Annotated in this window: 51 protein-coding genes (2 of these 51 running past the window's edge); 20 read left to right on the top strand and 31 right to left on the bottom strand. The window is 72.0% G+C overall.

Translation table 11 applies throughout. The features are described from left to right. Window positions 1–17 carry the final stretch of a 5-formyltetrahydrofolate cyclo-ligase gene (locus AC6CKD_RS23025; protein WP_498329509.1) on the top strand. It extends 595 nt beyond the left edge of the window, so 17 of the gene's 612 nt are visible here — the last part of the coding sequence; the start codon falls outside the window, past its left edge; its stop codon occupies window positions 15–17. Window positions 18–26: 9 nt separating this feature from the next. Here AC6CKD_RS23025 and AC6CKD_RS23020 read toward each other — a convergent pair whose 3' ends face one another. After that, complete coding sequence (locus tag AC6CKD_RS23020; RefSeq protein ID WP_498329507.1) at window positions 27–2,867, bottom strand: penicillin acylase family protein; 2,841 nt, start codon at window positions 2,865–2,867, stop codon at window positions 27–29. A gap of 313 nt (window positions 2,868–3,180) precedes the next feature. Here AC6CKD_RS23020 and AC6CKD_RS23015 point away from each other — a divergent pair, with 313 nt between their 5' ends. From AC6CKD_RS23015 to mscL, 7 genes are all read left to right on the top strand, one after another. Next, on the top strand, window positions 3,181–4,800 hold the full coding sequence (locus tag AC6CKD_RS23015) for a potassium/proton antiporter (RefSeq protein ID WP_498329713.1): 1,620 nt from the start codon (window positions 3,181–3,183) through the stop codon (window positions 4,798–4,800). A gap of 364 nt (window positions 4,801–5,164) precedes the next feature. After that, window positions 5,165–6,505, top strand: coding sequence for an MFS transporter (locus AC6CKD_RS23010; protein ID WP_498329505.1), 1,341 nt, complete (start codon window positions 5,165–5,167; stop codon window positions 6,503–6,505). Between the two features lie 67 nt (window positions 6,506–6,572). Continuing rightward, the gene (locus AC6CKD_RS23005) at window positions 6,573–6,884 is read left to right on the top strand and encodes an FmdB family zinc ribbon protein (protein ID WP_498329503.1); all 312 of its coding nucleotides are present in this window, start codon (window positions 6,573–6,575) and stop codon (window positions 6,882–6,884) included. Between the two features lie 89 nt (window positions 6,885–6,973). Then, window positions 6,974–7,807: an S-methyl-5'-thioadenosine phosphorylase gene (locus AC6CKD_RS23000; RefSeq protein WP_498329501.1), complete on the top strand. Its 834-nt coding sequence runs from the start codon at window positions 6,974–6,976 to the stop codon at window positions 7,805–7,807. Between the two features lie 41 nt (window positions 7,808–7,848). Further along, a complete protein-coding gene (gene pyrF / locus AC6CKD_RS22995; RefSeq protein WP_498329500.1) occupies window positions 7,849–8,598 on the top strand; it encodes an orotidine-5'-phosphate decarboxylase in 750 nt (249 codons plus the stop codon). A gap of 158 nt (window positions 8,599–8,756) precedes the next feature. Next, window positions 8,757–9,350: a hypothetical protein gene (locus AC6CKD_RS22990; protein WP_498329499.1), complete on the top strand. Its 594-nt coding sequence runs from the start codon at window positions 8,757–8,759 to the stop codon at window positions 9,348–9,350. Between the two features lie 120 nt (window positions 9,351–9,470). After that, window positions 9,471–9,971 carry a large conductance mechanosensitive channel protein MscL gene (mscL, locus tag AC6CKD_RS22985; RefSeq protein ID WP_498329497.1) on the top strand — a complete coding sequence of 167 codons (501 nt, stop codon included), beginning with the start codon at window positions 9,471–9,473 and terminating at the stop codon, window positions 9,969–9,971. A 13-nt stretch (window positions 9,972–9,984) separates the two neighbouring features. Here the strand turns inward: mscL and AC6CKD_RS22980 are convergent, their stop codons facing one another. The 11 genes from AC6CKD_RS22980 to nirB all read right to left on the bottom strand — a co-directional run bounded on the left by AC6CKD_RS22980 (window position 9,985) and on the right by nirB (window position 25,421). Further along, window positions 9,985–10,242, bottom strand: a complete 258-nt coding sequence (locus AC6CKD_RS22980) for a hypothetical protein (protein ID WP_498329496.1) — start codon at window positions 10,240–10,242, stop codon at window positions 9,985–9,987. Between the two features lie 37 nt (window positions 10,243–10,279). Then, window positions 10,280–11,707, bottom strand: a complete 1,428-nt coding sequence (locus AC6CKD_RS22975; RefSeq protein ID WP_498329495.1) for a NarK family nitrate/nitrite MFS transporter — start codon at window positions 11,705–11,707, stop codon at window positions 10,280–10,282. A gap of 2 nt (window positions 11,708–11,709) precedes the next feature. Further along, window positions 11,710–12,078 (bottom strand): hypothetical protein, encoded by a 369-nt coding sequence (locus tag AC6CKD_RS22970; protein ID WP_498329494.1) that lies wholly within the window; start codon window positions 12,076–12,078, stop codon window positions 11,710–11,712. Further along, the gene (locus AC6CKD_RS22965; RefSeq protein WP_498329492.1) at window positions 12,075–12,758 is read right to left on the bottom strand and encodes a QcrA and Rieske domain-containing protein; all 684 of its coding nucleotides are present in this window, start codon (window positions 12,756–12,758) and stop codon (window positions 12,075–12,077) included. The genes AC6CKD_RS22970 and AC6CKD_RS22965 overlap by 4 nt, the downstream gene beginning before the upstream one ends. Continuing rightward, entirely contained in the window at window positions 12,755–13,354 is a 600-nt protein-coding gene (locus tag AC6CKD_RS22960; RefSeq protein WP_243335392.1) for a 4Fe-4S dicluster domain-containing protein, read from the bottom strand. Before AC6CKD_RS22960 ends, AC6CKD_RS22965 begins: the two co-directional genes overlap by 4 nt. A 6-nt stretch (window positions 13,355–13,360) precedes the next feature. Further along, window positions 13,361–15,691 (bottom strand): molybdopterin oxidoreductase family protein, encoded by a 2,331-nt coding sequence (locus AC6CKD_RS22955; protein WP_498329491.1) that lies wholly within the window; start codon window positions 15,689–15,691, stop codon window positions 13,361–13,363. Beyond that, a complete protein-coding gene (locus AC6CKD_RS22950) occupies window positions 15,688–16,782 on the bottom strand; it encodes an MFS transporter (RefSeq protein ID WP_498329490.1) in 1,095 nt (364 codons plus the stop codon). The genes AC6CKD_RS22955 and AC6CKD_RS22950 overlap by 4 nt, the downstream gene beginning before the upstream one ends. Window positions 16,783–16,877: 95 nt before the next feature. Further along, window positions 16,878–17,705 carry a pyruvate formate-lyase-activating protein gene (pflA, locus tag AC6CKD_RS22945; RefSeq protein ID WP_498329489.1) on the bottom strand — a complete coding sequence of 276 codons (828 nt, stop codon included), beginning with the start codon at window positions 17,703–17,705 and terminating at the stop codon, window positions 16,878–16,880. Between the two features lie 110 nt (window positions 17,706–17,815). Further along, entirely contained in the window at window positions 17,816–20,086 is a 2,271-nt protein-coding gene (gene pflB, locus AC6CKD_RS22940) for a formate C-acetyltransferase (protein ID WP_498329488.1), read from the bottom strand. 964 nt (window positions 20,087–21,050) lie between these two features. Continuing rightward, complete coding sequence (locus tag AC6CKD_RS22935; protein ID WP_498329487.1) at window positions 21,051–22,472, bottom strand: NarK family nitrate/nitrite MFS transporter; 1,422 nt, start codon at window positions 22,470–22,472, stop codon at window positions 21,051–21,053. A 162-nt stretch (window positions 22,473–22,634) separates the two neighbouring features. After that, on the bottom strand, window positions 22,635–25,421 hold the full coding sequence (gene nirB / locus AC6CKD_RS22930; protein WP_498329485.1) for a nitrite reductase large subunit NirB: 2,787 nt from the start codon (window positions 25,419–25,421) through the stop codon (window positions 22,635–22,637). A 270-nt stretch (window positions 25,422–25,691) separates the two neighbouring features. Here nirB and AC6CKD_RS22925 point away from each other — a divergent pair, with 270 nt between their 5' ends. From AC6CKD_RS22925 to AC6CKD_RS22915, 3 genes are all read left to right on the top strand, one after another. Further along, window positions 25,692–26,414, top strand: coding sequence for a sirohydrochlorin chelatase (locus AC6CKD_RS22925; protein ID WP_498329483.1), 723 nt, complete (start codon window positions 25,692–25,694; stop codon window positions 26,412–26,414). A 28-nt stretch (window positions 26,415–26,442) separates the two neighbouring features. Then, entirely contained in the window at window positions 26,443–27,603 is a 1,161-nt protein-coding gene (locus AC6CKD_RS22920) for a low temperature requirement protein A (protein ID WP_498329481.1), read from the top strand. Between the two features lie 84 nt (window positions 27,604–27,687). Next, complete coding sequence (locus AC6CKD_RS22915; protein WP_498329480.1) at window positions 27,688–28,947, top strand: cytochrome P450; 1,260 nt, start codon at window positions 27,688–27,690, stop codon at window positions 28,945–28,947. 174 nt (window positions 28,948–29,121) lie between these two features. Here the strand turns inward: AC6CKD_RS22915 and AC6CKD_RS22910 are convergent, their stop codons facing one another. Then, window positions 29,122–29,616 carry a DUF5949 family protein gene (locus tag AC6CKD_RS22910; protein WP_498329478.1) on the bottom strand — a complete coding sequence of 165 codons (495 nt, stop codon included), beginning with the start codon at window positions 29,614–29,616 and terminating at the stop codon, window positions 29,122–29,124. Window positions 29,617–29,673: 57 nt separating this feature from the next. After that, window positions 29,674–30,279, bottom strand: coding sequence for a DUF4352 domain-containing protein (locus AC6CKD_RS22905; RefSeq protein ID WP_498329476.1), 606 nt, complete (start codon window positions 30,277–30,279; stop codon window positions 29,674–29,676). A gap of 174 nt (window positions 30,280–30,453) precedes the next feature. Here AC6CKD_RS22905 and AC6CKD_RS22900 point away from each other — a divergent pair, with 174 nt between their 5' ends. Continuing rightward, window positions 30,454–30,900, top strand: coding sequence for a DUF6299 family protein (locus AC6CKD_RS22900; protein WP_498329475.1), 447 nt, complete (start codon window positions 30,454–30,456; stop codon window positions 30,898–30,900). 142 nt (window positions 30,901–31,042) lie between these two features. On the opposite strand, the gene AC6CKD_RS22895 is transcribed toward AC6CKD_RS22900, so the two are convergent. From AC6CKD_RS22895 to AC6CKD_RS22875, 5 genes are all read right to left on the bottom strand, one after another. Beyond that, complete coding sequence (locus tag AC6CKD_RS22895) at window positions 31,043–31,222, bottom strand: hypothetical protein (RefSeq protein WP_478685010.1); 180 nt, start codon at window positions 31,220–31,222, stop codon at window positions 31,043–31,045. A gap of 106 nt (window positions 31,223–31,328) precedes the next feature. Next, the gene (locus AC6CKD_RS22890; protein WP_498329474.1) at window positions 31,329–33,335 is read right to left on the bottom strand and encodes a SpoIIE family protein phosphatase; all 2,007 of its coding nucleotides are present in this window, start codon (window positions 33,333–33,335) and stop codon (window positions 31,329–31,331) included. Window positions 33,336–33,460: 125 nt separating this feature from the next. Next, the gene (locus AC6CKD_RS22885; protein ID WP_498329472.1) at window positions 33,461–33,814 is read right to left on the bottom strand and encodes a hypothetical protein; all 354 of its coding nucleotides are present in this window, start codon (window positions 33,812–33,814) and stop codon (window positions 33,461–33,463) included. Between the two features lie 32 nt (window positions 33,815–33,846). After that, the gene (locus tag AC6CKD_RS22880; protein ID WP_498329471.1) at window positions 33,847–35,112 is read right to left on the bottom strand and encodes an NAD(P)-binding domain-containing protein; all 1,266 of its coding nucleotides are present in this window, start codon (window positions 35,110–35,112) and stop codon (window positions 33,847–33,849) included. Window positions 35,113–35,274: 162 nt separating this feature from the next. Then, the gene (locus AC6CKD_RS22875; protein WP_498329469.1) at window positions 35,275–36,504 is read right to left on the bottom strand and encodes a carboxylate--amine ligase; all 1,230 of its coding nucleotides are present in this window, start codon (window positions 36,502–36,504) and stop codon (window positions 35,275–35,277) included. Window positions 36,505–36,798: 294 nt separating this feature from the next. Between AC6CKD_RS22875 and AC6CKD_RS22870 the strand changes: the two genes are divergently transcribed. Further along, complete coding sequence (locus tag AC6CKD_RS22870; protein ID WP_498329467.1) at window positions 36,799–38,457, top strand: glycoside hydrolase family 26 protein; 1,659 nt, start codon at window positions 36,799–36,801, stop codon at window positions 38,455–38,457. A gap of 14 nt (window positions 38,458–38,471) precedes the next feature. On the opposite strand, the gene AC6CKD_RS22865 is transcribed toward AC6CKD_RS22870, so the two are convergent. The 9 genes from AC6CKD_RS22865 to AC6CKD_RS22825 all read right to left on the bottom strand — a co-directional run bounded on the left by AC6CKD_RS22865 (window position 38,472) and on the right by AC6CKD_RS22825 (window position 49,862). Beyond that, a complete protein-coding gene (locus tag AC6CKD_RS22865; RefSeq protein ID WP_498329466.1) occupies window positions 38,472–39,614 on the bottom strand; it encodes a GNAT family N-acetyltransferase in 1,143 nt (380 codons plus the stop codon). Further along, a complete protein-coding gene (locus tag AC6CKD_RS22860; RefSeq protein ID WP_498329464.1) occupies window positions 39,611–40,321 on the bottom strand; it encodes a YveK family protein in 711 nt (236 codons plus the stop codon). The genes AC6CKD_RS22865 and AC6CKD_RS22860 overlap by 4 nt, the downstream gene beginning before the upstream one ends. Before the next feature lie 68 nt (window positions 40,322–40,389). Next, window positions 40,390–41,685 carry a glycosyltransferase gene (locus AC6CKD_RS22855; protein WP_498329462.1) on the bottom strand — a complete coding sequence of 432 codons (1,296 nt, stop codon included), beginning with the start codon at window positions 41,683–41,685 and terminating at the stop codon, window positions 40,390–40,392. Continuing rightward, window positions 41,682–42,458: a polysaccharide deacetylase family protein gene (locus AC6CKD_RS22850; RefSeq protein WP_498329460.1), complete on the bottom strand. Its 777-nt coding sequence runs from the start codon at window positions 42,456–42,458 to the stop codon at window positions 41,682–41,684. The genes AC6CKD_RS22855 and AC6CKD_RS22850 overlap by 4 nt, the downstream gene beginning before the upstream one ends. Further along, window positions 42,448–44,211, bottom strand: a complete 1,764-nt coding sequence (gene murJ, locus AC6CKD_RS22845; RefSeq protein WP_498329711.1) for a murein biosynthesis integral membrane protein MurJ — start codon at window positions 44,209–44,211, stop codon at window positions 42,448–42,450. Before murJ ends, AC6CKD_RS22850 begins: the two co-directional genes overlap by 11 nt. 158 nt (window positions 44,212–44,369) lie before the next feature. Further along, the gene (locus AC6CKD_RS22840; RefSeq protein ID WP_498329458.1) at window positions 44,370–45,839 is read right to left on the bottom strand and encodes an O-antigen ligase family protein; all 1,470 of its coding nucleotides are present in this window, start codon (window positions 45,837–45,839) and stop codon (window positions 44,370–44,372) included. A gap of 3 nt (window positions 45,840–45,842) precedes the next feature. Then, complete coding sequence (locus AC6CKD_RS22835) at window positions 45,843–47,438, bottom strand: exopolysaccharide biosynthesis polyprenyl glycosylphosphotransferase (protein ID WP_498329457.1); 1,596 nt, start codon at window positions 47,436–47,438, stop codon at window positions 45,843–45,845. Next, window positions 47,435–48,649 (bottom strand): glycosyltransferase, encoded by a 1,215-nt coding sequence (locus AC6CKD_RS22830; protein ID WP_498329455.1) that lies wholly within the window; start codon window positions 48,647–48,649, stop codon window positions 47,435–47,437. The genes AC6CKD_RS22835 and AC6CKD_RS22830 overlap by 4 nt, the downstream gene beginning before the upstream one ends. A 19-nt stretch (window positions 48,650–48,668) precedes the next feature. After that, the gene (locus tag AC6CKD_RS22825) at window positions 48,669–49,862 is read right to left on the bottom strand and encodes a DUF3344 domain-containing protein (protein WP_498329710.1); all 1,194 of its coding nucleotides are present in this window, start codon (window positions 49,860–49,862) and stop codon (window positions 48,669–48,671) included. A 101-nt stretch (window positions 49,863–49,963) separates the two neighbouring features. Between AC6CKD_RS22825 and AC6CKD_RS22820 the strand changes: the two genes are divergently transcribed. From AC6CKD_RS22820 to AC6CKD_RS22800, 5 genes are all read left to right on the top strand, one after another. Then, window positions 49,964–50,218: a chaplin gene (locus AC6CKD_RS22820; protein ID WP_498329453.1), complete on the top strand. Its 255-nt coding sequence runs from the start codon at window positions 49,964–49,966 to the stop codon at window positions 50,216–50,218. A gap of 117 nt (window positions 50,219–50,335) precedes the next feature. After that, complete coding sequence (locus AC6CKD_RS22815; protein ID WP_383956745.1) at window positions 50,336–50,746, top strand: rodlin; 411 nt, start codon at window positions 50,336–50,338, stop codon at window positions 50,744–50,746. A gap of 241 nt (window positions 50,747–50,987) precedes the next feature. Continuing rightward, a complete protein-coding gene (locus AC6CKD_RS22810; RefSeq protein ID WP_498329451.1) occupies window positions 50,988–51,221 on the top strand; it encodes a chaplin in 234 nt (77 codons plus the stop codon). Window positions 51,222–51,342: 121 nt separating this feature from the next. Then, entirely contained in the window at window positions 51,343–52,449 is a 1,107-nt protein-coding gene (locus AC6CKD_RS22805) for a chaplin (protein WP_498329449.1), read from the top strand. Between the two features lie 176 nt (window positions 52,450–52,625). Further along, on the top strand, window positions 52,626–52,976 hold the full coding sequence (locus AC6CKD_RS22800) for a hypothetical protein (RefSeq protein ID WP_498329447.1): 351 nt from the start codon (window positions 52,626–52,628) through the stop codon (window positions 52,974–52,976). Between the two features lie 86 nt (window positions 52,977–53,062). Here AC6CKD_RS22800 and AC6CKD_RS22795 read toward each other — a convergent pair whose 3' ends face one another. Both AC6CKD_RS22795 and AC6CKD_RS22790 read right to left on the bottom strand, forming a co-directional pair. Continuing rightward, entirely contained in the window at window positions 53,063–53,302 is a 240-nt protein-coding gene (locus AC6CKD_RS22795) for a chaplin (RefSeq protein WP_385374205.1), read from the bottom strand. Between the two features lie 156 nt (window positions 53,303–53,458). Further along, window positions 53,459–54,019, bottom strand: coding sequence for a hypothetical protein (locus tag AC6CKD_RS22790; RefSeq protein WP_498329445.1), 561 nt, complete (start codon window positions 54,017–54,019; stop codon window positions 53,459–53,461). A 283-nt stretch (window positions 54,020–54,302) separates the two neighbouring features. On the opposite strand from AC6CKD_RS22790, the gene AC6CKD_RS22785 reads away from it, so the two are divergent. After that, window positions 54,303–54,713 carry a rodlin gene (locus AC6CKD_RS22785; RefSeq protein WP_498329443.1) on the top strand — a complete coding sequence of 137 codons (411 nt, stop codon included), beginning with the start codon at window positions 54,303–54,305 and terminating at the stop codon, window positions 54,711–54,713. Between the two features lie 143 nt (window positions 54,714–54,856). Here AC6CKD_RS22785 and AC6CKD_RS22780 read toward each other — a convergent pair whose 3' ends face one another. Next, on the bottom strand, window positions 54,857–55,498 hold the full coding sequence (locus AC6CKD_RS22780) for a vitamin K epoxide reductase family protein (protein ID WP_498329440.1): 642 nt from the start codon (window positions 55,496–55,498) through the stop codon (window positions 54,857–54,859). A gap of 192 nt (window positions 55,499–55,690) precedes the next feature. On the opposite strand from AC6CKD_RS22780, the gene AC6CKD_RS22775 reads away from it, so the two are divergent. Beyond that, window positions 55,691–56,224 carry the 5' portion of a DUF6227 family protein gene (locus AC6CKD_RS22775; protein WP_498329439.1) on the top strand. The gene runs 237 nt beyond the window's last position, so the window shows 534 of its 771 coding nt (coding positions 1–534); the start codon lies at window positions 55,691–55,693; the stop codon falls past the right edge of the window.

Genomic DNA, 56,224 nt, shown 5'->3' with positions numbered 1-56,224 from the left:
TCCGCTTCAGCGCCTGAACCGGCCGGTCACGAGCCCTCGGGCTGGAGGGTCAGGGTGTCGACCGCGGCCTTGGCCACGGCGTCCTTCCCGAAGGGCCAGTCGAGCAGTTCGCCCTTGGCCCACATCGTCGTCTGGTCCGTGTAGTGGTCGTGGTACGCGTGCCCCGAGGCGCCCGTCAGGTTGATCCAGCGGGACTTGTCGAAGTCGGCGAGGTTCACGACCATCCGCATCGACGGCACCCAGGTGACCGCGTACCCGCTGGAGGCGTTCCAGCCGGTCGCGTTGACGGTGGCCTCGCCGCCGCCCAGGTTCCAGGGGCCGCGGTTGAGGAGCCACTGGAGGTAGCCGGGGCCCTCGGTGCCGATCGTCTGGTTCTTGAGCATCAACTGGTGCAGCCGTCCCCAGCTCCAGGTCGACTGGTCCTTGCCGAGCTTGGCGGTCAGCTCCCAGCGGGCGTCCTTCATGGCCCGCGCGAAGAGCTGGTCGCGGTTGGTGGTGGCGGCCACGGTGCGGCCGACGGCGGGAGACTGCCACCACTGCGAGTTCTCGTCCTTGACCAGGCGGCGGACCACCTCGAACCAGCGGTCGCCGCCGTCCGGCTGCGCCGAGTCGAAGCCGCGCTCACCGCACTCGCGGACCATCTTGGCGAGGTCGTCGGCCGGTCCGGTGGTCTGCTCGGGGACGTTCATGCAGCTGCCCTCGACCCGCAGCTCCTTGGGCATCTTGTCGCCGAAGGCCAGCTTGAGGATGTTGCGCCAGACCGCGTTGAAGTAAGCGGCGGCGGCCGAGTCGGGCTCCTGGGTGTAGTTCCAGCCCTCCAGCAGCTTCTGCGCGGAGCGGACGTCCGGGTCCGAGACGTCGATCTTGGCCAGCATCGGGGTCAGCAGCGCGGCGATCTCGCTGCTGTTGTCCATCTGCATGGTGCGCATGTCGTCGGTGGAGATCTTCCCGCTGTCCTTGATCTTCGCCTCGATGAGGTCGTTGATCCGCTGGCTGCGGGCTCCGTAGCCCCAGTCGGTGGTCAGCAGGTACGGGTACTTGCCCGCGCCGGTGCCGCTCTCGGTGACCGCCTGGTTCGCGGTCACGATGAAGCCGCGGTCGGGGTTGTACGCCCACGGCATCTCGTCCTGCGGGACGTAGCCGGCGCCGCCGTCCCGGCCGCCCTTCCAGGCGTACTTGGAGTCCCAGCCGGGGGCCGGCATCCTGCCGTCCGCGCCGCCGCCCCGGATCGGGATGCGGCCGGGGGCCTGGTAGCCGATGTTGTTCTTGTTGTCGGCGTAGACGAGGTTCTGCGAGGGGACCTCGAAGTCGCGGGCCGCCGTGCGGAACTCCTGGAAGTTCTTGGCCCGGTTGATCGAGAAGACGGCGTCCATCGACTTGCCGGGGTCCAGCGCGGTCCACCGCAGGGAGACGCCGTAGCCGTTGCCGCGGTCCGGGGCGGCGCTGCTCACGGGGGCGCGGGCGCCGACCGTGGTGATCTCGTCGCTGCGGTCGGAGATCAGTGGACCGTTGTTGGTGGACCGGACGGTGATCTTCTTCTCGCCGCCGCCGGCGATCTTGATGACCTCTTCGCGGGTGGCGAAGGGAAGCACCTTGTTGTCGTAGACGTAACCCTCGGGCTTGACCTGCTCCAGGTAGAGGTCGGTGACGTCGGCACCGAGGTTCGTCATGCCCCAGGCGATGTCGGCGTTGTGGCCGATGATCACGCCCGGCATGCCGGAGAAGGTGTAGCCGGCCACGTCGTACTTGCACGAGGCCGAGGCCGCCCGGCAGTGCAGGCCCATCTGGTACCAGACCGAGGGCAGCTGCGGGGAGAGGTGCGGGTCGTTCGCGAGCAGCGGCTTGCCGGTGGTCGTGTACTGGCCCGAGACGACCCAGGAGTTCGAGCCGATGCCGCTGCCGGCGGGGCCGAGGATCGCGGGGATCTCGTCGAGGGTGTCGGCCAGCGCGCCCAGTTGCGTGCGCAGGCCCACGGTGGCGCCCTGGGCGGTGGCGTTGCCGGCCAGGCCGGTCTCGCCGACGGTCTGGGTGGAGACCCGGGAGCCGGGGGTGCCGCCCTGCCCGCCGGTGGTGGAGCCCACGGGGCTGCCGGAGCCGGGACCGGCCGCGGGGGTGTACTTGCCGCCCTTGACCGTGCCGCCCTCGACGATCGGACGGTTCCGCTCGAAGGGGTACGGCGGGTAGAGCTCGTCGATCTGCGCCTGCGAGAGCTTGCCCGTCATCAGCGCGCGGTCGATCTCGTCCTGCATGTTGCCGCGGAGGTCCCAGGCCATCGCCTTGAGCCAGGCCACCGAGTCGACCGGCGTCCACTGCTCGGGCTGGTAGCCGTCGCTCAGCTTGAGGGCGGCGTGCTCGACGGAGAGGTCCTTGCCGGACTTCCCCTTCAGGTACGCGTTGACCCCGTCGGCGTAGGCCTGCAGGTACTTCTTCGTCTCGGGCGACAGCTTGGTGTCGTACTCCTGCTGCGCGACCTGGCGCCAGCCGAGCGTGCGCAGGAACGCGTCCGTCTCCACCAGGCCGGAGCCGAACATCTCCGAGAGCCGCCCGGAGGTCATGTGGCGGCGTACGTCCATCTCCCAGAACCGGTCCTGCGCGTGCACGAAGCCCTGCGCGCGGAAGAGGTCGTCGTCGGAGTCGGCGTAGAGCTGGGGGATTCCGTTGGCATCGCGCTTGACGTCGACGCTCCCGGTCAGCCCGGAGACCTTGAGGGAGCCGGTGGTCTGCGGGAACGAGGCCCGCACGCTGTCGACGCTCCAGTACGCGCCGTACCCGAGGCCAGCGAAGAGCGCCAGCACCAGGACGAGCACGATCAGACGGGCGCGTCGTCCCTTCTTCTTGACGGAAGGGGCGGTTTCGTTGGCGGGCATCGCTGTCCTTAGAGGGGCAGGGTGGTCCTGGGAGTGCTGGGAGCAACCATAGGCGCAGGACCGCCCCCGTTGATCCGCCAGGGGTCGAGCTCGTGGTCCGCCCCTGCCGACGGCTCGTGACGACGGGTCATGAGGACGGGTCATGAGGACAGGGCCCGGCAGGCGTTTCACAATGTGGCTAATGAGTAAAGGGCGCGCCAAAGATTAGGTAAGGTAACGAAGTACTTGCCGTCCGTGCCCGCGCCGGAACGATCCGTCGGCCCGACGTCCCCCGTTCCGCCGTCGCCCGGCATCTCGAGGAAAGGGCCGCCCGCTGACTGTCCACACGCTGAATGAGCTCCTGCTGGTCTGCTCGCTCGTGCTGCTCGTCGCCGTGGCGGCGGTACGCGTCTCTTCGCGCAGCGGCCTCCCCAGCCTGCTCATTTACCTCGGCATAGGCATCGCGATAGGCCAGGACGGCATCGGCAACGTCGTGTTCGACAACGCCGAGCTGACCCAGGTGATCGGCTATGCCGCGCTCGTCGTGATCCTCGCCGAGGGTGGTCTGGGCACCAAGTGGAAAGAGATCAAGCCGGCCCTGCCGGCCGCGATCGTGCTGTCGCTGGTCGGTGTCGCCGTCAGCGTGAGCGTGACCGCGGCGGGCGCGCACTACCTGGTCGGACTCGAATGGCGGCAGGCCCTGCTGATCGGCGCGGTCGTCTCCTCGACCGACGCGGCGGCCGTCTTCTCCGTCCTGCGCAAGGTCCCGCTCCCCTCCCGGATCACGGGCGTGCTGGAGGCCGAGTCGGGCTTCAACGACGCTCCCGTCGTCATCCTGGTCGTGGCCTTCGCAACCGTCGGGCCGGTCGACCAGTGGTACGTCCTCATAGGCAAGATCGCCCTGGAGCTGGCGATCGGCGTCGCGATCGGCCTGGCGGTGGGCTTCCTGGGCTCGTACGGGCTGCGGCACGTGGCGCTGCCCGCCTCGGGCCTCTACCCGATCGCCGTGATGGCGATCGCGATCACCGCGTACGCGGCCGGCGCGATGGCGCACGGCTCCGGCTTCCTCGCGGTGTACCTGGCGGCGATGGTCCTCGGGAACGCGAAGCTCCCGCACTGGCCCGCCACCCGGGGGTTCGCCGACGGCCTCGGCTGGATCGCCCAGATCGGCATGTTCGTCCTGCTGGGCCTTCTGGTGACCCCGCACGAGCTGGTCCACGACTTCTGGCCGGCGGTGATCATCGGGCTGGTGCTGACGATGGTGGCCCGGCCGCTGGAGGTCTTCCTCTCCCTGCTGCCCTTCCGGGTGCCCTGGCAGGAGCAGGCGCTCATGTCCTGGGCGGGCCTGCGCGGGGCCGTGCCCATCATCCTGGCGACCATCCCCATGGTGTCCGGGATCGAGGGCAGCGAGCGGGTCTTCAACATCGTCTTCGTCCTGGTCGTCGTCTACACCCTGGTCCAGGGCCCGACCCTGCCGTGGCTAGCGCGCAAGCTGAAGCTGGGCACCAGCGACGAGGCCGCCTCCGACCTGGGGATCGAGTCGGCGCCGCTGGAGAAGCTGCGCGGGCACCTGCTGTCCTTCGCGATCCCGCCCGCCTCGCGGATGCACGGCGTCGAGGTGAGCGAGCTGCGGCTGCCGCCGGGGGCCTCCGTCACGCTGGTCGTACGGGACGCACGGAGCTTCGTACCGGCGCCGTCGACCGTGCTGCGGCGCGGGGACGAGTTGCTGGTGGTGGCCACGGACCCGGTACGGGACGCGGCCGAGGCGCGGCTGCGGGCGGTGGCCCGGGGCGGCAAGCTGGCCGGCTGGCTGGGGACCGGCGGGAACGGGGACGGCGGCGGCGGGGGCGGGAAGGGCAAGGGCTCCGGCAAGGGCAAGGGCTCCGGCAAGGGGTCCAAGGGCTCCGGGAAAGCGTCCGGCAGGGGCTTCGGCAAGGGCGACGACAAGCGTTAGAGCGGCGCTCTAATTCAGCATTTTCGATGGACTTTGTCCACATTCACCCCTGCTTGCGTAGGCCTTGAATGCGAAGTTCCAGTTAATCGCAGGTGAAGACACGCCCTGTAGCCCTAATCACAGGGCGCATTGACCGATCTGCCTGTACGATTAAGGAACAACACATCGAACCAACTCTGCCTGACGCAGAGCTGGCGCGACCGCAAAGCGGCCGTGGCACCCTCCCGCAGTGGGCGCCCAGGTATCACTCGGTTCGGCGCAAGAGGACAGCTCTCGGGGCTCCCACATGTACGGGTGCGACCGCCCACAAGGCGCGCATCGTCCGCAGACGGGGAGTTCTACCAGGCAGCGGAAAGGCCAGGCCGTGACATCCGCGGTCACGACCGACAAGTCCGCCCCCTCCACCCGGCCCGGCTACGGGCAGCTCCTGCGTACGCCCGGCGCCCTCGGCTTCGTTCTCCCGGGATTCGCCGCGCGACTCCCCTTCGGCATGCTGACGATCAGCATCCTGCTGCTCGTCCAGCACACCACCGGTTCCTACGGCAGTGCCGGCATCGTCGCCGCCTTCACCGGTATCTCCATGGCCGTGTTCGCCCCGGTCATGGGCAAGCTCATCGACCGCCACGGCCAGAGCGCCGTCCTGGTCCCGGTGGCCCTCATCCACGCCGCCGCCGTCAGCTCCCTGGTGGCGTTCGCGCTGCTGGGTGCGCCCGTCTGGGCGCTCGCACTGGCGGCCGTCCCCGCCGGTGCATCCGTCCCGCAGGTCGGACCCATGGTCCGGTCCCGCTGGGCGGCCAAGCTCGAGGGCTCCCCGCTGCTGCCCACGGCCGCCGCGTTCGAGTCCGTCACCGACGAGTTCACCTTCGTCGTCGGCCCGGTGCTCGCCACCGCGCTGTGCACCGGCATCAACCCGGCGGCCGGTCTGGTCACGGAGGCCGCGCTGACCCTGATCGGCGGCCTGCTCTTCGCCGCCCAGCGCGCCACGCAGCCCAAGCCCGTCGCCCGCCCGGCGCACGGTGAGAAGCACGCTCCGGCCCTGTCGTTCCACGGCCTGCGCGTCCTGATCGTCGCCTTCATCGGCATCGGCGCCGTCTTCGGCGGCATGCAGGTCTCGCTCGCCGCCTTCTCCGAGGAGATCGGCAACCCGGGCGCCAACGGTCTGCTCTACGGCGTCTTCGCCGCGGGCAACATGATCGCCGGCATCGCCTGCGGTGCGATCGCCTGGAAGATCGGCCCGCGCCGCCGCCTGATCCTCGGCTACATCGGTCTCACCGCGGCCGCCTCGGTCCTGTGGGCCGCGAACTCGATGATCCTGCTCGGCGCACTCGGCCTGGTCGTCGGCCTGTGCATCGCCCCCGCGCTGATCACCGGCTACACCATGATCGAGCAGCTGATCCCGGCCACCTCACGGACCGAGGCCTTCACCTGGCTCACCGGCGGCGTCGCCTTCGGGCAGGCCGGCGCCGTGACCCTGGCCGGCCGCCTGACGGACGCGCACGGGTCCTCGTACGGCTTCCTCGTGCCGATGGTGGCCACCGTGCTCGCGCTGGCCATCCTGCTGGCGCTGCGTGCGAAGCTGGCCCCGAAGGCCCCGAGCCGGATCGTCAGCTCGTCCAAGCCGGCCGCTTCGGCCACCTCCGCGGCACCCGCCGCGGGTGTGAACGAGCGTGGTCTGGGTCACCGCGTGCCGGTGACGGTGGACTGATCCGCCGGAATACGTCACCATGGAGCGTCGTTAGCACTCATTGAGTCAGAGTGCCAGGAGGAAATTCGTGCCGACCTACCAGTACCAGTGCACCGAGTGCGGTGAGGGCCTTGAGGCCGTGCAGAAGTTCACCGATGACGCGCTGACCGTGTGCCCGAGCTGTGACGGACGCCTGAAGAAGGTGTTCTCCGCGGTCGGCATCGTCTTCAAGGGATCCGGTTTCTACCGGAACGACAGCCGCGGCGCTTCGTCGAGCAGCACCCCTGCCTCGAAGCCCGCGTCGACGCCGGCCGCCACCCCGGCCGCGTCCTCGACGGCTTCGTCGTCTTCGTCCTCGACCTCGGCCTCCTCGTCGTCGTCGAGCTCGTCGGCCGCCTGACGCGCTCCAAGGCTTCACCGGTTTCATCCGAGGCCCTGCGGTCCCCACGGGACAGCGGGGCCTTCGGCATGCCCCGTTAGGGTGGCCGCATGGCGAATGCAGAGATCGGTGTCATCGGCGGATCGGGCTTCTACTCCTTCCTGGAGGACGTCTCCGAGATCCAGGTGGAGACGCCTTACGGGCCCCCCAGCGACTCCCTCTACCTCGGCGAGCTCGCCGGCCGGACCGTGGCCTTCCTGCCCCGGCACGGCCGCAGCCACACGGTGCCCCCGCACAAGATCAACTACCGGGCCAACCTGTGGGCCCTGCGCTCCGTGGGCGTCCGCCAGGTGCTGGGCCCCTGCGCGGTCGGCGGCCTGCGGCCCGAGTACGGCCCGGGCACCCTGCTCGTCCCCGACCAGCTGGTCGACCGTACGAAGTCCCGCGCCCAGACCTTCTTCGACGGGGAGCCGCTCCCGGACGGCTCGGTCCCGAACGTCGTGCACACCACCTTCGCCGACCCGTACTGCCCGGTGGGCCGGTCGCTCGCGCTGGCGGCGGCGCGCGGGCGGGAGTGGGAGCCGGTGGACGGCGGCACCATGGTCGTCATCGAGGGGCCGCGCTTCTCCACGCGCGCCGAGTCCCGCTGGCACGCCGCGGCCGGCTGGTCGGTGGTCGGCATGACCGGCCACCCGGAGGCGGTCCTCGCCCGCGAGCTGGGGCTCTGCTACACCTCGATGGCGCTGGTCACGGACCTGGACGCGGGCGCGGAAGCGGGCGAAGGGGTCTCCCACACGGAGGTCCTCAAGGTGTTCGGCGAGAACGTCGGCCGGCTGCGCGAGGTCCTCTTCGACGCGGTGGCCGCCCTGCCCCCGACGGAATCCCGCGCCTGCCTGTGCACCCACGCCCACGACGGCTGGGACCTGGGCATCGAGCTGCCCTAGGTGTATTGATTGCCCCCGACCATGCCCCGGACACTGGGCGGATGAACGACACCGCCGACCGCCGGATCATCGTCGCCCTCGACTTCGACGGCCGCGAGGCCGCCGACGACCTGGTGGCCCGCCTCGGGGGCGCGTGCAGCTTCTACAAGGTCGGGCTGGAGCTGCTGACCGCCGCCGGGCCGGACCTCGTACGCGGGCTCGTCGGGCAGGGTCACGAGGTCTTCCTCGACCTGAAGCTCTTCGAGATCCCGAACTCCGTGGCAGGCGCCGTGCGCGCCGCGGGCGCGCTGGGCGTGTCCGTGGTGACCGTCCACTCCATGGGCGGTACGGGCATCATGGCGGCCGCGGTGGACGCCGCGCGGGATTTCCCGGGGCTTCGGGTGCTGGCGCTGACGGTGGTCACGAGCATGACCGGGAGCGACCTCGCCGACATCGGCATCGGCGTCGGCCCCGGCCCCGGCATCGGGTCCGGATCCGGCTCCGGATCCGGCGTCAGCGCGAGCACCGACGAGCAGGTGCTGCGGCTGGCCCGGCTGGCGGCGGAGGCCGGATGCGACGGGGTCGTCGGATCGCCCCGGGAGGCCGGGGCGCTGCGGAGACTGCTGGGGCCGGACCGGCTGATCGTGACGCCGGGTGTGACGCTGCCCGGCGGGGAGGCCGGCGGGCACGCCCGCTCCGATACCCCGTGGGCCGCCTTCGCGGCCGGGGCTTCGCACGTGGTGATGGGGCGGTCGGTGACCCGGGCCGCGGACCCGGTGGCGGCGCTGCGGAGGGCCGCGATGGGGCGGTAACTCCTGCGGGTGACGGGGATATCCACAAGCTGGGGATCCTCCACAGGGCCGAGCGGGATCCGGCGGGACGGCGGATCGTGAGGGACGTCCGGGCGCTGGGTCCGGACGTGGGGGCCGGACTCCGGACCCCGGACTCACTCCGTCAGGTGGTGGCCGTCATGACCGCGAACTCCCGCGTCCCTTCCTTCTCCTCCCCCTCCTCCCCCTCCCCCCTCTCCTCGCCCCACGCCCATACCCCGGTGCGCCCCTCCCCGGTCCCCCGGCATCCCTCTTCCGCTCCGTGTCCCCCCGCGCGCGCCGTTCCCCTCTTCGCCCCGCTCCGGGTGGGGCGGGCCGGGGACCGGCTGCGCAGGGCCGTGCGGCGCCGGCGTCGCGGGGCCGCGGCCGGGCTGGCCGTCGTGGCGGCCGTGCTGGCGGTGGGGGGAACCGAGGCGCGGGCGTCGCGGGGCTCCGTACCGCCCGCGGCGCAGCCGCCTCCGGCGGCGGTACGGCTGGTGTCGGCGCCGGTGCGCATCGCGGACGCGGCGACGGTGCGGCTGCTGCGGCCCGGGGACCGGGTGGACGTGGTCGCCGCCGAGCGCGGGGGGCCGCCACGGGTGGTGGCGGCGGGGGCCCGGGTGGCCGAAGTGCCCTCTCCGGACCAGGGCGTTGGGGACGGCGGGGCACTGGTGGTGCTGTCCGTCCCCCGGGACACCGCGCGGACTCTGGTGGGGGCGGGGACCGTGTCCCGACTGGCGGTGACGTTGTGTTGAATCGCACGCACGCCCGGTCAAGTCACCGTGGGGTGAGGGTCGATTGGACACCCCGGGGGCAAACTGCCGTAGCTTTCGGAACCGTTGGCTCCATGTTCGGCAGATACGAAGAAAGGCTCAGTGGTGAGCGAGAAGAAGAAGGAGAGCGTCCTGGCGGGCTTCAAGGCCTTCCTGATGCGCGGCAACGTGGTCGACCTGGCGGTAGCCGTGGTCATCGGTGCCGCGTTCACGAACATCGTGAACTCCGTGGTGAAGGGCATCATCGGCCCGCTGGTCGGCTCCATGGGCACGAAGAACCTGGACGTCTACTCCTCGTGCCTGAAGGACCCTTGCGGCATCGACGCGAAGGGCGAGCCCACCGGCGTGAACATCATGTGGGGCTCGGTGCTCAACGCGACGCTCACCTTCGTGATCACCGCCGCGGTCGTCTACTTCCTGATGGTCCTGCCGATGGCGAAGTACCTCGCCAAGGTGGAGCAGCGCCGCAAGGCGAAGGAAGGCGTCCAGGAGACCATGGAGATCACCGAGCTGGTGGTCCTCAAGGAGATCCGCGACGAGCTGATCGCCCAGCGCGGCGTGGACGGCACGGTGCACTCCGGCGTGTCAGGGCCCCGGCTCTAGCCGGTCCGCCGGCTCAGACGTGGTGCGGGGGCTTCTCGTCGAGGAAGCGGGCCAGGTCGGCCGCGCTTCCGCCGGCGGGCGGCCGCTCGCCCCAGCCCCGGTCGGTGTCGTCCGAGGACTGCTGGTCCAGCGGGTCGCTGAAGTCCAGCCGCGGCTTCGGCCGGGGCTTCGGCTGCAACTGCGGTGGGGACTTCTCCGCGGTCTGCGGCTCCGCGGGCTCCGGCCGTGCGGACTTCGGGGCGTGCGGGTCGGTGGCGGGGGCGTCGCTCATGCCTCCAGGGTACGGCCGCCCCCGCCACCGGCCCCGCTCAGCTGGGAGCCTCGGCGCCCTTGCGGGCGTAGAACCACCAGCACACCACCAGGCACGTGGCATAGAAGCCGATGAAGATCCACAGCGACGTGGTGACGTGCAGGATGGCGAACATCGCGGGGATGAAGAAGAAGCCGTAGGCCGCGATGGCCGAGGAGAAGCCGGTGACGGCTCCCGATTCCATCTCCGACTGCTTCAGCGCCGCGGCCTGCACCTCGGGACCCTTGCCCTCGGCCGCCTTCATGTGCTGGTCGCGGAAGATCACCGGGATCTGCCGGAAGGTCGATCCGTTGCCCAGTCCGGAAAAGGCGAAGGCCACCAGGAAGCCGATGTAGAAGGACCAGAAGTGGCCCTCCTGGCCTCCGGACGGGAGCGCGAAGATCACCACGACGAGGGCCGCCGCCATGCCGACGAAGGACAGGATCGTGACCCTGGCTCCGCCGATCTTGTCCGAGAGCCAGCCGCCGCCCCAGCGCGTGAGCGCCCCGATGAACGGGCCGATCCAGGCGTAGGTGGTGGCCTGGTAGCCCTGGGCCTCGAAGTTGTTCTTGATCAGCAGCGGCAGTCCGGCCGCGAAGCCGATGAAGGAACCGAAGGTACCGACGTACAGCCAGGTCATCAGCCAGTTGTGCTTGCGCTTGAAGATGATCTTCTGCTGGCTGAAGGGGGCCGCGGCCACCTTCAGGTCGTTCATCAGGAACCAGGCGGCCAGCGCCATGATGACCAGCAGTGGCACCCAGAGGAAGGCGCCGTTCTGCAGCCAGATGTCGGTGTCCTTCTTCCCGTCGTGCTGGGGTCCGCCCGCCGGGGCGCCCAGGACGGCGGCGGTGACCACCAGCGGGGCGACCAGCTGGACCACGCTCACGCCGAGGTTGCCGAGGCCGCCGTTGAGGCCGTTGGCGCTGCCCTTCTCCCGCTTGGGGAAGAAGAAGCCGATGTTCGCCATCGAGGAGGCGAAGTTGGCGCCGCCGATGCCGCACACGGCCGCGATCAGGGCCAGCTCCCAGTACGGCGTACCGGTGTCCTGGAGCGCGAAGCCCAGCCACAGCATCGGGACGACCAGGATGATCGTGCTGAAGGCGGTGAACTTCCGCTCGCCGAACATCGGCCCGATGAAGGTGTAGAGGATCCGGAAGGTGCCGCCGGTGATGCCGGGGATGGCGGTCAGCCAGAACAGCTGCGACTTCGAGAAGCCGAAGCCGACGTCGTTCAGCTTGACCACGGTCACCGACCAGACCTGCCAGACCACGAAGCCGAGCATCAGCGCGGGGATCGAGACCCAGAGGTTGCGCTGGGCGACCCTGTGGCCGGTGCGCTGCCAGAAGCCCTCGTCCTCGGGCCGCCAGTCGGCGATGGTGGCCCCGGGCTTGTAGCTCTCGGCGCGATGGCTGCGGGGTGCCGACGAAGTCGGCGTGGGCATCGACATGGTCATCGGTCCTTCGGGTCGAGGAGCCACAGCCCGACCACGACGAGGAAGGACAGGATCAGGAATCCCGCACCCCACCAGGCCGTGCCGGTGTTTCCCTTCATCCACTCGTTGACGGTCACGGTGAGCGCCCAGAGCTGGCCGATCACGACCGTGAGGGCCAGGGTGAGGCGCGCGTTGAGCCGCGAGGAGCGCTCGGGCTCCTGCTCGGTGCCGGCTCCCGGTCCGGGGCCGGTGTGCCGGATCCGGGGGTCCCCGTACCCGCTGGTGGAGCGGATCTGCGGATACCTCTCCCGCACCGGGCGGTTGAGCCGGGGCTGGGCACTGCCCGGCCGGTATTCCGGGCGCGGCGGCAGCGGGGTCTCGCTCATGTGGGCCTCCTCTCGGCGGTGGACGCCCGGGCCGAGCCGGGGCAGCCCAGGCGGGCGGACTCCTCCGGGTGGGTGTCGCCGAACTGCCGGCAGAGCGCGTCCTTGGCCGGCTCCCCCGACCGGGCGGTGGCTACGGCCCAGACGCTGCCGTCGCCCTGCTCGGTCAGGTAGATCCTCGGCAGCGGGCGCGGCGGCGGACCGGCCGTCACCTCGCCGGTGCGGGCGTCGAAGACACCCTCGTGGCAGGGGCAGTACAGCTCCCCGTCGGCGCCCCGGTCCTCGCGCCACAGCACACCGCAGGCCAGGTGGGTGCAGACGGCGGAGTAGCCCACGAGGGAGCCGTCCCCGAGGCGCACGGCCAGGGCCCGGTCGTCCTCGCCGGGGAACCGGAAGGCCACGGACTGGCCGGGGGCCAGCCGGTCGGCGACCTTCTTCGGGTCCGGCAGGCCCTCGTTGTCGCCGTGCCGGTGCAGGATGCCGGCGGCCACGCCGACACCGCCGATGGCCAGGCCTCCGGAGACGGTGGCGACGATCCGCAGGTAGTCACGGCGGGTGGTGAGGGAGTCGGCGCTGATCCGGTCGCGCAGCTGCTCGATCGCGGCGTCGGCGGCCGCTCCGCCGTCCGCACGGCCGTCGCCCTGACTCCCTGGGTGCGGAGGCGGCTGCTCGGTGACGCTCATCGGACGTCCCTTCCGTTGATCTCGACGACGGGCAGGCCGCCGGGGACGGGCCACTGGACCTTGTCCGCGGGGACGACCATGGCAACGCCGGTCTGGACGACGACGTCGCCGAAGACGAAGGAGTCGGCCACCTGGACGCCGGGGCGCTCCGCCTGGAGCTCTTCGAGGGTTCCGTAGAAGAGGGCCCCGGTCGGGCAGACGGTCGCGCACATCGGGGCGAGGCCGTAGGCGGTGCGGTCGTAGCAGAGGTTGCACTTCATCTGCAGCTTGGCCTGGAGGTCGATCTTCGGGATGCCGAAGGGGCAGGCGTTGACGCAGTTGGAGCAGCCGATGCAGCGGGTCGTGTCGGCCTGCTGGACCACCCCGTCGGCGGTCACCAGGATCGCGTCGGCGGGACAGACCTCGGCGCAGGGTGCGACCGGGTCCTCGCAGTGCATGCAGACGCTCGGGAGGGAGGCGACGGACATGCCGGGTTCGGTGTAGTCAAGGTGGATCATCGATTTGCCGCGGTGCGAATCGCACTCGCGGCAAGCCGATACGCAGGCCTGGCAGCCGATGCAGCGACCCGGGTCGATGAAGATCGTGCGGCCCATCATGGCGGGTCAGCTCCTCTCCGCCGTGCCACGGCCCTGCGGGGCCGTGGGGGGCAGGGGGTCGGTGCGGGAGGCCTGGGCCTCCGGATAGGCCTCGCGACCCGGGGCGGTGGGCGGGGCGGGCACCTCGTCGACCCGCTCGGCGGCCTCGATCCGGGCGGCGCAGACCTTGTACTCGGGGATCTTCGAGCGGGGGTCGAGGGCGTCGATGGTGAGGGCGTTGGCTGCCGTCGGGACGGGCCAGTGGTACGGGATGAAGACGGTGTCGGGCCGGATCGCCTCGGTGACCAGGGCCGGGAACACCTCGCTGCCGCGCCGGGTGACCACCCGTACCGGTTCGCCGTTGCGGAAGCCGTGCGAGGGGTGGACCTCCACCCAGGGGCGGGGGGTCTGCTCGACGAGGGCGCCCAGCCTGCGGGTCTGGTTGCCGGAGAGGAAGTGCGCGACGGTGCGGCCGGTGGTGAGGGAGAGGGGGAATTCCTCGGTGTAGGCGTCCATGGGCAGGTGCCATTCCACGACCTGCAGGTGGATCTTGCCGTCGGGGTGGTAGGTCCGGCCGTCCTCGAACAGCCGGGGGGTGCCCGGGTGCTCGGTGGAGGGGCAGGGCCAGGCGATCCCGCCGGTCTCGTCGAGGCGGTCGTAGGTGATGCCGTAGTAGTCGTTGACCGTGCCGGCGGAGGCGACGCGCAGCTCCTCGAACACCTCGCGGGAGCCGGGGAAGTCGAAGTGCTTCCCGGCGCCGAGCCGTCGGGCGAGCTCGCAGATGACCCAGGTGTCGGTGCGCACTCCGGCGGGGGGCTCCTGGGCCTTGTTGTGCTTGACCACGCGGGCCTCGGCGTTGGCCATCACGCCCTCGTCCTCGGCCCAGGTGGTGACGGGGAAGACCACATGCGCGTTGGCCGCGGTCTCGGAGAGGAAGAAGTCGAACTGGGCGTGGAACTCGGCGGTGTCGTAGCCGTCCTTGACCACCGCGTAGTTGGGGAGGGAGACGAAGGGGTTGTTGCAGATGCCGATGAGGCCGCGGATCTCCTTGCGCTGCATCTGCCAGACCATCTCCATCATGGAGGTGCCGGCGGTGGGGAGTTCCGACTCCTCGATGCCCCAGATCCGGCAGATCTGCTCGCGGTGCTCCGGATTGGTGATGGAGCGGCCGCCGGGCAGCATGTCGGACTTCTGGCCGTGTTCGCGGCCGCCCTGGCCGTTGCCCTGGCCGGTGATGGTGCCGTAGCCGGCTCCGGGCTTGCCGATGTGGCCGGTGGCCACGCACAGGTTGATGACGGACAGGCAGTTCTCGACGCCCTGGGAGTGGTGCTCGATGCCCCGGGCGTGCCAGGCCATGGCCTTGTCGGCGCCGGCGAAGACCCGTGCCACCTGGACGATCTGCGAGGCCGGTACCCCGCAGATCTCCGCGGAGCGGGACGGCGGGTACTCGGCGACGGTCTTCTTGACCTCGTCCCAGCCGGTGGTGTGGGCGGCGATGTAGGCCTCGTCGGTGAGGCCTTCGGCGATGACCACGTTCAGCACGGCGTTGAAGAAGGCCGAGTCGGTGCCGGGCTTGAGCGCGACGTGGATGTCGGCGGTGCGGGCGATGGCCGTCTCGCGAGGGTCGACCACGATCAGCGAGGCCCCGCGGTCCCGTGCGCCCCACAGGTACTGGGTCATCACGGGGAAGCACTCCCCCACGTTCGACCCGGCGATGAGCAGGCAGTCGCTGAGGAGGATGTCGGAGAAGGGGTTGCCGGCCCGGTCGATGCCGAAGGCGAGCTTGTTGGCTCCGGCGGCGCTGACCATGCACAGGCGGCCGTTGTAGTCGACGTGCTTGGTCTTCAGCGCGACCCGGGCGAACTTGCCGACCAGGTAGGTCTTCTCGGAGAACAGGCTGGCGCCGCCGAGCAGCCCGAAGGCGTCGTTGCCGTGGGCCTCCTGGATGCGCCGGATCTCGGAGACGGTGAAGTCCAGCGCCTCGTCCCAGGAGCACTCCTTGAACTCCTCGTCCCGGGAGCGCCGCATCAGCGGTGCGGTCAGCCGGTCGGGGTGGTTGACCTGCTGGTAGGCGTTGATGCCCTTGGGGCACAGCCGCATCCGGTTGATGTCGTGGTTGCGGGGCTCCACGCCGAAGACCTTGCCGCCCTTGTCCACGCGCAGGTACATCCCGCACTGCACCCCGCAGAAGCAGCAGTGGGTGGGGACCAGGGTCTCGCCGTTCTGGTCGGCGTGCCACTGGTCGGCGGGGATGCCGCCGGCGTCGCGGAAGTTGCGGGTGCCGGGCGGGGCGATGGACGGGTCGATGGAGACGGGTACGGGCCGGGACGCGGCCTTGGCGGGGTCGGTCGCGGTCACTTGAACCCTTTCTTGACGTGGGCCAGGTAGGCGTTGCCGCGCAGGACCCGCTTGCAGCGCGGGCAGTACTCGACGAAGGCGTTGAAGTCGAGGTTGAGGTCCTGCATGGTGCCGCGCAGGTTCTCCACGTACGGGGTGGTGTCGATGGGTTCCTCGCAGCGCTTGCACAGGAAGACCTGCTCGTCCTGGCGGGCGGTGTACTTGAAGAGCTGCATGCCGACGGCGGCCGGGCGCTGGACGATGTGGAAGAACTTCCCGAAGGGGATGTAGATGAGGGTGAACACCACCGACACCATGTGCAGGATCGCGAGGAACTCGTATCCGCCGCCGTGCAGGAAGATCGAGGAGAAGGTCAGCAGCAGACCCGTCACGGAGATGACGATCAGGCAGATCAGCGGCAGCAGGTCGTAGGCGAAGCGCTGGCCGGTCATGGCCCCGCGGTCCTTCATCCGCCGGTACAGGAAGTACGAGGCACCGGGGATGACGAGGACGGCGGCGATGTCCAGGCCGTGGAACATCAGCCAGCCCAGGACGCTGAGCGCGTCGAAGCCGAGGACCTTGATGCCCCAGATCCGCATGTCGTAGCCGGGGCCCGCGCCGCTTTCCGAGGTGAAGGTGAACCAGCCCCAGGTCAGCGGGAAGGTGATCGCCGCGGCGAGGAGACAGCCCCAGAACATCAGCTGGTGGGCGATCCAGCGGGGGCGCGAGCGGGCGCCGAGGAACTTCTGGAAGCCGAGGTAGGTGGCGATCATCTTCGGCAGGGCGGTGGGCGCCTTGCGGAAGTTCTCCACCGACCAGAAGCTGCCGATGCCCTTTTTGAAGAGGCGCCGCGCGCCGGGGGCCGAGACCCACACGGTGTACCGGTAGGCCACGCCGAAGGCCAGGAAGACGGTGGCCACGGCGTAGGGCAGCAGGGCCGAGTCGAAGTCCCGGAGCAGCCGGCTGCCGAGCACGATCGCGAGGATGAGCAGGAGCGAGACGACGGTGCCGGCCAGGGTGGCCCGTGCGGTGACGGACCGCCCGGCCGGCGGCGGGGTCTCGGGCGCCGGTGGGGGCGGCGCGGCGTCGATGACATCTGAGGGCTCGGACACAGCACCACGCTAGGTGGTCTGTACCGATTCAGCCCGTTATGCGGAGTCTACGGGTGCGCCATTCGAGTGAGGACTCGGGGAGCGGGACACGCTGCTCAGACCGCGTTCAGTCCCTGCGCGGCGAAGATCGCCTTCGCCTCGGCGACCTGTCCGGCGGTCGGCGACGGCGTGTCGTGGAGGGTGAACTCCATGTCGAGCGCCTCCCACTTGCTCTCGCCGAGCTTGTGGAAGGGCAGCACGTCGACCCGCGAGACGTTGCCGAGGGTACCGGCGAAGGCGGCGACGCCCTCGATGTTCTCCCGGGCGTCGGTCAGTCCGGGCACCAGCACGAACCGCAGGTGCACCTCCTTGCCGAGGTCGGCGAGGCGGCGGGCGAAGTCCAGGGTCGGCTCCAGCGGGCGGCCGGTCACCTTCTTGTACGTCTGCCGGTCCCAGGACTTGATGTCGAGCAGGACCAGGTCCACGTCCCGCAGCAGCGCGTCGGTGGCGCGGGCCCCGAGGAATCCGGAGGTGTCCAGGGCGGTGTGCAGTCCGAGGTCGTTCTTCATCCGGTGCAGCAGTTCGCCGGCAAAGACGGGCTGGAGCAGAGGCTCGCCGCCGGAGATGGTGGCGCCGCCCCCGGAGGCGGCGATGAACTTGGTGTACTTGCGGGCCTCCGCGATGACGTCGTCGGCCGAGGTGCGCGTGCCGTTGCGCATCCGCATGGTGTCCGGGTTGTGGCAGTACAGGCAGGTCAGCGGGCAGCCGGACAGGAAGGTCACGAACCGGGTCCCGGGGCCGTCGACCCCGGTGGACAGGTCCCAGGAGTGCACCGTGCCCTCGCTCGGCCGCTGCGTCGCGGCGGCGGCGGGCGTCTGGCCGGCGCTCACGCTGATCGCGTTGGCGTGGCCGACGGGGAGGCTCGTACCGAAGAGGACGGTCATGGCAGGTGCTCCAGCTTCCAGATTCCGTGGACTGATCTGGTGACGCGCGGTCCCGGGGCCGGGTGAGGGCCGGCCCCGGGCCGCGCGTGCTCGTGGGTCTCTCTCGAGGGTCAGAGAGAACCGTGGAAGGTGCGGTTCAGCACGTCGAGCTGCTGAGCGCGCGTGAGGCGGACGAAGTTCACCGCGTATCCGCTGACGCGGATGGTGAGCTGCGGGTAGTTCTCCGGGTGCTCCATGGCGTCCATGAGCGTGTCGCGGTTGAGCACGTTCACGTTCATGTGGAAGCCGTCGACCGCCATGTAGCCGTCGAGGACGCCCGCCAGGTTCTTGATCCGCTCCTCGGGGGTGCGGCCCAGGCCGTCGGGGGTGACGGTGTTGGTCAGCGAGATGCCGTCCTCGGCGTCCTCGTACGGGAGCTTCGCGACCGACAGCGCCGAGGTGACGTAGCCGTGGGTGTCGCGGCCGTTCATCGGGTTGGCGCCCGGGGAGAACGGCTCGCCGGCGCGGCGGCCGTCCGGCGTGTTGCCGGTCTTCTTGCCGTAGACCACGTTCGAGGTGATGGTCAGCACCGACTGGGTGTGCTCGGCGCCCCGGTAGGTCGGGTGCTTGCGGATCTTCTTCATGAACTCCTCGACCAGCCACACGGCGATCGAGTCGACACGGTCGTCGTTGTTGCCGTACGCCGGGTAGTCGCCCTCTAGGCGATAGTCGGTGGCGAGGCCGGTCTCGTCGCGCACGGCCGTGACCTTGGCGTACTTGATGGCGGCCAGCGAGTCGGCGGCGACCGAGAGGCCGGCGATGCCGCAGGCCATGGTGCGGCGCACGTCGCGGTCGTGGAGCGCCATCTCGATGCGCTCGTAGGCGTACTTGTCGTGCATGTAGTGGATGACGTTCAGTGCGTGGACGTAGGTGTCGGCGAGCCATTCCATCTGCTCGTCGAACTTGGCCATGACCTGGTCGTAGTCCAGCACGTCGGAGGTGAGGGCGCCGGTGGACGGGCCGACCTGGGCTCCGGACTTCTCGTCGCGGCCGCCGTTGATCGCGTAGAGCAGGGTCTTGGCGAGGTTCACGCGGGCGCCGAAGAACTGCATCTGCTTGCCGACCGGCATCGCGGAGACGCAGCAGGCGATGGCCGTGTCGTCGCCGAAGCGCGGGCGCATCAGCTCGTCGGACTCGTACTGCACGGAGGAGGTGTCGATCGAGACCCGGGCGCAGAACTCCTTGAAGCCCTGCGGCAGCTGCGGCGACCAGAAGACCGTCATGTTCGGCTCGGGGGCCGGGCCGAGGTTGTAGAGGGTGTGGAGGTAGCGGAACGAGGTCTTGGTGACCAGCGGACGGCCGTCCTCGCCCATGCCGGCGATCGACTCGGTGACCCAGGTGGGGTCGCCGGAGAACAGCTCGTCGTACTCCGGGGTGCGCAGGAAGCGGACGATGCGGAGCTTGATGATGAAGTCGTCGACCAGCTCCTGGGCCTGCTCCTCGGTGAGGATGCCGGCCTCGATGTCGCGCTGGAGGTAGACGTCGATGAACGTGGAGGTGCGGCCGAGCGACATGGCCGCGCCGTTCTGCTCCTTCACGGCGGCCAGGTACGCGAAGTACAGCCACTGGATGGCCTCGCGGCCCGTGGTGGCCGGGCCGGAGATGTCGTAGCCGTAGGAGGCGGCCATCGCCTTGAGCTCGGCGAGGGCGCGGATCTGCTCGGAGAGCTCCTCGCGCAGACGGATCGTCTCCTCCAGCGAGCGGTTGCCGGCGGGGAGGGAGTTGATCTCCTCCTTCTCCTCCTTCTTGACGGCGATGAGGCGGTCGACGCCGTAGAGCGACACGCGGCGGTAGTCGCCGATGATGCGGCCGCGGCCGTACGCGTCCGGCAGGCCGGTCACGATGCCGGCCTTGCGGGCGGCGCGGATGTCGGGGGTGTACGCGTCGAAGACGCCGGCGTTGTGGGTCTTGCGGTACTCGGTGAAGACCTTCTCCAGGTCGTCGGAGACCGGGTAGCCGTAGGTCTCCAGGGCGCCGGCGACCATGCGCCAGCCGCCGTAGGGCATGATCGCGCGCTTGAGCGGGGCGTCCGTCTGGAGGCCGACGATCAGGTCCTTGTCGCGGTCGATGTAGCCGGGGGCGTGCGCGGTGATCGACGACGGGATGTCGTACGAGACGTCGTAGACGCCCTTCTCGCGCTCCTCCGGGAACTTGTCCGTGATCGTCTTCCACACGGCGGTGGTGCGCTCGGTGGGGCCGGCGAGGAAGGTGTCGTCGCCCTCGTACGGCGTGTAGTTCTGCTGGATGAAGTCGCGGACGTCGATGGCGTCGCGCCACAGACCGCCCTTGAAGCCGTTCCAGGCCTCGCCGTTCTTCGTGGTTTCCGCAGGGGTGGCAGTCATCGCCCGCACCTTCCGAGTCGCCTCATTGCTTGTCTCCATTGCACGCCTTTTGATCGATCATTTGGCGCCGCGTTGGTCCCGAGCTGGGGCCCGAAAGTCCCCTGATCACCAGCCCCAAGGGTCCCCCATCGCGGTTGACCTGGCACTTTGAGCAGGTCAAAGGTCCATCGTGCACTTGTGAAAACTTTCACAAGATTGTCGGAAAGACCGCGAAAAGGAGGGACAAGGAGGAAAAGGAGCCGAGCATGGTCAGGCAATCTGAATCAGAGCGAAGCGTCTCCGATCAGCTTGTTGATCCTTTGCCGGACACAGTGCTGGCGGCGGGATGTCCCATCGTGGAGGGGTGGCGTGGGCGTGGAGGTGGAATCCCGCGCCCAGTGCCGCTCCTCGTGCCCGGTGTCGGCTGGTGGTGGGCGTGCTGATCGTCGTCACGTCCTGGTGCCGGTGGGCTGCGCGGGGCAGCCGCCTCCGGTCCGTGTGAGCGTGTCCCTCCGGACGCTTTCCCGCCCGACCTTGCGGTCTGCTGAGTGCCCTGCGTCGCCTGGGCGCGGGGCGTGCTGTCTGCCGCCGGGTCGAGCCGGTCTTGGACCGGTCCTCGCGGCTGCTCTTCGGCGCGGCGGGTGTGATGACCGCGCCCGCTTCGAGTCGGTCCACGATGGTGCGGACGGCCATGACGCCGGTGGCGCGGTCGCACGCGGTTTCGGTCTGGTGGGTCAGGCCACGTGCTGTGATGCGCTGCCAGGCGCCCTGGTCGCGGTCTCCCTGCCAGCGGCAGGCGGGATTGGGGCAAGCTGCCCATTTCCATCCGGGGACGGTGGGCCGGTCGGGGGCTTTGCGGTGCCGCAGCGGGGTGAGGCGGCGGGGGCAGTGTTTGGAGGTGTCGCGTGCGGGGACGGTGACGACGGCGATACCCGTCTCCGCGGCCACGTGTCGCGCCCGCGTCACACCCGGGCCGGGCCGGCCCCTAGCTGGGGGCCTCCGCGCCCTTGCGGGCGTAGAACCACCAGGCCACGACGACGCAGCTGGCGTAGAAGCCGACGAAGCCCCACATCGCGCTGGTCACCGCGAAGTTGGCGAACATCGCGGGGATGAAGAAGAAGCCGTAGGCGGCGATGGCCGCGGTGAAACCGGTCACCGCGCCCGACTCGATCTCGGCCTGCTTCAGCGCCTTCGCGTACTCCGGGGTGCCCTCCGTCAGGCCGGCGAGGTGCCGGCCGCGGAAGATGACCGGGATCTGGCGGAAGGTCGAGCCGTTGCCGATGCCCGAGAAGAAGAACGCCGACAGGAAGCAGAGGAAGAAGCCCTGGAAAGAGCCCTGGTCGGAACCGGCCGGGAGGAAGGTGATGACACCGATGATCGAGGCAGCCATGCCCACGAAGGACAGGATCGTCACCCGGGCGCCGCCGAACTTGTCGGCGATCCAGCCGCCGGCCCAGCGGGCCAGCGCGCCGAGCGCCGGGCCCATCCAGGCGTAGGTGGCCACGGAGTACGCCGGGAAGGTCGTCTTGATGAGCAGCGGGAGCGCCGCCGCGAAACCGATGAAGGAGCCGAAGGTGCCGACGTAGAGCCAGGTCATCAGCCAGTTGTGCTTGCGCTTGAAGATGATCTTCTGCTGGCTGAAGGGAGTGGAGGCCACCTTCAGGTCGTTCTGGCCGAACCAGGCGACGGCCGCGAGGACGATCAGGACCGGCACCCAGACGAACGCGGCGTTCTGGAGGTAGATCTCCGAGCCGTCCGCCTTCTTCTGGCCCGAGCCGATCGCCAGGACCGAGGTGGTGATCAGGATCGGGGTGAGCAGCTGGACCACGGAGACGCCCAGGTTGCCCAGGCCGCCGTTGATGCCGGTCGCGTTGCCCTTCTCCCGCTTCGGGTAGAAGAAGCCGATGTTGGCCAGGGACGAGGAGAAGTTGGCGCCGCCGATGCCGCAGAGCGCGGCGATGGCGACCAGCGTCGTGTAGGAGGTGGTGGGGTCCTGCACCGCGAAGCCCAGCCACAGCAGCGGCACGATCAGGATGACCGTGGAGAGCGCGGTGAAGCGGCGCTGGCCGATCATCGGGCCGATGAAGGTGTAGAGGATGCGGGCGGTGCCGCCCGTGATGCCGGGGACCGCCGTCAGCCAGAACAGCTGGGACTGCGAGAAGCCGAAGCCGACGTCCTTGAGGTTGGTCGCCGTGATGCTCCAGACCTGCCAGACCACGAAGGCCACCAGCAGGGCCGGCACCGCGATCCACAGGTTGCGGGTGGCGACCTTCTTGCCGGTGGTCTGCCAGAAGGACGGATCCTCCGGCGTCCACTCCGTGATCGTGCGACCGGGGCGGTACTGCGCCGGGTCGGGCACCTGCACCCGGGCGGTCGCCGCGCGCGCTTCCTGCTTGGCGAAACTCATGGCACGTCCTGAACGTTCGGAGGGGTTGAGACGAAGAAGTGAGAAGTCCTGACCTTCTTAGGGTCCGCCTACAGGGGCGGCTCACATCAGGGGACAACGTCGCGTGGGCGACAGGACAAGGTCCCGTCGCCCGCGGTCCGTTGGTGCGGCGGCCGCAGAGCCTTAGGGCCCCAGCTCCACCAGCGGGAGGGACACCTCGGGGTCGTCCAGGCAGATGCCGGTCCGCAGGTCGAAGACCTGCTTGTGCATCGGCGACGCCACGACGGGCACCCCGTCGCGCGAGCCCATGATGCCGTTGGCGATGACGTCGGCTCCCGAGAAGGGATCCCGGTTGCCGACCGCGTAGACCTCGCCCGCGCGGTCCTTGAAGACGGCGGCCTCGGTGCCGTCCGGCAGCACCGCCGTCCGCCCGCGGCCCGGCTCCAGGGACCGCGCGGCGTCTTCGGCGCCACCGGCCGCCCCGAAGTCCACGCTCCCGAAGCGCTCCAGAGCCGCCGGGTCCTCCAGGACCGCGGACCACTCGTCCTCGTACGCCGACACGTGGCGCTCCATCTGCGCCTCCAGCTCCGCGCAGATGCCGAGCGAGTCCTCGATCAGGACGTCCTTCAGGTGGTCCGTGCCCGAGGCGCTGCCGCCGAGCCGCTCCACCCAGGCGGCCGTCCGCTCCAGGCGCTCGCCGGTGCGGATGTAGTACATGAGGAACCGGTCGATCAGCGCGAAGAGTTCGCCGGTGTTCAGGTCCGAGGCCAGCAGGTCGGCGTGGCGCGGGGTCGCGCCGCCGTTGCCGCCGACGTACAGGTTCCAGCCGTTGGCGGTGGCGATGACGCCGATGTCCTTGCCCCGCGCCTCCGCGCACTCGCGCAGGCAGCCGGAGACGCCGCCCTTGAACTTGTGCGGAGTGCGCAGACCCCGGTAGCGCAGCTCCAGGTCGATCGCGAGCTGGATGGAGTCGCCCTGCCCGAAGCGGCAGAAGCGGGCCCCCACGCAGGACTTCACCGCGCGCAGGGACTTCCCGTACGCCTGCCCGGACTCGAATCCGGCGCCGCCCAGGCGCCGCCAGATGTCGGGCAGCTGCTCCTTGCGGACCCCGAAGAGCCCGATGCGCTGGGCTCCGGTGATCTTCGTGTAGAGGCCGTAGTCCCGGGCAACCTCGCCCAGCGCGATGACCTGCTCGGCCGTGATCTCGCCGCCGGCCACGCGCGGGATGACCGAGTAGGTGCCGTCCTTCTGGAGGTTGGCGAGGAAGAGGTCGTTGGAGTCCTGGAGGGCCGCCTGCTCGCCCGCCAGGATGTGTCCGATGCCGAGGTCGGGGGCGAGGGTGCCCAGGACGTTCGCGACGACCGGCTTGCAGACGGCGCAGCCCTCGCCGCCCTGTCCGTAGGACTCCAGCAGTTCGCCGAAGCCGCGGATGTGCTCGGTGCGGATCTTCTCGTAGATCTCCGCCCGGGTCAGGGTGAAGTGCTCGCACAGCCCGCGGGGCTTCTCGATGCCCGCCGCGGCGAGTTCGGCGTCCAGGACCGCCTGCAGCGTGCCGATGCAGCCGCCGCAGCCCGTACCGGCCTTGGTGCACTTCTTGATGCCGCCGATGTCGGTGAGGGACTCCGCGACGACCGCCTCGCGCACCCGCCCCTTGGTGATGTTGTGACAGCTGCACACCACCGCGTCGTCGGGCAGCGCGTCCGCGCCGGGCAGCGCCGCGCCGTCGGTCGACGGCAGGATGAAGGCCTCCGGCGGGGCCGGCAGCTGCCGGCCCGCGTGCGGCTTCAGCGAGCCGTACGCCTCCGCGTCACCGACCAGGATTCCGCCGAGCAGCGCGCCGTCGGGGCCCAGCAGCAGCTTCTTGTAGACGCCTTCGCGGGCGTCGGAGAAGACCACCGAGACGGCCCCGTCCCGGCCCTCGGGGGCGAAGGGGTCGCCGAAGGAGGCCACGTCGGCGCCCATCAGCTTGAGCTTGGTGGAGGTGTCGGCCCCGGTGAAGGTCAGCTCGCCCGCGCCGGCGAGGGCCTCCGCGACGGTCTCGGCCATCTGGTAGCCGGGGGCGACCAGCCCGTACACCTTGCCGTCGACGGTCTGTGCGCACTCGCCGATCGCGTAGACGTACGGGTCGCTGGTGCGGCAGTGGCCGTCCACGACGACCCCGCCGCGGTCGCCCACGGCCAGGCCGCACTCGCGGGCCAGGCGGTCGCGCGGCCGGACGCCGGCCGAGAAGACCACGACGTCGGAGCCGATCTCCTCGCCGCTGGTCAGCCGGAGCGCCTGCGCCCGCCCGTCGGGATGGATCTGCACGCCGGCCGCGCCGACACCCGTGTGCACGGCGACGCCCATGGATTCGATGGTGGCCCGCAGGGCGGCCGCGCCGCCGTCGTCCACCTGCAGCGGCATCAGCCGGGGCGCGAACTCCACGACGTGCGTGGCCAGTCCGAGCGTGCGCAGCGCGCCCGCCGCCTCCAGGCCGAGGAGCCCGCCGCCGATGACGACACCGGTACGCACCTCCGCGCCCGCGGCGTACGCGGTGAGCGCCTCGACGTCGTCGAGGGTGCGGTAGCTGAAGCAGCCCTCCGCGTCGGCACCGTCGATCGGCGGCACGAAGGGGTAGGAGCCGGTGGCCAGCACGAGCGCGTCGTAGCGGAGCACGTCGCCGGAGCGGGCGGTGACCGTGCGGGCGGTGGTGTCGATCAGCTCCGCCGGGTCGCCGAGGCGCAGGTCGATGCCGTGCGTCTCCAGGAAGCCGGGAGCGACCAGGGACAGCTCCTCGCCGGTGGAGCCGGTGAACGCCGCGGACAGGTGGACGCGGTCGTAGGCCGGGCGCTCCTCCTCCGCGAGGACGGTGACCTGCCAGCCGCCGCGCTCGGGGCGGGTCGGGTCGGCGAGCGCGTCACGCTCGGCGAGCGCCTCCAGCAGGCGGTGTCCCACCATGCCGTGGCCGATGACAACCAGCGTCTGCCCCATGGGTCTCACTCCGTGTGTCCCTCTGCCGCGCGGTCCCGGGAGGCCAGGGCGGCCGGGCCAGGACATCACGCGTGCATACGTTCCGACCCTTCGACGGTAGGACCGCCGCACGCCCCCGAACGCCCGAAAAGGCCCCCTTGGGACGGGGAAACGACCCTTTCCACACAGGACCTCCGACCTGCCGAGAGGGCCCTTGGCCAGGCTCCCGCGGGCCGGCGCCGCGCCTAGCGTGGGAGGAGGACCCGCAGCCGGATCAGGGAGGCAGACCACATGCTCGTCATCGCCGTCCACGGCAGCGCGGTTCCCGACGCCGCCGCCACCACCGACCGGCTCGTCGCCGCCGTCGAGGCCATCAGCGGGGTGCACGCGCTGGTCGGCCACCTCGACGTGCAGCGCCCCTCGCTCGCCGAGGTGGTACGGGAGCACCCGCGCGCGGTGGTGGTCCCGCTGCTGCTCGGCGACGGCTTCCACCGCCGCGTCGACATACCCGCCGTCCTGGCAGGCACCGGCTGCGTCCTCACCGAAGGCCTCAGCGGCGAGCGCGACGTCGCCCGCGCCCTGCACGGCCGGCTGCGCGAGGCCGAGCGGCGCCGCGGACCGTACACCCGGGCCGACGCCGTGGTGGTGGCCGGCGCCGGCTCCTCCCGCCCCGGCGGCAACGCCGGTACGGAAGCCTGCGCGGCCCAGCTCGCCGCCCTGCTGGAGTACGACGACGGCGGCGCCCCCGTCCCCGCCGTCCCCGCCTACCTCACCTCCGCCGGGCCCACCGTCGCCGAGGCCCTGGCCTCCTTGCAGGCCGCCGGGTACCGACGGATCGCGGTGGCGGCGCACCTGCTGGCCCCGGGCCGCTTCACCCGCGCCCTGAACACCTCGGCCGCCTGGACGGTCTCGGAGCCACTGGCCGACCACCCGCGCCTCGCCCGGCTCGTCCTGGGCCGGTACGAGTCCGCCCGGGGCACCCGGGCCCTGAGGGCCGCGCGCCTCGCCTGCTGAGGCCCGTAGGACTGCTGTCCTGGACGGTATGCCCCTGGCTTACGTACCCATGACCGCCCGCAGCCGGGACGAGGGCCACCGCGCCGCGACCCCGCTGGAGCTGTTCTTCGACCTGTGCTTCGTCGTCGCCATCGCGCAAGCGGGCGCCCAGCTCGTGCACGCGCTGGCCGAGGGCCATCCCGGCACCGGCGTGATCAGCTATTTCTTCGTCTTCTTCGGCGTGTGGTGGGCGTGGATGAACTTCACGTGGTTCGCCTCCGCCTACGACTGCGACGACGTGCCGTACCGGATCGCGACGCTCGTCCAGATCGCCGGCGTGCTCGTCTACGCGGCGGGCGTGAGCCGGGCGTTCGACCAGGACGACTGGACGGTGGCCGTCATCGGCTACCTGATCATGCGCGTCGCGCTCACCGCCCAGTGGCTGCGCGCCGCCTCCAGCGAGAGCGGCGAGGCCCGCACGGCGGCCCTGAAGTACGCGGCCGGGCTGGTCCTCTGCCAGGCCGGCTGGGTGGCGCTGCTGTTCGCCCCGGACAGCACCAAGCGCTGGCTGTTCCTGATCGTGGCCGCCGCGGAGCTGCTGGTTCCGGTGGTGGCCGAGCGCGGCCACCAGACACCGTGGCACGCCCGCCACATCGTGGAGCGCTACGGCCTGTTCACCATCATCGTGCTCGGCGAGACGATCGCGGCGAGCACGGTGGCCGTGAAGTCGGCGCTCGACGAGCACGAGGCGCTGGGCGTGCTGCTGCCGATCGCGGCCGGCGGGCTGCTCATCGTCTTCGCCGCCTGGTGGATCTACTTCGCGGTGCCGATGCACGAGCACCTGACCTCCAACCGGGAGGCGATCCCGTGGGGGTACGGGCACCTGCTGATCTTCGCCTCGGGCGCGGCCATCGGCGCGGGCATCGAGGTCGCCGTGGAGCAGGCGGTCGGCAAGGCACACGTCTCGCAGCTCGCCGCGAACGCGGCCGTCACCGTCCCGACCGCGCTCTTCCTGCTGATGGTCTGGCTGCTGCACTCCCGTCACTTCAAGCGGGGCCTCGCCCAGCAGCTGGCCCTGCCGGTCTCCGCCCTCGCGGTGCTGGCCTGCTCGTGGACGGGCACGTACGCCGTCCTGTACACGGGCCTGGTCGCGGCGGCGACGGTGGCGGTCGGCCTGGCCTTGGCCAAACCCAGCCCCGCCGGCGTTTGAGGCGCGGGGGCCCGGGGGCGGAGCCCCCGGCAACGGCGCCGCGCCGGACCGTCACCCCCGCGCCCCCGGCACCGTTTTCAGCCCATGACACTCCCCGCACAACGCCCCGGCCAAGCCCCCGGTCAAGCCCCCGGCAGGGAATTGGCCGACCCGGCCTTCTGGCAGGCGCCCCCCGCCCACCGGCTGGCCGCCTTCGCCCGCCTGCGGGCCCTGGACTCCCCCGTGTTCGTCCCCGAAGGCAGCGGGCACTGGGCCCTCGTACGGCACGCGGACGTGCAGGAGGCGAGCCGGCTGCCCAAGGTGTTCGCCAGCGCCCCCGGGGTGACGACGCCCGAGCCGGCCCGGTGGGTTCGGGCGCTGTTCGGGGACTCGATGGTCAATCTGGACGGCGCCGAGCACGCGCAGCTGCGCAAGATCGTGCAGCGGGCCTTCACCCCCCGGCTGCTGGCGGCCGCCGAGGAGGACGTCCACGCGGTGGCGGCACGCATCGTGGACGACGTACTGGACCGGCGGCCGGACGAGTTCGTCGAGGCGGTGGCCTCGAAGCTGCCCCTGGAGGTCATCTGCAACATGATGGGCATCCCGGAGCGCTACCGCGCCGAGATCGCCGACCGCGTCAACCACGCCTCCGAGAACATCGGCGTCGAGCGGGGCCTGGCGGCCCGGCTGCGGGTGCCCGGACGCGGACTGCGGGCGCTGGCCCGGATGCAGCGGATGGTGGCGGGGATCGGGCGGGAGCGGCGCGAGAACCCGACCGACGACCTGATCTCGGCCCTGGTCTGCGCGAACGTGGACGGCGAGGCGCTCGGTGCCCGCCAACTCGGCGCGTTCTTCTCCCTGTTGATGGTCGCCGGAGTGGAGACCACCCGCAACGCCATCACGCACGGCCTGACCCTGCTGACCGACCACCCGGACCAACGCGACCTGCTGCTGGTGGACTTCGAGGCGCACGCGGACGGCGCGGTGGACGAGATGATCCGCCACTCCACGCCGATCATCCAGTTCCGCCGGACCGTCGTCGCCGAACACACCCTGGGCGGCCACGCGTTCACCCCCGGCGACAGGGTGGTGCTGTACTACGCCTCCGCCAACCGCGACGATGCCGTCTTCCCCGACCCGGACGCCTTCGACATCACCCGCTCCCCCAATCCGCACCTGGGATTCGGCGGCGGCGGACCGCACTTCTGCCTGGGCGCGCACCTGGCGAGGGTGGAGATGAAGGCCCTCTTCCGCGAGCTGCTGACCCGCCCGGTCGGCCTGCGCGCGGTCGGCCTGCCGGATCTGGCCGGGTCCAGCTTCGACAACCGGGTCCGCTCGCTGCGCTTCGCCTTCGAACAGCCGTAGACCGGGCGAGCGGCCCGACCCGCCGGCCCGACGCGCCGGCCCCGAAGAGACGGCCCGCAAGAGGCGGACCGGCCACCGGGCGGGCTGGGAGCCCGGCGGCCGGAGCGGGGGCCGTCGCGCGTGCGCGTACGGGGTCGCGTACGGAAATCGCGTACGGGGATCGCGTACGGGTCCCTACCTCTGCAGGCGCCGCACCGCGAGAACGGCATGGGCGCTGTGGTTGAGCACCTCGGCGTCACCCGCGAACGCCTGCAGCGTCTCGGCGTCGACCGGCTGTCCGGGAACCGCCTCGGGCCAGGCGCGGGTGGCGAAGAGGAAGTACGCCTGCCCGCTGTCGGCCGCCGCCTTGACCCACTCCGGCGGGGCGATGCACTTCGCGTTCATGCCCGGCAGGGTCAGCGCGATCTGGTTGCCCTCCAGGAGGATCTGCACCGGGAAGGAGGCCGGGTTGCGGACCCCGTCCATCACCACGTCGCCGATGGGCAGGCCGATCTCCTCCAGCAGCCCGCGGGCGGCCGCCTCGCTCGCCTCGGGACCGTCGGGTCCGTCCCCGAGGATGTAGGCGAGGAGATAGGGAATGTCGTGGGCCTCGTCGGGGTCGCCGATCCACGCGAGCACCGAAAGGGTGCCGAGCTTGGAGCGGTCGAGTTCGGCCTGGGTAGAAGTCATGCGCCGCACCTTAGTGGTCGCCGAACCGGCCCTTTGACGCCGTTTCACCCGGGCGGGCTAGACCGCCCAGAATCCACCTCCGGAATTCGCCTGCATGTTCGCGTCCTGGTACTGGAGCCGCACGATGCGCGCGTTTTCCGGAATTTCGAACACCACCCAGCCTTCGGCCCGCTCACCCACCGCGAGCGAATCGAAGACGAGCGGTTTGCCGGTCGTGAGCTCCCCGGTCGGCACCACCGGGTGGCGCTGCCCCGCGCCGTCGAGCGCCCACATGCGCCCGAGGGCCCCGTACGAGGCCCCGCCGACGTTGACGAAGGACATCGAGGCGGCCACCCAGCGCTTGCCCGCCGCCGGGGCGAAGTTCTTCTCGACGCTGACCGCCGGATCGACGTAGGCGCCCAGCACCACCTGGAGGTGACGTCCCACCTCCCGGCCCCTGACCCGTACGGAGTCACCCACATGGGCGCCCTTCGAGACGGCCCGGGCCACCCCGTCCCGCTCCGCGGCGGGATCGTCCCCGACGCCCGGCGCCCCGTCGTCCACGGGCACGGCGGGCACCGCGGCCGGGGCGAGCGCGGCCCCTTCGGGGGCGTCGGAGCAGGCCGTGGCGCCGAACAGCAGGAGCGGGAGGAGGGCGGCCGTGGCAAGAGCGGGCTGACGCATGCGGGATCCCTTCGGGGATCTTCGGGGACGTATTCCGGTCAGTCTCACGCGCCCGAGCGGGCAATTGCACACACCGACACGATCCCGCGGAACGCATTGACCTCCATATGCCAGCACAATGCGTTCCGGCGGAATTCCGCAACCCCTCGCACATCTCGCCCAACAGGAGGAACGATGGCCGCGACCGGCCCCCGCATGGCCTTGGCCGCACTCGCCGCACTGGGCGCCACGGCGGTATTCACCGCCCCGGTGAATGCCGCGCCCCGCGCCAGTGACATTTACGTATCGTCGGAAGCCCACATCGCCCCCGACGGCACGATCCACCTTTTCGGTGAGTACCACTGCACCGCTCCGTCACTCTCGGGAGCGGTGCAGATCAAGGCGACCATCGAGCAGGAGGACGTCCGCCTCAGCATCGGCGGCGGCGACGCCCGGTGCGACGGCACGGTGCACGACTGGTCGGCGCACGGCACGCTCCGGCTCACCCCGTCCGTGCACGCCGGCGAGGCACTGGCCAAGGCCGAACTGCAGGAGATCCGGTTCGGCAGCGGCCTGCTGCCCCGGTCGATCGACACCGTCGCGCGCGACGCCCGCCCGGTCCGGGTGATCGACCACCGCTAGCCGCCGCCCGCGGTGCGCGCGTACGCCCCTCCGGTAGCCGCCGCTACCGGGACCCGGGCGCCGGCCGAAGCCGGACGGGGCCCGTCACCGGCCCCGGACCGTCACCGCGACCGCGACTGCGACCGCCACCGCGAGCGGACGCTCAACGGCACGCCGGCGCCTCGCCCGTCATCGACATGAAGGCCACCGTCTGACACCCCGGGTCCGTGTCCGGGCGCCCGGTCGACCAGTCCACCGCCGTCGCCGCCCCGGCCGCGCACAGCAGCAGCGCCAGGAGGCTCGTCACCGCGCGCTTGCTCAGCCGGCGCACGGGAGGTTCCACAGAAACCGTTCCATGGCGGCATCATCACCCCGCCCCCACCGCCCCACAACTCGACGTGAGCGCCCCGTCACAATCCGCAGCCTCGCGCGGTGCCCCGGTCCCTCCCTCACGGCGCGCTCCGCGCCGCGCTGCCCGCCGCGTCGAACTCGCACCACACCGCCTTGCCGTCGCCCCGGGACTCCACCCCCCAGTGCGTGGCCAGCGCGTCCACCAGCAGCAGCCCGCGGCCCGTGGTCGCCGACTCCCCCGGGGTCCGCCGCCGCGGCCACACGCTGGAGCGGTCCTTGACCCACAGCCGGATCCGCCTGACCGACTCCGGCAGCACCTCCATCGTCACCACCGCTCCGCCCTCGGTGTGCAGCAGGGCGTTGACCAGCAGCTCGCCCGCCGCCAGCTCCACGTCGTCGGCGAGCTCCGGCATGCCCCAGTCGCGCAGCGCCTGGCGCAGGGCGTAGCGGGCCTCGGAGAGCCCCTCCGGGTCCGCCTGGTGGACGTACTGGTGGATGCGCGGCGCCCGGTGGGTACCCGGGTCCGGGGCCCGGCGCAGCACCAGCAGGGCCACGTCGTCGCCGGAGCCCCAGCGCTCCCACAGCCGGTCCGAGAGGTGGTCGGCGAGCGCCCCGGCCTCCTGGGGGCCGCTGCGGACCGCGTGGGCGAGGGCCTCCATGCCCTGGGTGATGGCGGTGCCGGGCTCCTCCACGAGCCCGTCGGTGCACAGCACGAGGGTCTCGCCGGGGACCAGGTCGAGCCGGGTCTCGGGGAACTCCTCCTGCTCGAAGACCGTGGCCAGCCCGAGCGGCAGGCCGCCGCGCACGTTGGGCCAGCCCGTTCGCCCGTCCGTGTGCCGGATCAGCGGTCCGAGGTGGCCCGCGCGGACCGCCCGTACGCCTCCGGTCTCCAGGTCGACCTGTGCGTACATGCAGGTCGCGAACCGTTCGGTGTCCAGCTCGGCCAGGAAGCGGGAGGCGCGCGCCAGCACGGTGGAGGGCGGATGCCCCTCCCCCGCGTAGGCCCGCAGCGCGATGCGGAGCTGGCCCATGATGGCGGCGGCGTGCGTGTCGTGGCCCTGTACGTCGCCCACGACGATGCCGACGCGGTCGCGGGGCAGCGCGATCACGTCGTACCAGTCGCCGCCGACCTCGCGTCCGCTCCAGGCCGAGTGGTAGCGCACGGCGATCTCCCCTCCGATGATCTCGGGGATCCGGCGCGGCAGCATGGCGGCCTGCAGCATGGTGGCGAACTCGCGCTCCTGGTCGAAGAGGAGCGCCCGCTGGAGCGACTGGGCGACGATGCCCGCAAGGCCCAGGCAGAGGTTGCGCTCCTCGGGGCTGAAGCCGGTGCGGCGGCGGTAGAAGAGCACCAGGCCGCCGATGGCCTCGGCCTGCGCGATGAGCGGGAGGTAGGCGGCCGCGTCGTACTGGATGCGGCCCAGGTAGTCGGCGAGCAGGGGGAACTCCTGCGCCAGCTCCGTCAGCGAGGTGACGAACCGCGCCTTCCTGCTGAGCACCGCCTGCGACAGCGGCAGCGAGCCGTCCAGCCGGGTGAACTTGCGCTCGCTGAGGATCTCCAGGGACTCCCCGCTCAACGCGATGATCTTGATGTGACCGCCCTCGACCAGCCCGAGCGCCATCCCGTCGACACCGAGCCGTTCCAGCGCCCCCGCGCCCGTCAGCGTGGCCGTCACGTCGTCGACCGTCACCGCCCGCGACAGGGCCTCCGTGGTCCGCTGCACGATGGTCGCCTGCTGGGCGCGGGCCGACTCCAGCTTGCGCAGCACCGTGAGGTGGGCGAGCTCGGCCGTCGCGTCCCGGACGATGCCGACGATCCGCACCGGGCGCCCCTCCGCGTCCCGCAGGACCCGGCCCTGGGTGTGCGTCCACTGGTCGCGGCCGTCGCGCCGCTGCACCGTGAAGTACTGGCCGTACGTCTCCTCCCCGCCGTCCAGGACGCCTTGGACGGTCTCCCGGAGCCGCGCGGTGTCGTCGAGCGGGATCCGCAGCCCCAGGCTGTCGGGGGTGCCGTCGAAGTCCTCCGGATCCAGGTCGAAGACAGCCATCCCGGCCTCGTCCATGGCCAGGGTCCCGGCGCCGAGGTCCCACTCGAAGCTGCCCATGCCGTTGAGCGCGAGCCGCTCACCGGGGCTGCTCCGGGGGCTCCGGGGGCTTCCGGCGCTCCCCGCGCCCCCGGGAGCCTCCGGTCTGTCGCGTCGCTCCGCCGCTGCCACGAGACTCACACCACCTAACGGCCGGGCCAGCACGGCTGGGAAATGAGCCGCTCCCACTCCTCGTCAGGATGCCCCGGAAGGGTCCGTCCGGCCTCCTGCCAGCGCTTGACGAGCGAGAGATAGATCATCGAGGGGTCGTACGGGGCCTGCGCGTGCTGGGCCTGCGCGTGCCGGCCGTGCGGGTAGGGGTCCTGAGGATACGAGTCCTGCGCGTACGCGGAGGCGGACTGTGCGTACGGGGACTGCGCGTACGGGGACTGCGCGTAGGGCGGAGGGGGCGCCGCCCTCGTCGTGCCGGGCTGTTCCGCGCGGCTGGCCGGAATCCTCACCCAGCCCCGGCCGCCGCCCTGTGCGCGCTCGTCGCTCATCGCGGACCCCTCTCACGTCGTGTGACTGGCTCTCACGCTCTGTGCCCGGCGGTCGGAGCCCGGTCGGTCCGGGGCGCACCGGTGGAACCCGTCAGCGGGCTCCGGGCCCCCAGACGCTTGCGGACGCCTGACACCAGTCTCCCCGCCGTGAAGCCGGCGCCGTGCACGAATCGCATGGAAGGGCCGAATGAGGGAGCGGTCAGCAGCCCCGCGAAGAACAGTCCCGGCCACGAGGACTCGAAGCCGGAGCTCAGCTCCGGCGTCCCGCCCTCCCCCACGGTCGCCAGCGCGGCCCGCAACCCCGCGTCGAGCAGCTCCAGCCGGGCCAGGTCCGGGGAGAAGCCGGTCGCCGCGATCACGTGCGCGGTGTCCAGCACGACGGATTCCCCGGCGGCGGTGGACAGCCCGAGCCGGGTCCGACCGCCCGCCGGGACCGCCCGCAGCAACCGGTGCCCGAGCAGGACCGGGACCCGCCGCTCGAAGCGCTCCCGCAGCCACCAGGCCCCGGCCGGCCCCAGCGCGGTCGCCGCGATCCGCTCCCGAGTGGGGGCGGGCAGCCGGCGCACCGCCCAGGGCAGCTCCGACCAGGCCCAGCTCCGCCAGCCGGTGCCGAGGCCGCTGTGCGGATCGCGCAGGGCGCGCAGCGGGGGCCGGCGCAGCGGCTGCGGGACGGTGTTCCAGTTCAGCCGGGAGCGACGGGCCACGAGGCACGGCCGGGCCCCGTTCTCCGCGAGCAGGGCCGCGGTCTCCAGGGCCGCCTGCCCGGCGCCGAGCACGGCGACCTCGCGGCCGGCGAAGCGGGTCAGGTCGCGGTGGCCGCTGCTGTGCGAGTAGTGCGCCTCGGGCAGCTCCCGTAGCGCCTCGGGGTACCGGACGAACGGCATCACGCCCACGGCCAGCGCGACGGTCCGGGCGAGCAGCGGCGGCCCCTCGGCGGTGCGGATCCGGAAACCCCCGCCCTGGGGGGTGATTTCGGTGACGGTCGCCTCCTCCACCGGGGGTGCGGCGTGCCGGGCGAACCAGAGCCCGTACGCGCTGAACGTCCCGATGGGCAGTGGAGTTCCGTGTTCGGCGACGATCCCGCGGCTCGCGCAGTACTCGGCCAGCGTGTAACGCCCGTCGGGCGCCGACAGGTTGGAGGACCAGGGCTCCGACTTGAGGTACATGCCCTCGGGCATGTGGTCCCGCCAGGAGGCCATGGGGCGCCCGAGGATCCGCACCCCGAGCCCCGCACCGGCCGCGTGCGCGGCGATCGACAGCCCGTAGGGCCCCGCTCCGACCACCACGAGGTCGTCCATCCGTGTCACCGCAGTCCCTCCAGCCTCATGGTTCGCCCACTGCCGCGCCCGCGTCCTGCGACGCCCGCGCCTTTACGCCCCTACGCGCCTACGCCCCTGCGCCCTGACGCCCCGAGCGCCCCGCGGCCGACGCCACCCTGGCCCGGCCCGGGCCGCCCGACCTCACCGCGTCACCAGCTCGTCCGGCTCCGCCGGTGCCTCCGGCGGGGCGGACCGGGGGCCGGGCCCGCCGGAGCCGCCGACCTCGGCGGGCGGGGGCAGCTCGCGGCCCCGCTGGCGCGGGGCGCGGACCACCGCCCGGGCCGTCCGGCGGCCCTGCGCGGGGACCCCGCGCAGCACCCGCACGCCCTTGACCGCACCCCGCCCCAGGAAGGCGGCGAGCATCGCCAGGAACGGCATCGGGTCGTCGGCCGCGAACCACGCCGCCTCCACCTGCCCCCGCTCCCGGCCCCGGCCCCGGCGCGGCAGCGAGCCGCCGCGTACCGCCGCGAGCAGGGCGTAGTTCTCCGCCACGAAGACCCGGCCCGGCCCGCCGGACGGCTCCGGGACCCGCTGGCCCGTCAGGTCCAGGTACATCGCCCGGACCACGTCCAGTCCGCCCGCGTCCGTGAAGAGCCGGAACTGCGCCCCGGGACGGGGGTTGAAGTCCACCAGCCGGAAGACGCCCCGCTCGTCCCGGCGGAAGTCCAGGTCCAGGATCCCCTGGTAGCCGAGCCGCTCGGCGAGCCGCAGCCCCGCCTCCTCCACCGCCGGATCCGGCAGCCACCGCCCGACCGCCGTCAGCCCCGTCCGCACCGGCCAGGAGAGTTCCTTGCGCCCCGACCCGGTGATCAGCGGGCGCCCGCCCCGGGCGAACGCGCCGTGGAAGAACCAGTCGGTGTCCGGCCCGGCCGGCAGGAACCGCTGGAGCAGCAGCCGGCTCCCCGCCTCCGCCGAGCGCTCGTACAGCCGCCGCGCCTCGGCGGCCGCGTGCAGCAGGGTGGTGCTGCGCAGGTCCGTCCCCGGGGGCAGCAGCCAGGGCCGGCTCCATTTCGCGATCACCGGGAGCCCCAGCCGCCACGCGGCCTCCGCCGCCTCGGCCCCGCTCGCCGGGATCACGGTCTCCGGGTGCGGTACGTCCCACCGGGCGCAGAGCCGCGACAGCTCGGCCTTGTCCGCCACCCGCGCCGGCAGGTCGTCGGGCTGATGGGGAATCCGGAAACGGTCCGTCAGCATCGGCGCGACCCGGGACACCGCGATCGCGCTGAGGTCGTCCATCGCGATGAGCACCGCCGGACGGCCGATCAGTTCCGAGACCCCGGTCAGGCACTCCAGCAGCGCCTCGGGCGCCTCGGCGTCGAGTCCGCCGGAGGGGCCGGGATGTACGGCGCGCAGGTAGCGCGAACGCCCCATGGGACCTCCCCCGGCCTCGACGACGGCATGGACCTCCACACCCGTGCGCCCAAGGGATCTGACGGCGCCGAGGGTTCCGTGGTGGAACGGATTCCGATCGAGTCTGAGCAGAACTGCGGGCACTTGGCTGGGATGCGCGTGCATGGGAACGGTGTCTTTCACCTAGTCGGACCAAGCGGGGACGGTGCGCACGTGCGAATGGCCTAGGCGGAGGTCACCGGACAGGCCATTCGTCAGATGTGATGCCTAACGTCTCTGGTAAGCACACCGATTCAGGAAAGCTCGGGAGACGCCATGCCCAGACCACGCCGCCGACTGGCGAGCACCTGCATCGGCACGGTGACGGCCGGACTGCTCGCCACCGGGGCCGCCCTCGCGGCCCCCGAGGAAGAGGGCAAGGACTCCGGTACCGCCATGGGCGCCTACCTCGACTACGGGCCGCCCGGCGTGGCCCGCATCCCGTTCCTGTCGAACTGGCTGGGCGGCAAGGAGATCCGGGTCGGGCACACCTATCTGCCCGGCGACCAGTGGGCCGGCATCGAGGGCAACGTCAGTTTCCTCGACGACTGGGCGCAGTGGCGGCGCCAGCGGGACGACCGGCTGTTCGTCCTCAACGTGCCCATGCAGGAGCGGAACGAGGCACGGGTCCCCGACTACCAGGTGGTCCAGCTGATCCGGGCGGGCGCGGACGGCCAGTACGACCGGCACTTCAAGAAGCTCGCCGAACGGCTGGTGGCGCTGGGCGTCCCGGACACGGTGATCGTGCTCGGCTGGGAGATGAACGGCACCACGTACACCCACCGCTGCGGTCCCGATCCGGAGAACTGGAAGGCGTACTGGAAGCGCGTCGTCAACGCGATGCGCTCCGTGCCCGGCCAGAAGTTCAAGTTCGATTTCGCCCCGAACCGCGGCACGGACGCGATCGGCTGGACCAAGTGCTACCCGGGCGACGACGTGGTCGACATCATCGGGATGGATTCGTACGACCAGGCACCCGGCCGGAACTTCGACGAGCAGATCAGCCAGCCGTACGGGCTCCAGCAGCACGTCGATTTCGCGCGAGCACACGGCAAAGAGATCTCGTACCCGGAGTGGGGGCTGTTCCGCAACGGGGACAACCCGGAGTACATGCGGCGCATGCTGCAGTGGATCGAGAAGCAGAAGCCGCTCTACCACACCATCACCGACTACTGCCCGCACGGCGTCTGGCAGTGCAAGCAGAACCCGGCCTCGACGAAGGTCTTCCGCGAGGCGCTGACCCCGAAGCGGCCCGACCCGGTGATCCCGACCCCCGTCGTCCCGACGCCGGTCGTCCCGACTCCGGTCATCCCGACCCCCGTGGTGCCCACGCCGGTCGTCCCGACCCCGCAGGTCCCCACGCCGGAGATCCCGACGCCGGTCGTCACCCCGCCGGTCGTGCTCCCCAGCCCGGAGGTCCCGAGCCCGAGCCCCGTCGAGCCCAGCCCGCTGGTCCCGAGCCCGGTCATTCCGAGCCCGAGCCCCGTCGAGCCCAGCCCGGCCGTCCCCAGCCCGGCCGTCCCCAGCCCGGCGCTCCCGAGCCCGGTCGTCCCGACGCCCTCGCCCGTGGTCCCGAGTCCTGAGGTCCCGGCCGAGCCCAGCCCGGCCGTCCCCAGCCCGCTGGTCCCGAGCCCGGTCGTCCCGGAGGTGCCGAGCCCGAGCGCCAGCCCGAGCGCCAGTCCGAGCCCCAGCCCCAGCCCCGTCGTGCCCAAGCCGGATCCCGAGCTGCCGTCGCCGGTGCCCTCGCCGATCGTCCCGAAGCCGGAGCCGTCCCAGCCGCCCAAGCCGACGACCCCGCCCGTACCGCCCGTCAACAGCACCGAGTGGTGCGTGCCGATCAACTTCGGCGAATGGCTCTCCAAGCTGGTCGGCAAGCAGTCGGTCTGCGTCAAGGTCGACTGGGGCAAGGAGGCCGGCGGCTTCTGGCCCTTCTAGGCGGGGCGTCCGGGTCATCGGACCCGCAGTTCGTTGAGCCGCGCCCGCCAGTCCCTGGCGGCCGGCAGCGCCTCCCGCAGGACGTCCACCGCCCGCTCGCGCCCCGTCACCTGCGACTCGTGCAGTCGCAGCAGGGGTGCGAGCGCGGCCGTCGCCAGCAGGAAGCGCTGGTTGACCACCGTCTGCGGCCGCCAGTGGTTCTTGTACGGTTCGTTGCCGCGCAGGAAGCTCACCACCGGGCGGCCTTCGGCGAGCGCGCGGGTGGTCTCGTAGCGCAGCAGCAGCGTGGCCACGTCGACCTTCCGGTCGCGCAGATCGGGATCGGCGCCGTAGAGGTAGCCGCCGCTGAGCGCGCCCGAGAGCAGGGTGAGGTTGGCGGCCACCACCTTCCCGTCGAGCCGGAACTCGGCCAGCCGCCCCTCCCCGGCGCGCACCATCCGCCGCGTGGCCCGGGTCAGGTGTTCGGCGAAGCGGGGCTTGAGGTGTTCGGGGGTCACCCCGCGGCCGCGCCACTGCTTCTCGTGCAGCCGCAGCAAGGTCCGTACCGCTCGCGGCACTTCCTGCTCGGTGACCTCGTGCTCCTCGATCCCCGCCGCGTCGGTCTTGCGGAGCTTGGCCCGCACCCGCTGGGCGCCGGAGGACGGCATCCGCCTGACCAGCTCGTCGAAGGGCATGGCCGGCAGCTCCATGCAGGTGGAGTCGGCGAGCTTGCTGCCGACCCCGGGCCAGGCCGCGTACACGGCCTCGGCGGCGGCCCCGGGCCGTACCTCGCGCAGGTCGACGACCGCGCCCCGGGCCGCCCGGTGCAGGCCGTTGGCCAGGGCCGGGACGACCTGGTCGGCGTACTCCGCGGCCACGAGCACGTCGAAGTAGTCGGTGATGCCCCCGCCGAGCGGGACGAGCAGCGGCAGCGGCCGGTGTACGAGCATCAGCGCGGCCGCGCCGACCAGCTCCTCCCCCCGCCGCACGAGGACGACGCGGAGCCGGCCTTCCTTGCCGTAGGACAGCCACCAGGAGTGCAGCCAGGCGTGGCTCTGGAACGGAGTGGCGGTGGGACAGCCGCGGGCGAGCCGGTTCCACGGCTCCTCCAGCGCGGCGAACTGCCGGGGATCGCGGCACAGCGTCACCGCCAGGGCCCCGGCGGAGCCCGAGGTCATCGCACCGACTCCTTCTCCTTGGCCGCGGCCGGCTCGCCCTGCGCGGGCAGCGAGGCGTACTCCTCGACGGCCTCCGCGACGGGACCCTGCACCACCTGCGCGGCGGCTCGCTCGTCACGGCGCCGGCCGGCCGGCCGGGCCAGCATCCACAGCCCGCCCAGCAGGCCGCCGGCGCACAGGCCGACCGCCCCGCTGAGGGCGGGGGACGCGGAGGCGGGGTCGCTGGGCGCGACGGCCTGGTTGAAGAGGAGCAGTTGCACGCCGGTGTTCTTGGCGGCCTGGTTGCTGCTCAGCGACAGGGCGTCGGCCACGGCGTTGGCGATGTCCGCGGCCTCGCTCGCGCTCTTCGCGGTGCCGGTGATGGCGATCATCGGGGACTCGGGTGAGGTCTCGGCGCGGACCTGGGCCCGCAGCTTCGCCGCGCCGATGCCCGCGCGGGGCTGGGCGTACGCGAGGGTCGAACTGCTGGTGGCGATGCGGGCGTAGGCCTGGGCGAAGCCGAGGGCGGTGGCGGGCTCGGTGGTGTCGTCGGGGACCGCGACGACGTAGCTCGTGGCGGCGTACTCCGGCGCCTTGAGCACCCCGTACGCCCCGCCGGCGGCGAGCCCCAGCAGCGCGGCGGCGGGCAGCGGCCACCACGCGGGCGGTGGCAGCAGCCGTACCCGGCGGCGGTGGGTGGACTTCTTCGGTTCGGCGGTGTCCGCCATGTGCGTACCTCTTTCCTGGTGGACGGGTGCTTGCTTCGGGGCCCGGTGCGGACCCCTGCGGGCTCGGATCAGCCGATGTCGCCACCGGCGGCGGGCCCCGGCGGGCCGTCGTCGGCGCGGCCACCGGCGGCCACGTCCCGGCCCGCCGGCGTCAAGTCCAGCCCCTCCGGCCTGTGAGGAGCAGGGGTCCGGGGGCCGGTCCCCGGCAACGGCGCCGCACCCCGGGACCCGGCGGGCGGAGCGGCCAGCGCGAGGTCGTACACGTTCAGCAGCTGCGCCGCGCTCCGCGCGATGTCGTAGCGCCGCACCACCCCGGGCGGCGGCAGCCGCCGGGCACCGGCCTCCATGTGCCCCCGCAGCGCCGCGACGAGCTCCTCGCCGCCGGTGCCGATCCGCCGCGCCCCCGGCGCCTGCGCCGCGGGCAGGTCGTCGATCGCCGGGCAGGTGACGTGCAGCACCGGCAGCCCCGCCGCCAGCGCCTCGATCACCGCGAGTCCGAACGCCTCCTCCCGCGAAGGGGACACGAACACGTCCATCGCCGCGAGCAGCGCCGGGATCCCCGGGGTCCGCCCGTCCGCGCTGTCACCCAGCGGGTCCCGCTCCCCCAGGAGGTGGATCCGGCTCTGCGCCCCCAGCTCGGCGGCGAGCCGCCGCAGCGCGGCCCGCTCCGGCCCGTCCCCGGCCAGCAGCAAGTGCGCGCCGGGCAGCGCCGCCACCGCCCGGACCAGGACGTCGAACCGCTTCCCCGGCACCAGCCGGCCGACGCCGCCGACCACGAAGGCCCGCTCGGGCAGGCCGGTCCGGGTCCGGGTGGCCCGCCGTACGCCCTCGTCGAAGCGGAACCGCACGGCTTCGATCCCGTTCGGCACCACGTGCACCCGCCCCGCCGGCACCCCCCAGGCCTCCAGGCGGGCCGCCACCGTGTCCGATACGGCCACGGTCGCGGCGCCCAGCCGCTCACTCGCCAGGTACAGGGCGCGGACCCCGCCCGACAGCGGCCGGCCCTCGATCTCGCCCTCTCCCAGGGAGTGTTCGGTCGCCACGCTCACCCGTACGCCCGCGAGCCGGGCCGCGAGGCGCCCGTAGACGCAGGCCCGGTACAGGTGCGTGTGGACCAGGTCGTAGCGGCCCCGCCGGATGAACTTGGCCAGTTTCGGCACCGCCCCCAGGTCGCGGTTGCCGCGCATGCCGAGATGGACCACTCGGACCCCGTCCGCGCGCAGCCCCTCCGCGACCGGCCCCGGGTTGGTCAGCGTCAGGACGTCGCAGCGCATCGGCATGTGCCGTAGGAGCAGCCGCAGTTGCTGTTCGGCGCCGCCGACGCCGAGTCCCGTGATGACGTGCAGCACCTTCCCGGGGCTCACAGGCGCACCGCCCGGCGCAGCTCCCGCACCTGGTGGCGCACCTGCTTGATCCGCAGGCGCGGCCCGCCGTCGGCCTGGCTGATGTGGGTACGGGGCATCGCGTGGGGGCCCGCGAGGCGGCCGGGGTCGATGGCGCAGGCGTACCCGTACCCGGCGACCCGGGTCGCGGCGACGACCCGCGCGTCGAGGTGCCCGTACGGGTAGCAGAATCCGGCGGGCAGCGTCCCCGTCAGCTCCCGGATCAGCTCGCGGCTGCCGCGCAGCTCCTGCTGCAGTACGTCGTCGGGGGCCGCGGTGAGGTCCTGGTGGAGCAGCCCGTGCGAGCCGATCTCCTGTCCGGCGGCGGCGACTTCGCGGATGCCCTCGGCGGTGAGCAGGGGCTTGCGGGGGCCCAGCGGGTCCCAGACGTTGTCCACGCCGAGCCGCCCGGGCAGGACGAAGAGGGTGGCGGTGCAGTCGTAGCGGCGCAGCAGCGGCAGCGCGCGGGTCAGGAAGTCGGTGTAGCCGTCGTCGAAGGTCAGCCCGACCAGCCCGGCGCCCCGCCCGGCGGCGCGGGCCCGCAGCAGCTCGCCGACGGACACCCCGCGCAGTCCCCGGGAGCGCAGCCACAGCAGCTGGGCCTCCAGCGCGTGCGGGGTGACGGTGATGCCGTACGGGTCCTCCGCGGGATCGGTGAACTCGGCGACGGAGTGGTACATCAGGACCCACGGCGTGCCGGTGCGGCGGCCGGCGGAGGCCGCGGCGGGGCGCGCCGTTTCGGTGTCAGCGGACATTGCGGAACCTCTGGGTGAGCTGGGAGGTGAGGTGAGCGGTGAGCTGGGCGAGCTGGCCCGGCAGGGCGGTGACCTCCAGGGCCCGTATGGCCATGCCGGTGGCTCCGAACATGGCCGGGACCAGCAGGCAGCCGAGGGCGGCGCTGACCAGCGGGTCGGGGATCATCGGCCCGGCGATCCAGCCGGTGGCGCAGGCGGCGAGGGCCGCGACGGAGAGCCGGCCGATGCTGACGGCGACCCGGCGGACCTGGATGGCGATGATCCGCGAGCCGAGGCCGGTGAGCAGCAGCACTGCGGTGGTGGAGATGCCCGCGGCGTTGGCGGCGGCGATCCCGTAGGTGCCCCACCAGCCGACGGCGAAGGCTCCGGCGACGATGTTGACGAGGAGCCCGGCGCCCATGGCGAGGGCCGGGAACCAGATGGGCCGGGCGGTGGAGAAGAAGGGCCGCGATAGCGCCCCGACGAGGCAGTGGCCGAGCAGGCCGAGGCCGTAGACCCGCATGACGGAGGCGGTGGCCCGGGTGTCGGCGTGGGTGAACGCTCCGCGTTCGAAGAGGACTTGGATGATCTGGGGCGCGTACCCGATGACGAGTGCGGCGCCCATGAGCACGGCGAGCGAGGCGAGCGCGAGGTCCCGCTCGACGCGCCGGCGGGCCTTGTCCCGTTCGCCGCCGGCCATGGCCTGGGCGACGACGGGGAAGGTGACGGTGCAGATCATCAGGGAGAGCACCATCGGCATCTGCGCGACTTTTTGGGCGTAGTTGAGGTGCGAGATGGCGCCGGGCGGCAGCCCGGCGGCGAGGAACCGCTCGACCAGCACCTGGGACTGCCGGAACACGGCGAAGAAGATGACCGGGGCAATGACCCCGAAGGCGATCAGGGTCGGCCGGTCCCGGTCGCGCTGGCTGCGCGGGGCGCCCTTGGCCCGGGTCGGCCCGAAGCCCACGTTGCGGATGAAGGCGGGCAGTTGGACCAGGACCATCAGGACCCCGCCCGCGGCGACGCCGGCGGCGGCGGCGCGCACCCCCCACAGGGAGTGCAGGGCGACCATGGTCCCGATGATGCCGACGTTGTACGACACGTAGATGGCGGCGGGCGGAACGAAGGAGCGGTGTGCCCTGAGGGCGGCGCTGAAGTAACCGGCGATCCCGAAGGACAGCACGCTCAGGGCGGTCAGCCGCGTGCATTCGACGGCGAGCCCGGGGTCGGGCAGCCCCGGCGCGAGCACGCCCACCACGAGGGGCGCGGCGACGATGAGCACGGACGCGACGGCGGCCAGGAGCACCAGCAGCCGGGGCAGCGTGGCCCCGACGAGCAGCCGTACGGGATCCTGCGCGCGGGCCTCCCGGCGGGTGAGCCCGGCCCTGCTGGCGGCCCGGCGGGCCAGGGCGTGGCTGAACGCGGGCACCATCAGCAGGGCCATGGCGTCCTCGATGAGCAGCGTCGAGGCCATCTCGGGGACGGTCCAGGCGATGAGGAAGGCGTCGCTGTCGTGCCCGGCTCCGAAGAGGTGCGCGATGGTCTGGTCGCGGACCAGCCCGAACACCGCCCCGGCGGCGGTCAGCCCGGCCGTCACGGCAGCCGCCTTGGCCAGCGCGCCCCCGATCCCCGAACGGGCCCCGTCGGGACCCGGAGCGCCAGCGCCCCGGTCGGGTCCGGGGCCGGGGCGGCCGGTCGCCGTCACACTGCCCGCTCCGGCGTCGCCGGCCGGGACGGGAACGCCCGCGTGCGCGGCGCCGCGTCCGACGGACAGCGGCCCGCCCGACGCGGCCACGCGGCTCGCGGTCTCGGCCGGGCCCGCGGAGGACGCGGCGGGGGCCGCGGGGGGTACGGACAGGTTCGGTGGACGGCCCGCAGCCGCGGCGACCTCGGTCGCCGCGGCTGCGGGCCGCCGCCAGGGCGTCGTGTCCGTCACCGGCCGGCCGCACCCTCAGGGGCCACGGCCACGGCAGCCGGAGCCGGCCCGCGCCCGGCGGCCGCCGCAACGACCCGGCCCCGCCGACCCGCACGACCGTCGGCGGCACCCGCACGACGGCCGGATGCGAGCTCGCCCGTCCCGCCCCCGGAGGGGAGCGCCCACCAGGCCGCCAGGCCGATGATCACTCCGGTCAGGACGGTCGACGGGCCCCCGATGTCCGCGTAGAGGAAGTCGGTGAGCTGCCACACGAGCAGGCCGATCGCGACCAGTCCGCAGTCCCGCACCGCGGAGGGGCCGGACAGGCACCTCCGCAGGCCCGCCACCAGCAGGGCCAGCCAGCCGCCCGCCAGGGCGATCAGCCCGATCAGCCCCTGCTCGCTCAGCACCAGCAGGTACATGTTGTGCGGGGACAGCAGCGGCTGGCGGATGTACCCCTGTCCCGCGCCCGCGGTGTCGCTGCCGGAGGACAGCGCCAGCCCGGAGTGCGAGTCCCGGTTGGCCGGGAAGCCCTTCAGCCCCACTCCCACCGCCGGCCGCTCGCGCCACATCGACCCGGCCGCGGCCCACATCGTGTACCGGTCGGTCACCGACTGGTCGGGGGCGTCGGACACCTGTGTGATCGAGGTCAGCCGCTCCGCGACCATGGCGGAGCCGACGCCGAACCCGCCCACGAGCACCACCCCGGCGGCGGCCAGCGCGAGCAGCACCTTCAGCGCCCGCCGGATCCCGGCCAGGGCCATCACCAGCCCGGCCGCGGCGAAGGTCGCGATCCACGCGCCCCGGCTGAAGGACAGCACCAGCGGGAGGACCAGGACCAGCGCCGCCGCGCCCGAGGCCCGCCGGGCCCGGGCCGGCAGCCCCGGCGCGAGCGCGCCGGCCGTCGCGACGACCAGGCCGTAGGCCACGACCGTGGCCATGCCCATGACGTCCCCGGGTCCGAAGGTGCCCACGGCGCGGATGTCCTCGCCCTGGTACGAGGCCCCGGTGTGGGTGGCGAACTGCACCACGCCCACCGCCCCCTGGACCAGCGCCAGCACCACGAAGCACCCCGCGGCCAGGCGGAACTCCGAGGCGCCGCGCACCAGCAGCACGATCGCCGCCGGCACCAGCACGAACACCTGGAGGTAGCGCACGAACCCGGGCAGGGCCGCGTACGGGTCCCCCGCGGTCACCGTCGAGACGGCGAGCCCGACGGCCGGCAGGCCGAGGACGAACACGCCCAGCGGGCTCAGCGGCCGGACCCGCCCCCGAAGGGCCTGGATCCCGCAGACGAACACGAGCAGCAGCGAGGCGGCGTCGGCCGGACCGACCTTCCCCGAGGCGGTGGCGTCACCCGCCGGCACGGGGACCAGCAGGGCCAGTACGGTCGCGGCGAGCGGCAGCAGCGGCCAGTGCCGGCGCAGCAGATCGGCGGGGTCCGGGCAGGACCATGACCTCGGTGACGTCGGTGCGGCAAGGCTCATGCTTTAGCTGCCCCCCAGCCGGAAGCGGAAGAAGGAGGCCGCGGTGCGGGCCAGGATCCACAGGTCCTGCCACAGCGACCAGGTGTCGATGTAGTGGTTGTCGAAGCGGGCCCGGTCCTCGATGGAGGTGTCTCCGCGCAGCCCGTTGATCTGAGCGAGGCCGGTGATGCCGACCGGCATCCGGTGCCGGGCCTCGTACCCGGGGTGCACGCTGCTGAACTTGGCTACGAAGAAGGGCCGTTCGGGGCGCGGACCGACCAGGCTCATGTCACCCCGGACGACGTTCCACAGCTGCGGCAGCTCGTCCAGCGAGGACTTGCGCAGGAAGGAGCCGATCGGGCTCATCCGGCAGTCGCCGGCCACCGTCCAGCGGGTGGCGGACTCGTGCGCGTCGGCGCGCAGGGTGCGGAACTTCAGCAGGGTGAAGGGGCGTCCGTACAGGCCGACCCGCTCCTGCCGGAAGATCACCCCGGGCCCGTCCGAGACCCGTACGGCCAGCGCGCAGGCGCCCATCACGGGCGCGGCGGCGAGCAGTGCGATCGCGGCGAGCGAGGAGTCGATGACGCGCTTGACGTACCGCTCCACCGGCCGGGCCGGACGGGGCAGCAGCGGCTGGACGGCGTACCCCCAGAGCTGGTCGGCGGGCTGCGCGACGCGCATCCCGGTGACCTTGGCGGTGCCCGCCGGGTCGGCGAGCCAGAGCCGGCAGCCGTGGTCGTGGAAGAGCCGGACCAGGGAGGCGGTGCGTTCGTCGGCCTCGGGCGGGCGGGTGAAGACGGCGTGCCGGACGGAGTTCTGGATGACGGCCCGCCGGATGTCCTCGTGGGTGGCCAGTACGGGAACTCCCGTCGCCCCCTCCTCGGCGGGCCCGGTGTCCGCGAGCCCGACGGGACGCAGTCCGTACTCGGGGCGCCCGTGCAGGGCGGCGGCGACCGCGCTCGCCCCGGCGCCGGGGCCGACGACCAGGGCGGAGGCGGGGCGGCGGGCACGGGTGCGGCGGCGGAGCTGGTTGACGAATCCGCGCCCCGCGCACGCCAGGACGACCTGGACGCAGACGGCGCCGAGCAGCGCGCTCCAGCCCAGGGCGTCGCCCGGGGCGATGGCGGCCAGCACGGCCGCGGCCCCGCACCACAGGGCGGCGGCCCGCCCGGCGAGCGCGGGCAGTTCGAGCAGCGCGGACGGGGCGAGCCGCGGCCGGTAGAGCCCGGCCTGCGCGTGCAGCGCGGCCAGGGCCGGTGCGAGCAGCCCGGCCGCCCCGAGGGGCAGCTCCGCTCCGGGCAGCGCCGCGACCGTCGCCGCGGCGGCGAACGCGTCGACGGCCAGCAGCGGAGCGATCCCGTCCCGGCGGCGCACCCGCCGCGGCCGTACGGTGGCCCGGGCGCGGTCGGCCTTGGGGCCGCGCGGGGGGTGGATGGCGGTCACGGAGCGGCGGACGGCGGAGACGCCGGCGCCGGAGGCCGTGCTGGTGGCCGTACTCGTCGCGCCGGATCCGCCGGTGGTGCTCGTGGTCGCGGTCGTGCCGCTGGTACCGGTGATGCCGCCGGCGGGCCCCGTACCGCCCGGCCCGGTGTGCCGGGCGGGCGCGCTGTCCATCGTCATCGGCTGATGCGCTCCTGGTTCAAGGGCCGGGGCCTGCCCAGCAGTTCGTGATACAGACCGGTGACCGCGTCCGTGGTGCGCCGCACGTCGAATTCCATCCGCGCGTGCCGCTCGGCCTGCTCCCCGAGTTCGGCGAGCAGCCGCGGCTCGGCGAGCAGCCCGCCCAGGGCCTTGGCCAGCGCCGTCGGGTCCTCCGGTTCCACCAGGCACAGCCGTCCCTGGCCGGGCGGGAGGCTCTCCCGGGCACCGCTGACGTCGGAGACCAGGACCGGGCGGCCACAGGCCATGGCTTCGAGCGGGGCGAGCGCCATGCCTTCCCACCGCGACGGCAGTACAACGAGATCGGCGGCCCGAAGCCACGGCCGGATGTCGAAGGCGGCCCCCGCGAAGTGGACCGAGGGCGGGGCCCCGCGGCGCAGCCGTTCCACGTCGGGGCCGTCGCCGACCAGCACGAGACGGGCCCCGGGAACGGCTCCGAGCAGCTCCGGCCAGGCCCGCAGCAGGACGTCCTGTCCCTTCTGCTGGCAGATCCGGCCGACGCAGACGGCGAGCGGCCCGTCGCCCTGGAAGGCGGCGGGGAGCGGCAGTTCGGCGCGCGCCCGGGCCTTGTCCTGGACCGGGTCCGGGCCGCCGGGGCGGAAGTGGCGGAGGTCGACGCCGTTGCGGATCACCGCCCAGCGGGCGGCGATCCCCTCGGACTCGCCGGTCCGCCGCTCGGCCTCGCTGACACAGAGCACCCGGTCGGCCCAACGGGCCCCGAAGCGCTCCCAGCGGAGCGCGAGGGCGGCGGTGGCGCCGCCCACGGCGTCGAAGGACCAGGCGTGCGGCTGGAAGACGGTCGGGACGGCCCCGCGCACGGCGAGCCGCCCGGCCAGTCCGGCCTTGGCGCTGTGCGCGTGCAGGATGTCGGGCCGGACCCGCCCGATCAGGCGGCGCGCGCCGAGCACTTCGGCGGCCAGGCCCGGTCCGGGGGCCCGCCCGGCACGCCAGGTGAGCACCTCGGCCCCGGCCTCGCGGGCGGCGTCCGCGAGCTGTCCGCCGCGCGGGCAGCCCACGAAGGTCCGCAGGCCGGCCGCGGACTGGGCGCGTACGAGGTCGACGACGACCCGGGCGACCCCGCCCTCGACCGGCTGGACGAGGTGGAGGACGACGGGAGGCCGGGAAGGGGACGAAGAAGGAGAGGGAGAGGGAGGAGAAGGTTGCGTCGGCACGTGGAGTGGTCTCCTGCGTTCAGCGGCGCGCGTCTGTCTGAACGAAGAGCACACCGAGAAAATGACCCTGGTTTTCGCCCGTGAACCCGAAGGTCAGGCTGCGGGCGCCACCGGACAGGGCGGGGCTCAGATCGAACACGTCCGCGTCATATCCGAGGTTATTCATATGTTCGGGCTGTCGCACGAACGAGTGATGTCCGAATTCCGTGATCGTGGAATTCATAACATCATTAAAAGGATTTTCTCCATCACTGAGACTGACCCGGCGACCGCTGTCGGCTGTCACCGTGAGTGAATCCCCGAGCGTCCCGCGGTCCCCGTCGTACGCGACGACCCCGACCCGCCCCCGCGCGCCCGGCGCCGCGTCCAGACCGGTGAGGTCCACGGTCCCGTCGCCGGCCCCCGCGGCCAGCCCTTCGAAGCCGTCCCAGATCGCGACCCTGCGCACCGGCTCCTGCGGGTGCTCGTAGGCCACCACCAGCGTCCAGCCGCCCCAGGCGCCCATGTCCGAGTGCCCCATGGCGATGTTCAGCTGGGCCACCGTCCACATCCCGGCGCCGCCCTTGCGTACCAGCGGGGTCACGTCGGCGGAGGCCTGGTAGGCATCGCCGGCCGCGTCGCTGCGGTGCCCGATCACCGTGTCGGCCAGCACTTCCTTGTACGCGCCGCCGGGCTCGGCGACGAGCACGCGGCCGTTGTCCTCCGGCGGCTTCTGCTCGCCGACCCGCAGGTTCCCGCCCCAGTACAGCCGGGCGTACGAGACCTTCGCGCCCGCCGGGACCTTGAGCTCGGCCCGGGTGGAGTTGTAGGTGTCCGGGTCCTTGTCGACCTCGTCGTAGAACATCTCGTAGTCGCCGTTGGTCCCGGCCGCGCCCTTGTTGACCGCGGCGCACGGCTCGGCCTGTTCGGCCTCCACCGTGCGGCAGCCGATGGACGAGTTGGAGGCGCGGACCAGCCCGCCGTGCTGCACGGCCTGGTAGCGCTGGGTGAACGGAACCCGGGGCGCCTCCTTGACCAGCGGAGCCCGCGCGCCCGGCGGGGCGACGGCACCGGCAGCCGCACCGGCGGCGGGGACGTTCACCGAAAGCGTGAGGCAGGACAGCAGACCGAGCGTGCCGAGGATTCTGCGGGAGGAACCCATGACCCTGTCTCCATTTTCGATCAAGGGGACAAAACAGGAGTGAACTTTGTCAGAAGTCAGGAGGGAAATCACGCCGGACTCGCTCATACGGCCTTTTGGGCGATAACACGCACCCTGAAGACGGGCGGGTCGTTATGAGTTGCACCATTGTTCGAACCGAAAGGAAAACGGAGATGAAGAAGAGGCTGGTGCGCGGCACCACCCTGGCGGTCGCGAGCACCGCGCTGCTGGTGGGCGGCGCGGGCCTCGCCTCCGCGCACGGCGGCGACGGCGCGACGGCGAACGGCTTCACCGGCGAGTCCCCCGGCGTCCTGAGCGGCAACCTGCTCCAGGTTCCGGTCCACGTGCCGGTGAACGCCTGCGGCAACACCGTGAACGTGATCGCCCTGCTGAACCCCGCGTTCGGCAACGCCTGCGTCAACGCCTGACGTCAACCGTGCCGCCCGAAACGTCGGCATCCGAGTGAAGACACGCAACCCGAACCGCGGTTGCGCCGTTGATCCCAGTGCTTGAGTACCGGGCAATCCTGCAAAAAAGGGACCATCATGATCAAGAAGTTTGCGGCCGGCGCAGCGGTTGCCGCCTCGTTCGTCGGTCTGGGTGCCGCCATGGCCCCGCAGGCCATGGCCATCGGCAACGACCACGGCATCAACACCGTGAACGGCAACGGGGCCTCGCAGATCTACGGCAACCAGGCCACGTACGGCAACATGAGCCCGCAGATGGCGCTCATCCAGGGCTCGTTCAACAAGCCCTGCATCGCCCTGCCCGCCAAGGCCAACGTCCAGTCCGTCCTGGCCCTGGTCAACGTCGGCGTCCAGGACATCCCCGTCCTGTCCAGCCCGCAGAACCAGCAGTGCACCGAGAACTCGACCCAGGCCAAGGGCGACGAGGCTCTCTCGCACATCCTCAGCAACATCCCGGTCCTGTCCGGCAACGGCTCCGCCGGCAGCTGACAGCGCCGCGCCAGCTGACACAGCACCGCGCCAGTGGGGCCGTCGCACCTTCGGGTCGCGGCGGCCCCGCCGCATGTCGGGACCCGAATAAAGGCTCGGAAAAATCCGGCCCCAATTCAGGACGCACGAGCATCTGAGTGAATTGGCCGGAGGTACACAAAAATCCCCGGTTTCTTTTCCCGGATCCACTCGTTGTTATTTCTGCAGCGGATAGACCTCTGCGGGAAGGAAACGAAAACAAATGACGTACAAGAAGGCAGTGGTGCTGGCCGCCGGCGTTCTCATGGCAGCCGGTGCCGCCTCCCCCGCCATGGCCGACGCGGGTGCCGAGGGTGCGGCCGCGCACTCCCCGGGTGTCCTGTCCGGCAACCTGCTCCAGGTCCCGGTCCACGTGCCGGTCAACGTCTGCGGCAACACCGTCAACGTGATCGCGCTGCTGAACCCCGCGTTCGGCAACACCTGCGTCAACGCCTGACGAAGCGCCTGTGCCCGTAAGGGCAGACCTCCTCGGGGTGGCCTCGGAGTGCACGGCGGTGCACTCCGAGGCCACCTTCGATTCAGCACCGGCCGCTGAGCCGGTAGACAGGGAAGGACCCATGCGACAGGTACTGAGCCGACAGGTACTGGGCAAGGGGGTGCTCACCGCGGCCGCCGCGTCGAGTCTGCTGTCGATCGCGACCGGCGCGGCCTACGCGCAGCCCGGGGCGATGGCCGAGGCCTCGCATTCGCCGGGCGTGCTGGCCGGCAACAGCGTCTCGGTACCGATCACCTTCACGCCGAACGTGTGCGGCAACACGGTGGACGCCGGAGCGGGCCTCAACCCCGCCATGGGCAACAACTGCGCCACCACGACCGGCTCCGACTCCGGGTCCGACTACGAGCACTACCTGAGCCCGCAGCAGGCGGAGCAGGTCCGCCGCTACGTGGACCAGGAGCCCCGGCAGGACCGGCACGAGGAGCACGAGGACCGGCACGAGCAGGGCGGCTACGGAGACCGCGGACCCGAGCAGCAGGGCGGCCACGGAGACTCCGGCGAGGAGGAGTGCGACGACCACCCCGCCCCGGAGAAGCCCGAGCCGCGGCCGCAGCACGAGCCGAAGCCGCACGCCGAGCAGCCGCCGGCGCCGGAACCGCATCACGCGCCCCCCGCGCCGAAGCCGCTCCCCGCGCCCGAGGCGGAGCACCCGGCGCCCGCTCCGGAGCCCGCACCCGTGGAGCAGGCCCCCGCGCCGCAGCCGGAGCCCGTACCGGCACCGGTGGAGGAGGCCCCGAAGCCGCTTCCGGCGCCGGCCCCCGCGCCCGTAGAGGAGGAGGCTCCGCACACGCTTCCCGCTCCGGCGCCCGCACCTCCCGCACACGCTCCGGTCGAGCAGGCTCCCGCGCCGATGCCTCCGCGCGGCAGCCAGGTCGTGGAGCACCCGGCCCCGGTAGTGCCTCCGGCCGACCAGCCCCCGGCGGGCCCCGCCGGTGACCTGCCCGTCCAGCTTCCCCCGGCACCGGCGCCCGCCCCGGCACCCGTTCCGGGCCCGGTTCCCGCGCCCGCGCCGGCCCCCGAAGCCGTTCCCGTCGCGTCGGTCCCCGCGGCCCCCGTACGGGAACTGGCCGCGACCGGTGCCGGACAGCCCGGCGCCGCGGCGGCCCTGGCCTCGGCCCTGATCCTGGGCGGCGCCATTCTGTACCGCAGGTCGCGTTCCGCGGCCTGACGGCAATACCGGTAATCAGAAGAAATGTCGGCCGGAGAGTCCCTTGTCGGATTCTCCGGCCGTCGCCGTGTTCGGTTCCGCGTTTCCGCTGCGCCGGGGAATCGTTAACCACGTCGAAAGTGGCGCGACGGTCGCCACCGGTCACCACTGGTCACCACTGGAAAAGGATTTTGACAATGAAGCTCTCGAAGGTCGCCGCAGTCGTCGTCGGCTCCGTCGCCGCCCTCGGCGCCACCTCCCCCGCCTTCGCCGCCACCGAGGCGCCGGCCGTCCCCATGAGCCTGACGAGCGGGCTGACGGCGGTCACCGACTCGGTGAACCCCGTATCGGCGGCGCTGCCGCAGACCGTGGGCAACGGACTGGCCGAGCAGGGCGAGAGCGTCGAGAAGGTCGTGACCACCGTCCAGGAGGTCAACAAGGTCCGCAACAATGCTCCGGCCGAGGTGATGCACCTCGCCAACGGGGCCACCCAGGCCTCGCCGCTGCTCGGCGGAGTGAAGCTCAACGGCGGGGGCCCCAAGCACTGACGGGGCCGTCCCGTTCTGCTGCCGACACGACTGTGGGCGCCACCGGCGATGCCGGTGGCGCCCACAGTCAGTTGATGCGCCGAACGTCAGTCGTTGACGCAGACGTTGCCGAACGCCGGGTTCAGCGCGCCGATCACGTTCACGGAGTTGCCGCAGACGTTGACCGGAATGTGGACCGGGACCTGCGCCAGGTTGCCCGAGAGGACACCGGGGGAACCCACGGCCGCACCCTCGGCCTTCGAGTCGGCCATTGCGGAGCCGGCGGCACCGGCCGCGGCGAGACCAGCGGTGGCCAGGACCAGGGCGGCCTTCTTGGCAGTGTTCATGGGAAGTGCACCTTCTCTTCGATGTTCTGCCCCGATTCCGAGGCTCACATCGAGCGAAACGGTCCACCTTCCCAGACGACACGGTTCCGCACGCGATCAGACCTGTTCAGCCTATTAGTCGTAACCGCGTGCGGGTCCGCGTACGGATCCGGGTCCCTAGGGGAGGAACTCGGCGAACGACGGGTTCTCCGGGACGACGCCCGTAGGCGTCCCGGGTGCCGTCGGCACCCCGGGTACCCCGGGTACCGCCGGCACGGCGGGCGCCGCGCCCGCAGGCGGGGCCGCGGGATCGGAGACCGGGAGCGCCGGGACAGCGGGGACCTCGGGGATCGGGAGGTCGGGGACCGGGAGGTCCGGGATCTCCGGAAGCGCCGGGACCGGCAGGTCGGGGATCCCCGGGATCGCGGGAAGCGCGGGGATCTGCGGCAGGGAGGGGAGCGCGGGCAGTTTGATCTCGGGGATCTTGATCCCCGGGAGCAGGGTGCCCAGGCTCTTGGTCAGGTCCGCCAGGATCTTGGAGACCGCGGCGAGGGCGTCTTCGACGGGACCCGCCGCCGCCACCCTCTCGTTGATCTCCTCCTGGGCGGCCGCCACTCGCTTCTCGGCGGCACCCGCACCGTCCGCGGCGGCCGCGGGGGCTGCCGCGCCCGTGAGTATGACGACCGCCAGGGCCGACGGGACGAGGACGCGGATGCGGGAGGCCTTGGTGCGGTACATGGATGTTCCTTCTGGTGGTCGTCGCTCAGAAGCGGACCCGAGCGATCCGCCTCCTTACCCACCGTGCGAACGGGTTCTACGGAGCGCAACAGGAGCACGCGCCCCCGCACCCCTCTGCGGGGTGCGTACGGGCTTCGCGCACACGTCCGGGGGCGGCTCACCCCACCCGGGGAAAACCTGCCGCCCCGCAGGCCGTTTGAGTGAAGCAGCGGAACCAACCCTCCGGAAGAGCAGTTGATCAGGGCGCTCCACTAGCGGGCACTCGTGCGACAAAAGGATCAAGATGCTCAAGAAGATCATGACTGCTGCCGCGGTCACCGCCGCCGCCGTCGGCGCGGGCGCTGCTGCTGCCGCCCCCGCCATGGCGATCGGCAACGACAACGGGATCAACACCGTCAACGGGAACGGTGCCGTGCAGGCCTACGGCAACCAGAAGACCCACGGTGACATGAGCCCGCAGCTCGGCGTCGTCCAGGGCACCCTGAACAAGCCCTGCATCGGTCTGCCGGCCAAGATCAACGCCCAGTCCCTGGTCGCCCTGGTCAACGTCGGCGTCCAGGACATCAACGTCCTGTCCAACCCGCAGAACCAGCAGTGCACCGAGAACTCCACCCAGGCCAAGGGCGACGAGCCGCTCTCGCACATCCTCAGCAACATCCCGATCCTCTCGGGCAACGCCTCCGCCGGCAGCTGATCTCCGCTCCCGATCTACGGTCCGGGACCCCGTGGTCCACATACACGGCGCCCGTGGAGCGATGCGTTCGAAGACGCGGTGTGAAGTGACGAGGGCCCCGGCAGCTTCCAGCTGCCGGGGCCCTCGCATGTCGTCCGGCCTCCTCAGGAGGTCCAGAAATCCCACCATCGGGTGAGGATCAACATCCCGATCACGCCCGTGTGCAGGACGGGCGGGGCCCAGCCGAAGTCGGCGAAGAAGTTCCGCACCGGTGCGGGCGCGGGGAGGATCCCCGTCCGGACGGTGTGCGCGGTGACCGCCCAGAACATCAGCAGGGTGGCCAGCCAGGTCAGGCAGCACCACAGGCAGAGCGCGTTGATCTCGTAGAGCGACTGGACCATGAGCCAGGAGCAGAATCCGACGCCGAAGAGCATTCCGGCGTTGAGTCCCAGCCAGAACCAGCCGCGGTGGCGGGCCCCGGCCAGCAGGCCGGCGCCGACGCACACGACCGCCCCGTAAGCGACCAGCCCCAGCATCGGGTTGGGGAATCCGAAGGCCGCCGCCTGCTCGCTCTTCATGACGCTGCCGCAGGAGACCACCGGGTTGAGACTGCACGCGGGCTTGAAGTCCGGGTTCTCCAGCAGCAGGAACTTGTCCAGGGTGATGACCCAGGCGGCCAGCACCCCGGCGGCTCCGGTGAGCAGCAGGAGCCAGGCCAGCGCGCGGGGAGCCGCGATCGGTTCTTCGTCGTTGCGATTGTGGGGCCGGCCCTGCTGGCGGGGGACGCCCACGGTATTTGTTGCCATACGGTCATGCTCCCCCCCTTGTGCCCGCTATCAGGCCCAACCATGCTCATTGACATGGAGGTTGACCTGAAGGGGTGGCTGGAACCCCTGGCGCTTCCCGGACGTTTTACCGAACCCCGGACGTGATGTCAGACCCAGGGGTTACGTTGAGCTTCCGCGAAGTGACGAGCTGCGACGGCCTGGAGACCCACCTTGAGCGATCCGCACGAGACAACCGAGGCGCACCTCGAGCGACTCCTGGGCCGCGCCCTCAACTCCTTCGACCTGCCGGACGAGTTGATCGAGCGGCTCACCACGGCGCTCGCCCACAGGTCCTCGCTCCACACCACCCGCCGCAGCCCGTCGGCGGGACCGTGGCGGGAGATACACCGGCACGCCTACCTGCTGTCCGACGGCGACTCCGTGGTCCTGTGGGAGCTGGCGCACCGCCAGGATCCCGACCTGTCGGTACGGTACGAGGTCTTCGCGAGCAAGGCGGAGACCTGCCTCGCGGCCGCCCGGCTCTTCGGCGAGGTCCCCTCGCAGGTCGCGCGTGACCTCGTGGAGGTGATGGTGGAGGAGGAGCCGGAGAGCGACATCGCCGTGCTGAGCGCGCTGTTCACCCATCCGACCCCGGCCCAGCGGCACCGCGAGTACGCGGCGGAGGAGTCCGCGGACCACGCCCGCCGGGTGCTGCGCCGTGCGGAGAACCCGGACCGGCCGGGCGAGCGGGTGGCCCTGCTGCTG

The sequence above is a fragment of the Streptomyces sp. GQ60 genome (genome assembly GCF_059758875.1).
Note: the sequence above shows the minus strand (reverse complement) of the source record. Positions and strands in the feature narration are given on the sequence as shown.

Coding starts and splice junctions, on each gene's coding strand:
- AC6CKD_RS22980 (WP_498329496.1), bottom strand. CDS start 10,242: ATGAGCGACGCCCCCGCCACCGACCCGCACGCCCCGAAGTCCGCACGG.
- pflA (WP_498329489.1), bottom strand. CDS start 17,705: ATGACCGTCCTCTTCGGTACGAGCCTCCCCGTCGGCCACGCCAACGCG.
- AC6CKD_RS22915 (WP_498329480.1), top strand. CDS start 27,688: ATGACACTCCCCGCACAACGCCCCGGCCAAGCCCCCGGTCAAGCCCCC.
- AC6CKD_RS22815 (WP_383956745.1), top strand. CDS start 50,336: ATGATCAAGAAGTTTGCGGCCGGCGCAGCGGTTGCCGCCTCGTTCGTC.
- AC6CKD_RS22790 (WP_498329445.1), bottom strand. CDS start 54,019: ATGTACCGCACCAAGGCCTCCCGCATCCGCGTCCTCGTCCCGTCGGCC.
- AC6CKD_RS22970 (WP_498329494.1), bottom strand. CDS start 12,078: ATGAGCGAGACCCCGCTGCCGCCGCGCCCGGAATACCGGCCGGGCAGT.
- pflB (WP_498329488.1), bottom strand. CDS start 20,086: ATGACTGCCACCCCTGCGGAAACCACGAAGAACGGCGAGGCCTGGAAC.
- AC6CKD_RS22800 (WP_498329447.1), top strand. CDS start 52,626: ATGAAGCTCTCGAAGGTCGCCGCAGTCGTCGTCGGCTCCGTCGCCGCC.
- AC6CKD_RS23000 (WP_498329501.1), top strand. CDS start 6,974: ATGGCGAATGCAGAGATCGGTGTCATCGGCGGATCGGGCTTCTACTCC.
- AC6CKD_RS22840 (WP_498329458.1), bottom strand. CDS start 45,839: ATGAGCCTTGCCGCACCGACGTCACCGAGGTCATGGTCCTGCCCGGAC.
- AC6CKD_RS22810 (WP_498329451.1), top strand. CDS start 50,988: ATGACGTACAAGAAGGCAGTGGTGCTGGCCGCCGGCGTTCTCATGGCA.
- AC6CKD_RS22795 (WP_385374205.1), bottom strand. CDS start 53,302: ATGAACACTGCCAAGAAGGCCGCCCTGGTCCTGGCCACCGCTGGTCTC.
- AC6CKD_RS23020 (WP_498329507.1), bottom strand. CDS start 2,867: ATGCCCGCCAACGAAACCGCCCCTTCCGTCAAGAAGAAGGGACGACGC.
- AC6CKD_RS22910 (WP_498329478.1), bottom strand. CDS start 29,616: ATGACTTCTACCCAGGCCGAACTCGACCGCTCCAAGCTCGGCACCCTT.
- AC6CKD_RS22920 (WP_498329481.1), top strand. CDS start 26,443: ATGCCCCTGGCTTACGTACCCATGACCGCCCGCAGCCGGGACGAGGGC.
- AC6CKD_RS22965 (WP_498329492.1), bottom strand. CDS start 12,758: ATGAGCGTCACCGAGCAGCCGCCTCCGCACCCAGGGAGTCAGGGCGAC.
- AC6CKD_RS22925 (WP_498329483.1), top strand. CDS start 25,692: ATGCTCGTCATCGCCGTCCACGGCAGCGCGGTTCCCGACGCCGCCGCC.
- AC6CKD_RS22805 (WP_498329449.1), top strand. CDS start 51,343: ATGCGACAGGTACTGAGCCGACAGGTACTGGGCAAGGGGGTGCTCACC.
- pyrF (WP_498329500.1), top strand. CDS start 7,849: ATGAACGACACCGCCGACCGCCGGATCATCGTCGCCCTCGACTTCGAC.
- AC6CKD_RS22905 (WP_498329476.1), bottom strand. CDS start 30,279: ATGCGTCAGCCCGCTCTTGCCACGGCCGCCCTCCTCCCGCTCCTGCTG.
- AC6CKD_RS22785 (WP_498329443.1), top strand. CDS start 54,303: ATGCTCAAGAAGATCATGACTGCTGCCGCGGTCACCGCCGCCGCCGTC.
- AC6CKD_RS22875 (WP_498329469.1), bottom strand. CDS start 36,504: ATGGGGCGTTCGCGCTACCTGCGCGCCGTACATCCCGGCCCCTCCGGC.
- AC6CKD_RS22870 (WP_498329467.1), top strand. CDS start 36,799: ATGCCCAGACCACGCCGCCGACTGGCGAGCACCTGCATCGGCACGGTG.
- AC6CKD_RS22960 (WP_243335392.1), bottom strand. CDS start 13,354: ATGATGGGCCGCACGATCTTCATCGACCCGGGTCGCTGCATCGGCTGC.
- AC6CKD_RS22880 (WP_498329471.1), bottom strand. CDS start 35,112: ATGGACGACCTCGTGGTGGTCGGAGCGGGGCCCTACGGGCTGTCGATC.
- AC6CKD_RS22890 (WP_498329474.1), bottom strand. CDS start 33,335: ATGGGCAGCTTCGAGTGGGACCTCGGCGCCGGGACCCTGGCCATGGAC.
- AC6CKD_RS22820 (WP_498329453.1), top strand. CDS start 49,964: ATGAAGAAGAGGCTGGTGCGCGGCACCACCCTGGCGGTCGCGAGCACC.
- AC6CKD_RS22865 (WP_498329466.1), bottom strand. CDS start 39,614: ATGACCTCGGGCTCCGCCGGGGCCCTGGCGGTGACGCTGTGCCGCGAT.
- AC6CKD_RS22780 (WP_498329440.1), bottom strand. CDS start 55,498: ATGGCAACAAATACCGTGGGCGTCCCCCGCCAGCAGGGCCGGCCCCAC.
- AC6CKD_RS22935 (WP_498329487.1), bottom strand. CDS start 22,472: ATGAGTTTCGCCAAGCAGGAAGCGCGCGCGGCGACCGCCCGGGTGCAG.
- AC6CKD_RS22885 (WP_498329472.1), bottom strand. CDS start 33,814: ATGAGCGACGAGCGCGCACAGGGCGGCGGCCGGGGCTGGGTGAGGATT.
- AC6CKD_RS22900 (WP_498329475.1), top strand. CDS start 30,454: ATGGCCGCGACCGGCCCCCGCATGGCCTTGGCCGCACTCGCCGCACTG.
- nirB (WP_498329485.1), bottom strand. CDS start 25,421: ATGGGGCAGACGCTGGTTGTCATCGGCCACGGCATGGTGGGACACCGC.
- AC6CKD_RS22850 (WP_498329460.1), bottom strand. CDS start 42,458: ATGTCCGCTGACACCGAAACGGCGCGCCCCGCCGCGGCCTCCGCCGGC.
- AC6CKD_RS22835 (WP_498329457.1), bottom strand. CDS start 47,438: ATGACGATGGACAGCGCGCCCGCCCGGCACACCGGGCCGGGCGGTACG.
- AC6CKD_RS22860 (WP_498329464.1), bottom strand. CDS start 40,321: ATGGCGGACACCGCCGAACCGAAGAAGTCCACCCACCGCCGCCGGGTA.
- AC6CKD_RS22975 (WP_498329495.1), bottom strand. CDS start 11,707: ATGTCGATGCCCACGCCGACTTCGTCGGCACCCCGCAGCCATCGCGCC.
- AC6CKD_RS22990 (WP_498329499.1), top strand. CDS start 8,757: ATGACCGCGAACTCCCGCGTCCCTTCCTTCTCCTCCCCCTCCTCCCCC.